The organism is Klebsiella sp. JB_Kp031 (assembly GCF_040064295.1).
GTDB lineage: Bacteria > Pseudomonadota > Gammaproteobacteria > Enterobacterales > Enterobacteriaceae > Klebsiella > Klebsiella quasipneumoniae.
Genome location: NZ_JBEAJW010000001.1, coordinates 228884 through 285385 on the forward strand (window position 1 = coordinate 228884; position 56502 = coordinate 285385).

Annotated in this window: 57 protein-coding genes and 1 pseudogene (1 of these 58 running past the window's edge); 33 read left to right on the plus strand and 25 right to left on the minus strand. The window is 58.2% G+C overall.

Annotated elements, in window-relative coordinates; translation table 11 throughout:
- Positions 1-218: 218 nt before the first annotated feature.
- The 8 genes from ABLV64_RS01040 to ABLV64_RS01075 all read left to right on the plus strand — a co-directional run bounded on the left by ABLV64_RS01040 (position 219) and on the right by ABLV64_RS01075 (position 8161).
- Positions 219-797 carry a lipoprotein gene (locus ABLV64_RS01040; protein WP_004204800.1) on the plus strand — a complete coding sequence of 193 codons (579 nt, stop codon included), beginning with the start codon at positions 219-221 and terminating at the stop codon, positions 795-797.
- Positions 798-840: 43 nt separating this feature from the next.
- Entirely contained in the window at positions 841-2316 is a 1476-nt protein-coding gene (ampG, locus tag ABLV64_RS01045) for a muropeptide MFS transporter AmpG (RefSeq protein WP_048294253.1), read from the plus strand.
- A gap of 479 nt (positions 2317-2795) precedes the next feature.
- A complete protein-coding gene (gene cyoA, locus ABLV64_RS01050) occupies positions 2796-3740 on the plus strand; it encodes a cytochrome o ubiquinol oxidase subunit II (protein WP_004204802.1) in 945 nt (314 codons plus the stop codon).
- A 19-nt stretch (positions 3741-3759) separates the two neighbouring features.
- Positions 3760-5751 (plus strand): cytochrome o ubiquinol oxidase subunit I, encoded by a 1992-nt coding sequence (gene cyoB / locus ABLV64_RS01055; protein ID WP_004204804.1) that lies wholly within the window; start codon positions 3760-3762, stop codon positions 5749-5751.
- Positions 5741-6352 carry a cytochrome o ubiquinol oxidase subunit III gene (locus ABLV64_RS01060; protein WP_002891635.1) on the plus strand — a complete coding sequence of 204 codons (612 nt, stop codon included), beginning with the start codon at positions 5741-5743 and terminating at the stop codon, positions 6350-6352. Before cyoB ends, ABLV64_RS01060 begins: the two co-directional genes overlap by 11 nt.
- A complete protein-coding gene (locus tag ABLV64_RS01065; RefSeq protein WP_002891634.1) occupies positions 6352-6681 on the plus strand; it encodes a cytochrome o ubiquinol oxidase subunit IV in 330 nt (109 codons plus the stop codon). Before ABLV64_RS01060 ends, ABLV64_RS01065 begins: the two co-directional genes overlap by 1 nt.
- A gap of 11 nt (positions 6682-6692) precedes the next feature.
- On the plus strand, positions 6693-7580 hold the full coding sequence (gene cyoE, locus ABLV64_RS01070; protein ID WP_002891629.1) for a heme o synthase: 888 nt from the start codon (positions 6693-6695) through the stop codon (positions 7578-7580).
- A gap of 248 nt (positions 7581-7828) precedes the next feature.
- Positions 7829-8161 (plus strand): hypothetical protein, encoded by a 333-nt coding sequence (locus ABLV64_RS01075; protein WP_065803022.1) that lies wholly within the window; start codon positions 7829-7831, stop codon positions 8159-8161.
- A gap of 38 nt (positions 8162-8199) precedes the next feature.
- Here ABLV64_RS01075 and ABLV64_RS01080 read toward each other — a convergent pair whose 3' ends face one another.
- Positions 8200-8958 carry an IclR family transcriptional regulator C-terminal domain-containing protein gene (locus ABLV64_RS01080; protein WP_004204808.1) on the minus strand — a complete coding sequence of 253 codons (759 nt, stop codon included), beginning with the start codon at positions 8956-8958 and terminating at the stop codon, positions 8200-8202.
- 152 nt (positions 8959-9110) lie between these two features.
- On the opposite strand from ABLV64_RS01080, the gene ABLV64_RS01085 reads away from it, so the two are divergent.
- From ABLV64_RS01085 to ABLV64_RS01120, 8 genes are all read left to right on the plus strand, one after another.
- Positions 9111-9932 carry a shikimate dehydrogenase gene (locus tag ABLV64_RS01085; RefSeq protein WP_004204809.1) on the plus strand — a complete coding sequence of 274 codons (822 nt, stop codon included), beginning with the start codon at positions 9111-9113 and terminating at the stop codon, positions 9930-9932.
- The gene (locus ABLV64_RS01090; RefSeq protein ID WP_348843130.1) at positions 9929-11605 is read left to right on the plus strand and encodes an FAD-dependent oxidoreductase; all 1677 of its coding nucleotides are present in this window, start codon (positions 9929-9931) and stop codon (positions 11603-11605) included. The genes ABLV64_RS01085 and ABLV64_RS01090 overlap by 4 nt, the downstream gene beginning before the upstream one ends.
- 13 nt (positions 11606-11618) lie before the next feature.
- Positions 11619-11939 (plus strand): NIPSNAP family protein, encoded by a 321-nt coding sequence (locus ABLV64_RS01095; protein ID WP_004204812.1) that lies wholly within the window; start codon positions 11619-11621, stop codon positions 11937-11939.
- A 10-nt stretch (positions 11940-11949) separates the two neighbouring features.
- Positions 11950-13641: an FAD-dependent oxidoreductase gene (locus ABLV64_RS01100; protein WP_032455633.1), complete on the plus strand. Its 1692-nt coding sequence runs from the start codon at positions 11950-11952 to the stop codon at positions 13639-13641.
- Positions 13642-13699: 58 nt separating this feature from the next.
- On the plus strand, positions 13700-14518 hold the full coding sequence (locus ABLV64_RS01105) for a TIM barrel protein (RefSeq protein ID WP_004204814.1): 819 nt from the start codon (positions 13700-13702) through the stop codon (positions 14516-14518).
- A 10-nt stretch (positions 14519-14528) separates the two neighbouring features.
- Positions 14529-15890, plus strand: a complete 1362-nt coding sequence (locus ABLV64_RS01110) for an aromatic acid/H+ symport family MFS transporter (protein ID WP_205608703.1) — start codon at positions 14529-14531, stop codon at positions 15888-15890.
- A 331-nt stretch (positions 15891-16221) separates the two neighbouring features.
- Positions 16222-17400 (plus strand): Gfo/Idh/MocA family oxidoreductase, encoded by a 1179-nt coding sequence (locus tag ABLV64_RS01115; RefSeq protein WP_004204816.1) that lies wholly within the window; start codon positions 16222-16224, stop codon positions 17398-17400.
- Positions 17401-17559: 159 nt separating this feature from the next.
- Complete coding sequence (locus tag ABLV64_RS01120) at positions 17560-18924, plus strand: MFS transporter (protein WP_004204817.1); 1365 nt, start codon at positions 17560-17562, stop codon at positions 18922-18924.
- Positions 18925-18966: 42 nt separating this feature from the next.
- Here the strand turns inward: ABLV64_RS01120 and ABLV64_RS01125 are convergent, their stop codons facing one another.
- Complete coding sequence (locus ABLV64_RS01125) at positions 18967-19458, minus strand: YajQ family cyclic di-GMP-binding protein (protein WP_002891465.1); 492 nt, start codon at positions 19456-19458, stop codon at positions 18967-18969.
- A gap of 218 nt (positions 19459-19676) precedes the next feature.
- On the opposite strand from ABLV64_RS01125, the gene panE reads away from it, so the two are divergent.
- The 3 genes from panE to ABLV64_RS01140 are packed head-to-tail and all read left to right on the plus strand — an operon-like array spanning position 19677 to position 21672.
- Positions 19677-20588: a 2-dehydropantoate 2-reductase gene (gene panE, locus ABLV64_RS01130; RefSeq protein WP_017898925.1), complete on the plus strand. Its 912-nt coding sequence runs from the start codon at positions 19677-19679 to the stop codon at positions 20586-20588.
- Entirely contained in the window at positions 20551-21144 is a 594-nt protein-coding gene (gene yajL / locus ABLV64_RS01135; protein ID WP_004204820.1) for a protein deglycase YajL, read from the plus strand. Before panE ends, yajL begins: the two co-directional genes overlap by 38 nt.
- A 51-nt stretch (positions 21145-21195) precedes the next feature.
- Positions 21196-21672, plus strand: coding sequence for an SRPBCC family protein (locus tag ABLV64_RS01140; RefSeq protein WP_348843131.1), 477 nt, complete (start codon positions 21196-21198; stop codon positions 21670-21672).
- Positions 21673-21738: 66 nt separating this feature from the next.
- On the opposite strand, the gene thiI is transcribed toward ABLV64_RS01140, so the two are convergent.
- Positions 21739-23187, minus strand: a complete 1449-nt coding sequence (thiI, locus tag ABLV64_RS01145) for a tRNA uracil 4-sulfurtransferase ThiI (RefSeq protein ID WP_004204823.1) — start codon at positions 23185-23187, stop codon at positions 21739-21741.
- A 181-nt stretch (positions 23188-23368) separates the two neighbouring features.
- On the opposite strand from thiI, the gene xseB reads away from it, so the two are divergent.
- From xseB to ABLV64_RS01165, 4 genes are read left to right on the plus strand one after another with little or no spacing between them, the layout of a single operon-like run.
- The gene (xseB, locus tag ABLV64_RS01150) at positions 23369-23611 is read left to right on the plus strand and encodes an exodeoxyribonuclease VII small subunit (RefSeq protein ID WP_004204824.1); all 243 of its coding nucleotides are present in this window, start codon (positions 23369-23371) and stop codon (positions 23609-23611) included.
- A complete protein-coding gene (ispA, locus tag ABLV64_RS01155; RefSeq protein WP_048323157.1) occupies positions 23612-24511 on the plus strand; it encodes a (2E,6E)-farnesyl diphosphate synthase in 900 nt (299 codons plus the stop codon).
- Positions 24512-24529: 18 nt separating this feature from the next.
- On the plus strand, positions 24530-26392 hold the full coding sequence (gene dxs / locus ABLV64_RS01160; protein ID WP_217325083.1) for a 1-deoxy-D-xylulose-5-phosphate synthase: 1863 nt from the start codon (positions 24530-24532) through the stop codon (positions 26390-26392).
- Positions 26393-26452: 60 nt separating this feature from the next.
- A complete protein-coding gene (locus ABLV64_RS01165; protein ID WP_017898927.1) occupies positions 26453-27427 on the plus strand; it encodes an aldo/keto reductase in 975 nt (324 codons plus the stop codon).
- A gap of 45 nt (positions 27428-27472) precedes the next feature.
- Here the strand turns inward: ABLV64_RS01165 and pgpA are convergent, their stop codons facing one another.
- The 6 genes from pgpA to nrdR form a co-directional block, all read right to left on the minus strand.
- Positions 27473-27976, minus strand: coding sequence for a phosphatidylglycerophosphatase A (gene pgpA, locus ABLV64_RS01170; protein WP_004177266.1), 504 nt, complete (start codon positions 27974-27976; stop codon positions 27473-27475).
- The gene (gene thiL, locus ABLV64_RS01175) at positions 27969-28940 is read right to left on the minus strand and encodes a thiamine-phosphate kinase (protein ID WP_023319837.1); all 972 of its coding nucleotides are present in this window, start codon (positions 28938-28940) and stop codon (positions 27969-27971) included. The genes pgpA and thiL overlap by 8 nt, the downstream gene beginning before the upstream one ends.
- Before the next feature lie 71 nt (positions 28941-29011).
- Positions 29012-29431 (minus strand): transcription antitermination factor NusB, encoded by a 420-nt coding sequence (nusB, locus tag ABLV64_RS01180; protein WP_004204833.1) that lies wholly within the window; start codon positions 29429-29431, stop codon positions 29012-29014.
- 19 nt (positions 29432-29450) lie between these two features.
- Positions 29451-29921, minus strand: coding sequence for a 6,7-dimethyl-8-ribityllumazine synthase (gene ribE, locus ABLV64_RS01185; protein WP_001021161.1), 471 nt, complete (start codon positions 29919-29921; stop codon positions 29451-29453).
- A gap of 87 nt (positions 29922-30008) precedes the next feature.
- Positions 30009-31112: a bifunctional diaminohydroxyphosphoribosylaminopyrimidine deaminase/5-amino-6-(5-phosphoribosylamino)uracil reductase RibD gene (gene ribD, locus ABLV64_RS01190; protein WP_004204834.1), complete on the minus strand. Its 1104-nt coding sequence runs from the start codon at positions 31110-31112 to the stop codon at positions 30009-30011.
- A gap of 3 nt (positions 31113-31115) precedes the next feature.
- Positions 31116-31565, minus strand: coding sequence for a transcriptional regulator NrdR (nrdR, locus tag ABLV64_RS01195; RefSeq protein ID WP_002890417.1), 450 nt, complete (start codon positions 31563-31565; stop codon positions 31116-31118).
- Between the two features lie 147 nt (positions 31566-31712).
- Here nrdR and ABLV64_RS01200 point away from each other — a divergent pair, with 147 nt between their 5' ends.
- Together ABLV64_RS01200 and ABLV64_RS01205 are read left to right on the plus strand one after the other, a co-directional pair.
- A complete protein-coding gene (locus ABLV64_RS01200; protein WP_348843132.1) occupies positions 31713-32252 on the plus strand; it encodes a DUF3251 domain-containing protein in 540 nt (179 codons plus the stop codon).
- A gap of 300 nt (positions 32253-32552) precedes the next feature.
- A complete protein-coding gene (locus tag ABLV64_RS01205; RefSeq protein ID WP_004204836.1) occupies positions 32553-33437 on the plus strand; it encodes a nucleoside-specific channel-forming protein Tsx in 885 nt (294 codons plus the stop codon).
- Between the two features lie 42 nt (positions 33438-33479).
- On the opposite strand, the gene ABLV64_RS01210 is transcribed toward ABLV64_RS01205, so the two are convergent.
- The 8 genes and pseudogenes from ABLV64_RS01210 to ABLV64_RS01245 all read right to left on the minus strand — a co-directional run bounded on the left by ABLV64_RS01210 (position 33480) and on the right by ABLV64_RS01245 (position 40396).
- Positions 33480-34175: a YafY family protein gene (locus tag ABLV64_RS01210; RefSeq protein ID WP_004204837.1), complete on the minus strand. Its 696-nt coding sequence runs from the start codon at positions 34173-34175 to the stop codon at positions 33480-33482.
- Positions 34176-34199: 24 nt separating this feature from the next.
- A complete protein-coding gene (locus ABLV64_RS01215; protein WP_004204838.1) occupies positions 34200-34565 on the minus strand; it encodes a VOC family protein in 366 nt (121 codons plus the stop codon).
- Between the two features lie 137 nt (positions 34566-34702).
- Entirely contained in the window at positions 34703-35674 is a 972-nt protein-coding gene (gene secF / locus ABLV64_RS01220) for a protein translocase subunit SecF (RefSeq protein WP_004204839.1), read from the minus strand.
- Between the two features lie 10 nt (positions 35675-35684).
- The gene (gene secD / locus ABLV64_RS01225) at positions 35685-37532 is read right to left on the minus strand and encodes a protein translocase subunit SecD (protein ID WP_004204840.1); all 1848 of its coding nucleotides are present in this window, start codon (positions 37530-37532) and stop codon (positions 35685-35687) included.
- A 26-nt stretch (positions 37533-37558) separates the two neighbouring features.
- Entirely contained in the window at positions 37559-37891 is a 333-nt protein-coding gene (gene yajC, locus ABLV64_RS01230) for a preprotein translocase subunit YajC (protein WP_002890398.1), read from the minus strand.
- A gap of 22 nt (positions 37892-37913) precedes the next feature.
- Positions 37914-39041, minus strand: coding sequence for a tRNA guanosine(34) transglycosylase Tgt (gene tgt, locus ABLV64_RS01235; protein ID WP_002890395.1), 1128 nt, complete (start codon positions 39039-39041; stop codon positions 37914-37916).
- A 110-nt stretch (positions 39042-39151) separates the two neighbouring features.
- Positions 39152-40216 (minus strand): tRNA preQ1(34) S-adenosylmethionine ribosyltransferase-isomerase QueA, encoded by a 1065-nt coding sequence (queA, locus tag ABLV64_RS01240; protein WP_004204841.1) that lies wholly within the window; start codon positions 40214-40216, stop codon positions 39152-39154.
- Between the two features lie 64 nt (positions 40217-40280).
- A pseudogene (locus tag ABLV64_RS01245) lies at positions 40281-40396 on the minus strand (hypothetical protein).
- A gap of 88 nt (positions 40397-40484) precedes the next feature.
- Between ABLV64_RS01245 and acpH the strand changes: the two are divergent.
- Both acpH and ABLV64_RS01255 read left to right on the plus strand, forming a co-directional pair.
- Positions 40485-41066 (plus strand): ACP phosphodiesterase, encoded by a 582-nt coding sequence (gene acpH / locus ABLV64_RS01250; protein ID WP_004204843.1) that lies wholly within the window; start codon positions 40485-40487, stop codon positions 41064-41066.
- A gap of 127 nt (positions 41067-41193) precedes the next feature.
- Positions 41194-41796, plus strand: coding sequence for a peroxiredoxin (locus tag ABLV64_RS01255; protein ID WP_004178733.1), 603 nt, complete (start codon positions 41194-41196; stop codon positions 41794-41796).
- A gap of 144 nt (positions 41797-41940) precedes the next feature.
- Here the strand turns inward: ABLV64_RS01255 and ABLV64_RS01260 are convergent, their stop codons facing one another.
- Positions 41941-42087 carry a hypothetical protein gene (locus tag ABLV64_RS01260; protein WP_032446996.1) on the minus strand — a complete coding sequence of 49 codons (147 nt, stop codon included), beginning with the start codon at positions 42085-42087 and terminating at the stop codon, positions 41941-41943.
- 55 nt (positions 42088-42142) lie between these two features.
- Between ABLV64_RS01260 and ABLV64_RS01265 the strand changes: the two genes are divergently transcribed.
- From ABLV64_RS01265 to fba, 5 genes are all read left to right on the plus strand, one after another.
- Complete coding sequence (locus ABLV64_RS01265) at positions 42143-42586, plus strand: PTS sugar transporter subunit IIA (RefSeq protein ID WP_004204845.1); 444 nt, start codon at positions 42143-42145, stop codon at positions 42584-42586.
- A gap of 5 nt (positions 42587-42591) precedes the next feature.
- Entirely contained in the window at positions 42592-42879 is a 288-nt protein-coding gene (locus tag ABLV64_RS01270; protein WP_017898931.1) for a PTS sugar transporter subunit IIB, read from the plus strand.
- A gap of 20 nt (positions 42880-42899) precedes the next feature.
- A complete protein-coding gene (locus ABLV64_RS01275) occupies positions 42900-44291 on the plus strand; it encodes a PTS ascorbate transporter subunit IIC (RefSeq protein WP_004204848.1) in 1392 nt (463 codons plus the stop codon).
- 65 nt (positions 44292-44356) lie between these two features.
- Positions 44357-45319 (plus strand): PfkB family carbohydrate kinase, encoded by a 963-nt coding sequence (locus ABLV64_RS01280; RefSeq protein WP_217325085.1) that lies wholly within the window; start codon positions 44357-44359, stop codon positions 45317-45319.
- 35 nt (positions 45320-45354) lie between these two features.
- The gene (gene fba / locus ABLV64_RS01285; protein WP_074186558.1) at positions 45355-46209 is read left to right on the plus strand and encodes a class II fructose-1,6-bisphosphate aldolase; all 855 of its coding nucleotides are present in this window, start codon (positions 45355-45357) and stop codon (positions 46207-46209) included.
- Between the two features lie 58 nt (positions 46210-46267).
- On the opposite strand, the gene ABLV64_RS01290 is transcribed toward fba, so the two are convergent.
- The 3 genes from ABLV64_RS01290 to ABLV64_RS01300 all read right to left on the minus strand — a co-directional run bounded on the left by ABLV64_RS01290 (position 46268) and on the right by ABLV64_RS01300 (position 49531).
- Positions 46268-48136: an amidohydrolase gene (locus ABLV64_RS01290; protein WP_053810711.1), complete on the minus strand. Its 1869-nt coding sequence runs from the start codon at positions 48134-48136 to the stop codon at positions 46268-46270.
- Positions 48137-48160: 24 nt separating this feature from the next.
- Complete coding sequence (locus ABLV64_RS01295; RefSeq protein ID WP_004204853.1) at positions 48161-48706, minus strand: antibiotic biosynthesis monooxygenase; 546 nt, start codon at positions 48704-48706, stop codon at positions 48161-48163.
- Positions 48707-48889: 183 nt separating this feature from the next.
- Positions 48890-49531 (minus strand): hydrolase, encoded by a 642-nt coding sequence (locus tag ABLV64_RS01300; protein ID WP_002890357.1) that lies wholly within the window; start codon positions 49529-49531, stop codon positions 48890-48892.
- Between the two features lie 265 nt (positions 49532-49796).
- Here ABLV64_RS01300 and ABLV64_RS01305 point away from each other — a divergent pair, with 265 nt between their 5' ends.
- Positions 49797-50699, plus strand: a complete 903-nt coding sequence (locus tag ABLV64_RS01305) for a LysR substrate-binding domain-containing protein (RefSeq protein WP_004204855.1) — start codon at positions 49797-49799, stop codon at positions 50697-50699.
- Here ABLV64_RS01305 and malZ read toward each other — a convergent pair.
- The 4 genes from malZ to phoR all read right to left on the minus strand — a co-directional run.
- The gene (gene malZ / locus ABLV64_RS01310; RefSeq protein ID WP_060656940.1) at positions 50696-52513 is read right to left on the minus strand and encodes a maltodextrin glucosidase; all 1818 of its coding nucleotides are present in this window, start codon (positions 52511-52513) and stop codon (positions 50696-50698) included. The genes ABLV64_RS01305 and malZ overlap by 4 nt on opposite strands.
- A gap of 151 nt (positions 52514-52664) precedes the next feature.
- Positions 52665-54038 carry a proline-specific permease ProY gene (gene proY / locus ABLV64_RS01315; RefSeq protein ID WP_023288583.1) on the minus strand — a complete coding sequence of 458 codons (1374 nt, stop codon included), beginning with the start codon at positions 54036-54038 and terminating at the stop codon, positions 52665-52667.
- Between the two features lie 86 nt (positions 54039-54124).
- Positions 54125-55444, minus strand: a complete 1320-nt coding sequence (brnQ, locus tag ABLV64_RS01320; protein ID WP_004204859.1) for a branched-chain amino acid transporter carrier protein BrnQ — start codon at positions 55442-55444, stop codon at positions 54125-54127.
- A 414-nt stretch (positions 55445-55858) separates the two neighbouring features.
- A protein-coding gene (gene phoR, locus ABLV64_RS01325; RefSeq protein ID WP_017898936.1) for a phosphate regulon sensor histidine kinase PhoR crosses the window boundary here: on the minus strand, positions 55859-56502 show its 3' portion. 652 nt of this gene lie beyond the right edge of the window; only the last 644 of its 1296 coding nucleotides appear in the window; the start codon falls outside the window, past its right edge; the stop codon is at positions 55859-55861.

A 56502-nucleotide genomic window follows, 5' to 3' on the forward strand; every position in this document is an offset into this window, starting at 1 on the left:
CAAAAAATTAGCATTGTTCTGATATTTTCATTCAAAAGTATCACGTTTACTGGCTCTGGTCGCCAGATCCGCCGGGGAAAGAGCGATTAACCGTGGCGGGACGCTCAGAAAACCGCCAGGGCGATGGATTTACACGCGTTGCCACTTCCCCTTGCCGTTGGCAATGCTATGATGGCGGTAATTTTCCTTATAACAACACCATGCGTTGAGACCTGAACATGCTTAAGAAGATCCTTTTCCCGTTGGTCGCCATGTTTATGCTGGCAGGATGCGCCACGCCGCCGACCACCATTGAAGTATCGCCGAAAATCACGCTGCCGCAGCAGGATCCTAGCCTTATGGGCGTGACCGTCAGCATCAACGGCGCCGACCAGCGTCCGGACCAGGCGCTGGCGAAAGTGACGCGCGACAACCAACAGGTCACCCTTACCGCCTCCCGCGATCTGCGCTTCCTGCTGCAGGAAGTGCTGGAGAAACAAATGACCGCGCGCGGCTACATGATTGGCCCGAACGGCGCAGTCGATCTGCAGATCATCGTCAACAAACTCTACGCTGACGTCTCCCAGGGCAACGTGCGCTACAACATCGCCACCAAAGCCGATATCGCCATCATCGCCACCGCGGCAAACGGCACGAAGATGACCAAAAACTACCGCGCCAGCTACTCGGTTGAAGGTGCCTTCCAGGCCTCGAACAAAAACATCGCTGATGCCGTCAACAGCGTCCTGACTGATACCATCGCCGATATGGCGCAGGACACCAGCATCCACGATTTCATCAAGCAAAACGCGCGTTAATGCCCCCACGAACCCGGCCTCCGCCGGGTTCGTGCTTTATGCTATGTCCAGTCACTACTTACGCATTTTTCAGCAGCCTAAATCAGCGATTTTGCTGATCCTCGGCTTCGCCTCCGGTCTGCCGCTGGCCCTCACCTCCGGTACCCTGCAGGCCTGGATGACGGTGGAAAACATCGATCTGAAAACGATCGGTTTTTTCTCGCTGGTCGGCCAGGCCTATGTCTTTAAATTCCTCTGGTCCCCGCTGATGGACCGCTACACGCCGCCGTTTCTCGGGCGCCGTCGCGGCTGGTTGGTGACCACCCAGGTCCTGCTTCTGCTGGCCATCGCGGCGATGGGCTTTCTCGAACCTGCCTCCCAGCTGCGCTGGATGGCGGCGCTGGCGGTAGTGATCGCCTTCTGTTCGGCGTCGCAGGATATTGTTTTTGACGCCTGGAAAACCGACGTTCTGCCAGCGGAAGAGCGCGGCGCTGGCGCCGCGATCAGCGTGCTGGGCTATCGCCTCGGGATGCTGGTCTCCGGTGGTCTGGCCCTGTGGATCGCCGACCGCTATCTCGGCTGGCAGGGCATGTACTGGCTGATGGCGGCGCTGCTGGTGCCCTGCATCATCGCCACGCTGCTGGCGCCCGAGCCAAGCGACGTTATCCCGGTTCCCCGGTCGCTGGAGCAGGCGGTAGCTGAACCGCTGCGAGATTTTTTCGGCCGTAACAACGCCTGGCTGATTCTGCTGCTCATCGTTCTTTATAAGCTTGGCGATGCGTTTGCCATGAGTCTGACCACCACCTTTCTCATCCGCGGCGTCGGTTTTGACGCCGGCGAGGTGGGAATGGTGAACAAAACCTTAGGCCTGTTCGCCACCATTCTTGGCGCCCTGTACGGCGGCGTCCTGATGCAGCGATTGACGCTGTTCCGGGCGCTGCTGATCTTCGGTCTGCTGCAGGGGGTTTCCAACGCCGGCTACTGGCTGCTGTCGATTACCGATAAGCACCTCTATTCCATGGCGACCGCGGTATTCTTTGAAAATCTGTGCGGGGGAATGGGGACGGCGGCGTTTGTGGCGCTGCTGATGACGCTGTGCAACAAGTCGTTCTCCGCCACCCAGTTCGCGCTGCTCTCGGCGCTGTCCGCGGTTGGCCGCGTGTACGTCGGGCCGATTGCCGGCTGGTTTGTCGAGGCCCACGGCTGGTCCACTTTCTATCTCTTCTCCGTGGTCGCGGCGGTGCCGGGGATCGCGCTGCTGCTGCTGTGCCGACAAACGCTCGAGCATACCCAACGCACGGCAAGCTTTATGCCGCGTAGCGAATATCCGCAGGCCTATGCGCTGGCGCTGGGGATCCTGACGCTGGGCTGCCTGCTGCTGGCGGTATGGCTGGGTCTGCTGATCCTCAACGCGCTGGATTATACGTCGTTCAGCTTCCTGTCCGGCCTGCTGGAGGTTGCCGCGCTGACCGCCGTTGGCGGTATTTTGTTCGGCGGCCTGCTCGACTACCTGGCGCTGCGTAAAACCCACCTGATTTAAGGACGCTGCATCATTATTAGCCGTTGTAATTACGAAACGTAATTATAACGGCTTATTAACGCTTTTATATTGCCCGCCGCGCTATTTGTTGTTTTGTGCGTTTTTGTTTTCTGGAAATTATTGACAGTTTTCATTCGATTCTTTAAATAATTTAACCGATTCAGCTACGCCGTTTTTATTTCACGTTTCCACAATGTCTTTTATTTGATAATTAAATGTTAAACAATTGTTCTAATTTTTGGGTGGTTATGCCCATTCGCCGCTAAGTACACCTTTTCTTATCCCTTTCGTTATCGATCCCACGAAAATCAGGCTTTGCAAGCGATTACGTAACACTACGTAACATATGTGACAAACCAAGCAGAAGCCGCTAACACAGAACTGACAGAGATCCAATCATGTTTACAGTAATGCAACCTTACCGTAAAATGCCCATACACTTTAAACGCCACCAGATCCCGTGGAATTGAGGTCGTTCAATGAGACTCAGGAAATACAATAAAAGTTTGGGATGGATGTCATTAATCGCAGGTACTGTATTACTCAGTGGTTGTGATTCTGCACTCCTTGACCCAAAAGGACAGATTGGACTGGAGCAACGCTCTTTGATTCTGACGGCCTTCGGCCTGATGATGATTGTCGTTATTCCCGCCGTCTTGATGGCAGTAGGATTTGCCTGGAAGTATCGCGCGAGCAATAAAGATGCGAAGTATAGCCCGAACTGGTCACACTCCAATAAAGTGGAAGCTGTGGTCTGGACGGTACCTATTCTGATCATCCTGTTCCTGGCCGTTCTGACCTGGAAAACCACTCACGCACTGGAGCCAAGCAAACCGCTTGTCCATGACGAGAAACCAATCACCATCGAAGTCGTATCGATGGACTGGAAATGGTTCTTTATCTATCCGGAACAGGGTATTGCTACCGTTAACGAAATCGCCTTCCCGGCGAACGTACCGGTACACTTCAAAGTGACCTCTAACTCGGTGATGAACTCGTTCTTTATTCCGCGCTTAGGCAGCCAGATCTACGCAATGGCCGGGATGCAGACTCAGCTGCACCTCATTGCTGACGAAGCTGGTACTTATGACGGTATCTCCGCTAGCTACAGTGGCCCGGGCTTCTCTGGTATGAAGTTCAAAGCGATTGCTACCCCGGATCGTGCAACTTTCGATCAGTGGGTTGAAAAAGCGAAACAGTCTCCGAACGCCATGGACTCTATGGCCGCGTTCGAGAAAGTGGCTGTGCCTAGCGAATACAACAAAGTGGAATACTTCTCTAACGTGAAACCGGATCTGTTCAAAGATGTTGTGAACAAATTCATGTCTCACGAGAGCATGAACATGTCCAAACCTGAAGGCGAGCATGCCGCTCACGACGGGATGGAAGGCATGGACATGAGCCACGCGGAAACCGCTCACTAAGGGGCCGAGGAAGAAAACGATGTTCGGAAAACTTACACTGGATGCAGTGCCCTACCACGAACCTATTATCGTGGTAACGGTGGCTGCGATTATCATTGGGGGACTGGCGCTTCTGGCAGCCATCACTTACTTCGGTAAGTGGTCCTACCTATGGAACGAGTGGCTGACTTCTGTCGACCACAAACGTCTCGGTATCATGTACGTTATCGTGGCAATCGTCATGCTGCTGCGTGGCTTTGCTGACGCCATCATGATGCGTAGCCAGCAGGTGCTGGCCTCGGCCGGGGAAGCAGGCTTCCTGCCGCCTCATCACTACGATCAGATCTTTACCGCCCACGGCGTTATCATGATCTTCTTCGTGGCGATGCCGTTCGTTATCGGTCTGATGAACCTGGTGGTTCCGCTTCAGCTCGGCGCACGCGACGTAGCCTTCCCGTTCCTCAACAACCTGAGCTTCTGGTTCACCGTTGTGGGCGTGATTCTGGTTAACCTGTCTCTGGGCGTCGGTGAGTTCGCGCAGACCGGTTGGCTGGCTTATCCGCCGCTGTCGGGAATTGAATACAGTCCTGGCGTAGGGGTCGACTACTGGATTTGGGCGCTGCAGCTCTCCGGTATCGGTACTACCCTGACCGGTATTAACTTCTTCGTGACCATTATCAAGATGCGCGCCCCGGGCATGACCATGTTCAAGATGCCGGTATTCTCCTGGGCATCTCTGTGCGCTAACATCCTGATTATCGCCTCTTTCCCAATTCTGACCGTCACCATCGCGCTGCTGACCCTGGATCGTTACCTGGGCACCCATTTCTTTACCAACGATATGGGTGGCAACATGATGATGTACATCAACCTGATTTGGGCCTGGGGTCACCCGGAAGTGTACATCCTGGTTCTGCCGGTGTTCGGGGTCTTCTCCGAAATCGCCGCGACCTTCTCGCGTAAGCGTCTGTTCGGTTACACCTCTCTGGTGTGGGCAACCGTCTGTATTACCGTTCTGTCGTTCATCGTTTGGCTGCACCACTTCTTCACCATGGGTGCTGGCGCGAACGTAAACGCCTTCTTCGGTATTACCACCATGATTATCGCGATCCCGACCGGGGTTAAGATCTTCAACTGGCTGTTCACCATGTATCAGGGCCGCATCGTCTTCAACTCGGCGATGATGTGGACTATCGGCTTTATCGTCACCTTCTCCGTCGGTGGGATGACCGGTGTGCTGCTGGCGGTACCGGGCGCGGACTTCGTTCTGCACAACAGCCTGTTCCTGATCGCGCACTTCCATAACGTTATCATCGGCGGTGTGGTGTTCGGTTGCTTCGCCGGTCTGACCTACTGGTGGCCGAAAGCCTTTGGCTTCACCCTGAACGAAACCTGGGGCAAACGCGCTTTCTGGTTCTGGATCATCGGCTTCTTCGTGGCGTTTATGCCGCTGTACGTGCTGGGCTTCATGGGGATGACCCGTCGTCTGAGCCAGCAGATCGATCCGCAGTTCCACCCGATGCTGGTTGTTGCAGCTTGCGGTGCGGCGCTGATCGCCTGCGGTATCCTGTGCCAGCTGATTCAGTTCTACGTTTCTATTCGCGACCGCGATCAGAACCGTGACCTGACCGGTGACCCATGGGGTGGCCGTACGCTGGAGTGGGCAACCTCTTCTCCACCGCCGTTCTACAACTTCGCTATCGTTCCTCAGGTTCACGAGCGTGACGCCTTCTGGGAAATGAAAGAGAAAGGTGAAGCGTATAAACAGCCTGCTCACTATGAAGAAATTCATATGCCGAAGAACAGCGGCGCCGGCATCGTCATTGCCGCCTTCGCTACGGTATTTGGTTTCGCCATGATCTGGCATATCTGGTGGATGGCGATCGCCAGCTTCATCGGCATCGTAGCGACCTGGATTATTAAGAGCTTTGACGAGGACGTGGATTACTACGTACCGGTTGCAGAAGTCGAAAAACTGGAAAAACAGCATTTCGATGAGATTAACAAAGCAGGGCTGAAAAATGGCAACTGATACTCTTGCGCATACTGCCCACGCGCATGAACACGGGCACCATGATACAGGACCGATGAAGGTATTCGGTTTCTGGATCTACCTGATGAGCGACTGCATTATCTTCGCTACGCTGTTTGCTACCTATGCCGTTCTGGTGAACGGCACAGCCGGCGGACCAACTGGCAAAGATATTTTCGAACTGCCGTTCGTTCTGGTTGAAACCGCACTGCTGCTGTTCAGCTCCATCACCTACGGCATGGCGGCTATCGCCATGTACAAAAACAACAAGAGCCAGGTGGTTTCCTGGCTGGCGTTGACCTGGTTGTTTGGCGCCGGATTTATCGGGATGGAAATCTATGAATTCCATCACCTGATCATGGAAGGCTTTGGTCCGGATCGTAGTGGCTTCCTGTCCGCGTTCTTCGCGCTGGTCGGCACCCACGGTCTGCACGTGACCTCCGGTCTTATCTGGATGGCGGTGCTGATGTTCCAGGTTTCACGTCGTGGCCTGACCAGCACTAACCGCACCCGTATCCTGTGCCTGAGCCTGTTCTGGCACTTCCTGGACGTGGTGTGGATCTGCGTGTTCTCGGTTGTCTATCTGATGGGGGCGATGTAATGAGTCATTCTACCGATCATAGCGGCGCTTCTCACGGCAGCGTGAAGAGCTACATGACAGGATTTATCCTGTCCATCATCCTGACGGTCATTCCGTTCGCCATGGTGATGAGTGGCTCCGCCTCGCATGCGGTTATCCTTGGCACCATTCTGGTGACCGCTGTAGTGCAGATCGTGGTACACCTCGTGTACTTCCTGCATATGAACAGCAAGTCCGATGAAGGCTGGAACCTGACCGCATTTATCTTCACCGTAATCATCATTGCGATCGTGGTTGTCGGCTCCATCTGGATTATGTGGAACCTGAACTACAACATGATGATGCACTAAGAGCGGCGAGTATGTTTAAGCAATACCTGCAAGTTACGAAACCAGGCATTATTTTTGGCAACCTGATCTCCGTGATCGGCGGTTTCCTGCTGGCCTCCAAAGGCCACATCGACTATCCGCTGTTCGTCTGGACGCTCCTTGGAGTATCCCTGGTGGTCGCCTCGGGTTGTGTATTCAACAACTACATCGACCGGGACATCGATCGTAAGATGGAACGGACGAAAAACCGGGTGCTGGTCAAAGGGCTGATCTCGCCAGAAGCTTCGCTGGTGTACGCCACCTTGCTGGGTATTGCTGGCTTTATGCTGCTGTGGTTCGGCGCAAATCCGCTGGCCTGCTGGCTGGGGGTGATGGGGTTCGTGGTTTATGTCGGCGTCTACAGCCTGTACATGAAACGCCACTCCGTCTATGGCACGCTGATTGGCTCACTCTCCGGCGCAGCGCCGCCGGTGATTGGCTACTGCGCAGTGACCGGTGATTTCGACAGCGGTGCGGCTATCCTGCTGGCTATTTTTAGCCTGTGGCAGATGCCTCACTCCTACGCCATCGCGATTTTCCGCTTCAAGGATTATCAGGCGGCGAATATTCCGGTGCTGCCGGTAGTGAAAGGTATATCGGTCGCCAAAAACCATATTACGCTGTACATCGTCGCCTTTGCCGTTGCGACCCTGATGCTCTCGCTGGGCGGCTATGCCGGGTACAAATACCTGGTCGTAGCGGCAGCGGTCAGCGTCTGGTGGCTGGGCATGGCGCTGCGCGGCTACAAAGTGGCAGATGATAAAGTCTGGGCGCGTAAGCTCTTCGTCTTTTCCATCGTCGCCATCACTGCGCTGTCCGTGATGATGTCCGTTGACTTTATGGTGCCGGATTCACATAGTCTGCTGGCTTATGTGAGATAATCACCCGCTCCAGTATGATATAAAGCCCCGTTTTTACGGGGCTTTTTCTTTTCTCTTTCATGTCTTTTTCCTTTCTCAATTCATACTTCCCTCCCCTCCCCCACACCGTTTTCGTAGCTACCCGCTAATAAATGAGGAAAAAATGAGCTTATACCAGCCCGACGTCGCTCGCCCCGTTCAGCTCTACGGTGCTACCTTTCGCCTCGGGCTTACGCCCGTTTTGGAAATATTCAATACAAGGAATTGCAATGAAAGAGTTAACACTGAACGAAATGGTCTACATCTCCGGCGGCTTTAACCTGTTCGGCGCGGCCAGCGGCTTCGCCAGCTTCGTCGCCAACTCGGGCATCGGTTTCACCTCCTTTGTCCTCACCTCTGGCAACGCATTCGCCTCGTTCGTCTGCGACAGCACAATGGCGTTTGGTTCCTTCCTGACCGGTCAGTCAAATTGGGAAACCTTTGTGACCGCCGGTAAGGATAACTGGGGAAGCTTCGTCAATACCGCCGGCAACAGCTGGAACACCTTTGTCGATAACGCCGCCAGCGACTGGAGCAGTTTCCTGAACAAAGCATCAGCCTAAGCGACATCTTGCCGAGGGCAGCGCATCGGCTGCCCTGTTTACCCCACCAGCATCGCTTGCGCGCTGTAGAGCAGATCGAGATGATCACGGCATAACGCTTCCAGCGAGGTCCGCGATTGATGGCTGGTCAGACTTAGCGCTCCCCACCAGGTTCCTTCCCTGTCGGTTAACGGTACCGCCAGCACCAGCATGCCAATCTCAAACTCCTGTTCAATAGTGGCGTATCCCTGACGCCGCACCTGAGCGATTTTCTCCATCAGCGGCGCGACGTCGGTCACCGTATAGGGCGTGCGTTGTTCCCGGGTAATGCGCTGCAGAACCGCTTCACACTCTGCTTCCGGCAGCGAAGCCAGCCATAATCGCCCCCCGGCGGTACAGAAGATGGGCACCCGCTCCCCTAGCCGAACCGACGTGGAGTTAAACGGCGTATGCCGGCTGCGGGCGATATAGACCAGCTCATCTTCATCCACCACCCCCACCGAGGCGTGCTCTTCGGTCCGGCTGGCGATGTATTCGACAATCGGTCGCACCATGCGTGGAAACTGCGCCGAATCAACATAGGCCTGGCCAAGCCGCAGTGTCTTCGGGGTAAGCCAGTAATAGCGCCCATCGGTTTGCAAATAACGATCATGCAGCAGCGTCAACAAAAAACGTCGTGCCGCGCTTTGCGTCAGACCGCTCATTTTCGCCGCCTGGGCAACAGTGAGCTTTGGGCAGTTTTTGGAAAAAAGCTGGATCAACGCCAACCCTTTTTGTAAACCGACGATCAGATCGCGTGGATGAATGGTGTTTTGCATATTCGCTCACATTTTTGCAACATCATTATCGATTTCCTGCGATTATCGCAGCGATGGTGCGATTAACAACCAACATGTCCGAATTCTGCGTTGTCGCTCCCAGCTTCCGCTGAAATACTTTCACAACATTCATTTAACAAATGAGGTTTGAAATGGTCAGTGGAACTACCCAGGTTGTCGCCGTGATTGGTCATCCGATCGCCCAGGTGAAATCACCGGATAACTTCAACCGCTACTTTGCCGAACAGCACATGGACAGCGTCATGATCCCGGTGGATATCGTCCCGGACGCGGTGGCCGCCTACCTCAACGCCCTGCGCGGCTGGCAGAACATGAGCGGCGTGCTGGTGACGGTACCGCATAAACAACGCGCCGCCGCGCTGGTCGACGAGCTTACGCCGCGCGCTCGCCGACTCAACGCCATCAATGTGATCCGCAAGCTGGCGGATGGCCGGTTACAGGGCGATATGCTGGACGGCGTCGGATTTCAGCTTGCCGCCGAGGCACAGGGTTTTCAGCCGGCAGGTAAGCAGGCGCTGCTCTCCGGTTGCGGCGGCGTCGGCAGCGCCATCGCCTGGGGATTGTGCGAGGCGGGGATCCGCCAACTGGCGCTGCACGATCAAAACCCGGCCACCCGGCAACGCCTGCACGATCTTCTGACTGAGGCCTTTCCGGCGGTGCAACTGAGCACGCTGCCGGACAGCCTGCACGGTGTCGATCTGCTGATCAATGGCTCGCCGGCCGGCATGGCCGGGTTTGATGCACTGCCCCTACCCCAGGCGCTGCTGGAGACGCTCGACAGCGCCACCCACGTGGCCGACGTTGTCACCGCTCCGGTGATGACGCCGTTGCTCACCTTCGCCGCCGCCCGCGGCTGCCGGGTACAGACTGGGCCGGAAATGGCGCTGGCGCAGATGACGCTGATGGGCCAGTTTATCGGCGCCATCCCGTCGGCGCAGGGAGCGGCGGCATGAAAAGCTGGGATGTGATCGTCATCGGCAGTGGCGCCGCTGGCTTTGCCGCCGCGGTCACCGCCAGCTGCAAAGGGCTGTCGGTGCTGATGCTGGAGAAAGCCGGTCAGTTCGGCGGCACCTCGGCTATCTCCGGCGGCGCCGTGTGGCTGCACGATACCGACCAGGCGCGCGCCGAGGGCAAAAGCGGTAGCGCCGAAGCGATCAAAACCTATCTACGAACCATGATCGGCGAGGCCCACTACCGCGAAGATATCGCCGAGGCGTTTGTCCGCGCCGGGCGAGAGGCCCTCGCCTTTCTGGAGCGCGAGGGGGCGGTGAAATATAGCCTGCGCCCGCTCTCACCCGATTACTATCCGGATGAGCCCGGCGCCGTCGACGTCGGTCGGGCGCTGGAGGTGGTCGAGTATGACGGCCGTGAACTGGGGGACGCGTTTCGCGACCTGCGCTCGCCTCCGCCGGGGATGCTGCTGTTTGGCGGGATGATGGTCAACCGCGTCGACATTCAACATTTTCTCGATATGCGTCGCTCGCTGCGCTCCCTGGCCCATTGCACCCGGCTGCTGCTGCGCTACGCCCGCGACCGGGTGAAATATCCTCGCGGCACCCGCCTGGCGATGGGCAATGCGCTGATTGCCCGCATGGCGACCACGGCGCTGCGTAAAGGCATGAGCCTTCGGCTGAATGTCAATGTGCTGGCGCTGTGCGAATCGCAAGGCGCGGTCACCGGGGTAGAGATTGACTATCAGGGGCAAAAAGAGACGCTACACGCCCGCCGTGGGGTGGTGCTAGCCGCAGGCGGCTTTGCCGCTGGCGCGCTGGCGGCGCGCTATCGGCCTCACACCCGAGAGCACTTCACCATGTCGCCGCCAGCCAATGATGGCGCCGCGCTGCGTCTCGCGGCGGCACTCAACGCTCGCGAGGGAGCCGATCGCGCGTCCAACTTTTTCTGGGCGCCGGTATCGGTGCTGACCCGGGCCGACGGCAGCGAGGAGCGCTTCCCCCACCTGGTGACCGACCGGGCCAAGCCGGGGGTGATTGCCGTCAATCAGCGGGCGGTACGCTTCGTTAACGAGTCCAGCTCCTATCACCATTTTGCCAGCGCGATGCAGCGTGCAGCGGAGAATGCCCCCTGCTTTTTACTGTGCGACGCGCAGGCGATGAAGCGTTACGGCCTCGGGCTGGCGCGCCCGGCGCCGGTGAACAATGACGCCCTGATCGCCGCTGGCTATCTGCATAAAGCCGATACCCTGGCCGCGCTGGCGCAGCAGCTTGGGCTGGATGCCCACGCCCTGAGCGAGACGGTCGCCCGCTACAATCGTGACGCCGCGCAGGGTGTGGACCGTGAGTTTGCCAAAGGCGGCAACAGCTATAACCGGGCGATGGGCGATCCGGGCCGTCATCCTGACGCCTGCAACGCTCCCCTGCTCAGCGCGCCGTTCTATGCCATCAAACTCTATACCGGCGATCTGGGGACTTCTCGAGGTCTGGTCACCACCGCCGATGCCCAGGTCGTCAACGCTGAAGGCAACCCCATTGCGGGGCTGTACGCGGTGGGAAACGACATGGATTCGCTGATGGCCGGCACCTACCCGGGTCCCGGCATCACCCTTGGCCCGGGGCTGACGTTTGGCTACCTCGCCGCCTGCCATCTGGCGCAACCCGCCACCCACTAATCAGGAAAACATCATGATCTACGAAAAACGCACCTACACCATCAATCCGCTGAAAATGGCCGACTGGCTGGCGCTGTACCAAAGCGATGCCCTGGCGGTGCAAACTGACCATCTTGGCAAACTGATCGGCTTCTTTTTTACCGAGATCGGCGTGGTCAATCAGGTAGTGCACATCTGGGCTTACGAAAGCCTGGACGATCGTCTGGTACGCCGCGCACGGATGGCCCAGGACGAGCGCTGGCAGACCTTCTCGCGGAAAAACCGCGAACTGGCCGCCGTGGAGCGCCTCGAATCGGTGCTGATGCGCCCCACCGCTTTTTCACCATTGCAATAAGGAGTCCATCATGAGCGGGCCTGTGAAGGTGGATGTGCTGGTGGTCGGATCCGGCGCGGCGGGACTCTCTGCCGCGGTCACCGCGGCAGTGCACGGCGCCAGCGTCATGGTGGCGGAGAAAGCGTCAGTGCTCGGCGGGACCAGCGCCTGGTCCGGCGGCTGGCTGTGGATCCCCTGCAACCCGCTGGCGCGAGCGGAGGGCATCGACGAAGCGGCCGATGCCCCGCTGACCTATCTGCAGCATGAGATGGGGGGAGAAGCCGCCGACGTTCGCTTGCAGACCTTCCTGCATTACGGGCCGGAAATGGTGGATTTTTTTCATCAACGGACGGCGGTGAAGTTTCTGTCGGGCAGCACCATGCCGGACTTTCACGCGTCGCCGGGCGCGGCGAACGGTGGGCGGTCGGTCACCGCTCAGCCCTACGATGGCCGCCTGCTCGGCGACTGGCTCCACCGACTGCGCCCGCCGCTGGAGACCATCAGTCTTGCCGGGATGGGCATCGCCGGCGGCGCGGACATGGCGCATTTTTTCAACGCTACCCGCTCGCCGCGCTCTGCGCTGTATGCCGCCCGCCGCCTGCTGCGCCACGGCTGGCAGCGGCTGCGCGCCGGACGAGGGCTGCATCTGGTCAATGGCAATGCGCTGGTCGCCCGTCTGCTGCGATCCGCCCTCGACGCCGGGGTGCGTTTTCAGCTCAACGCCCCGGCGGTCAGACTGCTGCAGGGTCCGCAGGGAGTGTCCGGTGCAGTGCTGCGCAGCGACGGCGGGGAGATACTCGTCGAAGCGGGCGCCGTGGTGCTGGCCTGCGGCGGTTTTCCCCACGATCGGCAGCGCCTGGCGCAGGTGGTGCCTCATGCCGCGGAGGGTTACGGCCATTTCTCCGCCGCGCCGCCTGACAATCAGGGCGAGGGGATCCGCCTTGGCGAATCCGCCGGCGGCCAGTTCGATACCCGCCTGCGCCACCCGCTGGCCTGGGCGCCGGTGTCCCGCGTCACCCTCGCCAGCGGCCAGCAGCTGATGTTTCCCCATCTGGTGGAACGCGCCAAGCCCGGGGTGATCGCCGTCCTGCCTAACGGCAAACGCTTTGTTAACGAGGCCGACTCCTATCACGACTTTATCGCCGCCCTGCTGGCGGCGACGCCCGCGGGCGACACGCCGCAGGCCTGGCTGCTGGCCGATCGGCGCGCGCTGCGCCGCTATGGCCTGGGCCACGCCAGGCCCTTTCCGTTCTCCCCTACCGCCTGGCTGCGTACCGGCTATCTGCGGCGAGGAAACACCCTTGCCGAGCTGGCGAAGCGGTGCGCCATCGATACCGATGCGCTGGCGGAAACCGTTGCACGCTTTAACCATTTTGCCAGCACCGGTGAAGACATCGATTTTCACCGCGGCGCATCGGCCTATAACCGCGCGCAGGGTGACCATCAGGTGACGCTCGGAGCGCTGCGCGAAGGGCCGTTCTACGCGGTGCGCATTCTGCCCGGCTCGCTGGGCACCTTTAGCGGGTTACAAACCGACGAACACGCTCGGGTGTTGGATGGGCAGCAGCAGCCGATACCGGGCCTGTTCGCCATCGGCAACGACATGTCGAGCGTGATGCGCGGCTATTACCCCAGCGGAGGGATCACCCTCGGGCCGGCTATGACCTTCGGCTACCTGGTGGGCAAAAATCTGGCGGCAAACACAATAAAAACAAAGCAATAAAAACCAGGGACGGCAATACCCCTGGCTAACTTCACCTGCAACTGTACCGGAGCCATTTATGAACATGCGTACCCTATCGCTCGCCGCGCTGAGCCTGCTCGATGTCCCTCCCCCCGAACAGGTGCGGATAGCGGCCAGAACCGGTTTTACCCACGTGGGACTGCGGCTGCTGCCCGCCACACCTGCCGACCCGGACTACGACATGCTGGGCGATACCCCCGCCGTCCGCGCGACCCTGGCCGCGCTGATGGAAACCGGCATCCGCGTCTCGGACGTGGAGATCGTCCGCCTCAGCCCGGGGTTTACCCTCGACGATCGGCTGCAGCGCTTTATGGAGACCGCCGCGCGGCTTGGCGCCGGACAGGTGTTAGTCGCCGGGAATGACGACAACCTGCAGCGCAGCGCCGACAACCTGGCCACTCTCGCCGCGGCCGGTCGCTCATTTGGCCTGACCATGAACCTTGAGCCGATGCCCTGGACCCAGCTGCGCACGATCGCCGATGCGCAGGCGCTGATCGCCGCCAGCGGGCGAGAAGATATCGGCATCCTGGTGGACGCCCTTCATTTCTGGCGCGCGGGGGAATCGCTCGCCGCCCTCTCCAGCCTGCCCGCGCATCATCTGAACTATATGCAACTCTGCGATGGCGCGGCGCAGCGGCCGGAAAGCGAGCAGGAGCTCATCCGCCAGGCCCGCTCAGCGCGCAACGTGCCGGGGGAAGGCGGTCTGGATCTGCACGGTCTGATGGCGGCACTGCCGGCAACGCTACCGGTCTCCCTCGAAGTGCCGCTGGACGGTGAGCAGGGCGCCCTGCCGCCCCTCCAGCGGGCGCAATTACTGTTCAATGCCGCGCAGCCCTACCTGCGCTCCTGCGCATAAGGAATACGCTATGACACAGACTCAACGCCTGGATGTCAGAGAGTTAATTAACCGTAATCCTCTGAGCCGCTTTCAAAAGCAGATTATTTTTCTCGGCTTTTGCGTTATCGCTCTTGATGGGTTTGATATCGCGATCATGGGCTTTATCGCCCCGACGCTGAAGCTGGAGTGGGGGGTAAGCAACCACCAGTTGGGCCTGGTGATTAGCGCCGCGCTGATCGGCCTCGCGCTGGGCGCTATTTTCTCTGGCCCGCTCGCCGACTGGCTGGGACGCAAGAAGATCATCATCAACAGCGTCTTCTTCTTCGGCTTCTGGACCATCGCCACCGCCTTCTCGCACAACATTGAGCAGATGATGTTCTTCCGCTTTATGACCGGCCTCGGACTGGGCGCCGCGATGCCGAACATCGGGACGCTGGTGTCGGAATACGCTCCGGAACGCCAGCGCTCATTTATTATTACCGTCATCTTCTGCGGCTTCACCTTCGGCGCGGCGGCCGGAGGATTTACCGCGTCATGGCTGATCCCGCAGTTTGGCTGGCACTCGCTGATGGCGCTCGGTGGCATTCTGCCGCTGCTGTTTGCCCCCCTGCTTATCTGGCGGCTGCCGGAATCGGTTCGTTTTCTGGTGATAAAACAAGCGCCTGCGGCACGCATTCGCGCCATCCTCAATCGTCTTTATCCCGGACAAATCAGCGACAACGCGACGTTTATCCTGCCGGCGCAGCCGGCGGCCGGGAATGCGATGCGCATTGTGCTCTCCCGCCAGTATGGCTTTGGCTCGCTGATGCTATGGCTGGTCTACTTTATGGGGCTGTTCCTCGTCTATATTCTCGGCAGCTGGCTGCCAACGCTGGTTAAGGAGGTCGGGCTTACCGTCAGCCAGGCGGCCGTCATGACGGCCATCTACCAGGCGGGAGGTACCCTCGGCTCGCTGTTTGCCGGCTGGCTGATGGACCGCATCAATCCCCATCGCGCGCTGGGGATGATCTACGCCGTCGGCGGCCTGTTTACCATGGCGATGGGCTACGCGGCGGGCAGCTTTGCCCTGCTCTGTTTGCTGGCGTTTATTAGCGGCGCCTGCCTGAACGGCGCCAATACCGGCATGAACGCCCTCTCCGCCCGTTACTACCCCACGCAGGCGCGGGCGACGGGATCCAGCTGGATGCACGGCGTCGGGCGGATCGGCGCGATCCTCAGCGCCTTTGCTGGCGCTGAGATGATGGCGCTCAACCTGCCCTTCGAAAGCGTCTTTTTGATCCTCGGCATCCCGGCAGCCCTCACCGTCGCAGGCCTGGCGGCGAAGGGTATCTTTGCGGCCGGTAATCCTCCCGCCGCTTCGCCAGCCCCCGCATCTGTGCGCGGAGCGTAATGTCGTCGTCTTCCTCCGGTGCAATCTGCGGATTGCACCGCACGTTGAGGTTAAAAAGAAAATTTATTTCATCTTGCTCTGTAACGAAAAGCATTCCGCCACATTCCGGCCTGTACCCGTCGCCGTTGATTCCCCTCTCCTTTTCAACCCAGCGGAAAATAAACTTCTGCTTATTCGATCCCCTTCGCATATATGAAAAATAAATTCCACAATACAATTGAAACAGAACAAACATTTCCTTAAGTTTAGGTCAGTCTATCCGGATGCGCGTTGCCGCAGGCGTCGGCATTGAGCGCCTCAGAGTGCGAATGATTTCAAAAAGGAGAGCACCATGTTAAACGGTCTGAAACCCTTATCCCGTTCCCTGCGTTGGGGCATGGTCGGCGGCGGGGGAACCAGCCAGATCGGCTACAGCCACCGCTGTGCGGCGCTGCGTGACAATGTTTACACCCTACTGGCCGGCGCGCTTGACGTCGATGCCGAGCGCGGGCGCGCGTTCGGTGAGCAGCTTGGCATCGCGCCGGAGCGCTGCTACGCCGACTACCAGACCCTGTTTCGTGAAGAGGCGCAGCGTCCTGACGGGATTGAGGTCGTCTCGGTCACCACCCCGAATAATACCCATTTCGCCATCACCAAAGCGGCGCTGGAAGCGGGCCTCCATGTCATCTGTGAAAAGCCCCTCTGCTTTACCGCCGAAGAGGCGCGCGAACTGGTGGACCTGAGTAAAAAACAGAACAAAATCGTCGGCGTCACCTACGGCTATGCCGGCTATCAGATGATCCAGCAGGCGCGGCAGATGATTGCCGATGGGCTGCTCGGCGAGATCCGCATCGTCAATATGCAGTTCGCCCACGGCTTTCATAACCAGGCCGTCGAGCTGCAGGCAGAATCCACCCGCTGGCGCGTGACGCCGAAGTTCGCCGGGCCCAGCTATGTGCTGGGAGATTTGGCCACCCATCCGCTGTTTGTCGCCGAAACCATGGCGCCACAGCTCAATATCAAACGGCTGATGTGCTCCCGCCAGAGCTTTGTTCCCTCTCGCGCGCCGCTGGAAGATAACGCCTTTGTCCTGATGGAATATGACAACGGCGCGGTTGGCTCGATGTGGACCAGCGCGGTGAACAGCGGCGCCATGCACTCGCAAAAAGTACGCATCGTCGGCGAAAAAGCGAGTATCGAATGGTGGGATGAGCATCCTAACCAGCTCAGCTATGAGGTGCAGGGCGAGCCGGCGCGCATTCTGGAACGCGGGATGCCCTACCTGAGCGCAAACGCGCTGGCGGACGATCGCATCGGCGGCGGTCATCCGGAAGGGCTGTTTGAAGCCTGGGCCAACCTCTATCGCCGCTATGCGCAGGCGATTGACGCTACGGACCGTGACGATCGCGCCTTCCTGCAAGACTTCTGGTATCCGGACGTCGAAGCCGGTCTGCACGGCGTCTATTGGGTCGAGCAATGCGTCAAATCGGCTGATGCCGGCAGCCAGTGGGTTGACTTTACTTTACCTTAATTTTCCCCCTCGCCAGTGGAGTCCTCCTCCACTGGTTTATTGATTTTTACCAACTTGTCGCATCGCGCAACAGCCCCGTAATATCTGTTAAACAAACATTTATTTACGCTTCTTACCCCCCGCCGCTACACTAGGCGCAGTTTTTATATTGAGGTGGTAATGAACGATAACAAAATGACGCCAGGGGAACTGCGCGCGACCTGGGGTTTGGGGACGGTATTCTCCCTGCGCATGCTTGGCATGTTTATGGTCCTGCCGGTTCTGACCACGTATGGCATGGCATTGCAGGGCGCCAGTGAAGCGCTGATTGGCCTGGCGATCGGCATCTACGGTCTGGCGCAGGCGGTGTTCCAGATCCCCTTCGGACTGTTATCTGACCGTATTGGCCGTAAGCCGTTGATCGTCGGCGGCCTGCTTATTTTCGTGCTCGGCAGCGTCATCGCCGCGCTCACCGACTCCATCTGGGGCATCATTCTTGGCCGTGCCCTTCAGGGCTCCGGCGCCATCGCCGCCGCGGTCATGGCCCTGCTCTCCGATCTCACCCGCGAACAGAACCGCACTAAAGCGATGGCGTTTATTGGCGTCAGCTTCGGCGTCACTTTCGCTATCGCCATGGTGCTGGGGCCGATTATTACCCATCAGCTGGGTCTGCACGCCCTGTTCTGGATGATCGCCATCCTGGCGACCGTCGGCATTCTGCTCACCCTGTGGGTGGTTCCCAACAGCCAGAACCACGTGCTTAACCGCGAATCCGGGATGGTGAAGGGCTGCTTTAGCAAGGTGCTGGCGGAGCCGCGCCTGTTGAAGCTCAACTTTGGCATCATGTGCCTGCACATCATGCTGATGTCCACTTTTGTCGCGCTGCCCGGACAGCTGGAGGCCGCCGGCTTCCCGGCCGCCGAGCACTGGAAGATTTACCTGGTCACCATGGTTATCTCCTTCATCTCGGTGGTGCCGTTTATCATCTACGCCGAAGTGAAGCGTAAGATGAAGCGCGTCTTTTTGCTCTGCGTCGCCATCCTGCTGATTGCGGAGATTGTCCTCTGGGGCGCAGGAGGCTACTTCTGGGAACTGGTGGCGGGCGTTCAGCTCTTCTTCCTGGCGTTTAACCTGCTGGAAGCGCTGCTGCCGTCGTTGATTAGCAAAGAGTCGCCGGCGGGCTACAAAGGCACCGCGATGGGCGTCTACTCCACCAGCCAGTTCCTCGGGGTGGCGATTGGCGGCGCCCTTGGCGGTTGGGTCGATGGTTTCTTTGATTCGCAGACCGTGTTTCTGCTGGGCGCCCTGCTGGCGATGCTGTGGCTGCTGGTGGCCAGCACCATGAGCGAGCCGCCCTACGTCAGCAGCCTGCGGGTAGAGGTACCGGACGGCGTGGTGGTCGACAGCGCGCTGCAGGCGCGTCTGCTGAATGCCAGCGGGGTTCATCAGGCGCTGGTGGTGCCCGAGGAGCGTTCGGTGTATATCAAAATCGACAGCAAAGTCACCAACCGCTTCGAGATAGAGCAGCTCATCAAAGGGGTATAAAAAAGCGGGGAATTCCCCGCTTTTTGCTGTCTGTCGGCCGCCTTAGTCGCGGAAGTTTTTGAACTGGAACGGTTGTCCCAGATCGCCACCGCGCACCAGCGCCATCACCGACTGCAGGTCGTCGCGGGACTTACCGGTCACGCGGATCTCTTCGCCCTGAATCTGGGCCTGCACTTTCAGCTTGCTGTCTTTGATCAGTTTAACGATCTTCTTCTGCACCGCGCTTTCAATGCCCTGCTTCAGCTTCGCTTCAACAAACCAGGTTTTACCGCTGTGTACGATATCTTCCGGCACGTCGAGGGAGGTGCCTTCAATGCCGCGCTTGAGCAGCTTGGCGCGCAGGATATCCAGCAGCTGGTTCACCTGGAAGTCAGACTCGCTCAGCACTTTAATGGTCTTGTTGGCGTCGTTTAATTCAAACGTGGCTTCAACGCCACGAAAATCAAAACGCGACTCGACTTCGCGGCTCGCGTTGTCTACCGCGTTACGGGCTTCCTGAAGATCAACTTCAGAGACAATATCGAAAGATGGCATCTTTTCCTCTCCTTCCGTTTCTTTTGCGTTGCATAATACCTGCAACGCGGCATAACTCAACTTGTTATCCCGGAAGCTTAGCTGATTACGCAACGCTCGCGCTATTTTCCCCATGCTGCCCGACGACGCCGAAACCCCCTTTCCGTGCGACGATGCGAAAAGCGACGAGATAGACTTTAGTCATCAGCGCCTGGGGTAGCGGCAGATGAGGAGGAACAATGAAAGTAACCGTACTGGGATGCGGTGCACTGGGACAACTATGGCTGACCGCGTTGTGCAAACAGGGACATGAAGTCCAGGGCTGGCTGCGCGTGCCGCAGCCATTCTGTAGCGTCAACGTCATTGAAACCGACGGCTCGGTGTTCAACGAGTCGCTGACGGCCAACGATCCCGATTTTCTTGCCAGCAGCGAGCTGCTGATTGTCACTTTAAAAGCCTGGCAGGTTTCAAACGCGGTGAAGCACCTGGCCGCGATCCTGCCGGACACCACGCCGATTGTGCTGGTGCATAACGGCATGGGAACCGTCGAGGAGCTGCGCAGCGTGAAACAGCCGTTGCTGCTGGCCTCCACCACCCAGGCGGCTCGCCGGGACGGGAATGTCATCATCCACGTCGCCCAGGGCACCACGCATATCGGGCCGGCGAAAAGCTACGAACAGGACTACAGCTACCTCGCTGAAGTGCTGCAGAACGTGCTGCCGGATGTCGCCTGGCACAACAATATTTTCTCGGCCACCTGGCGCAAACTCGCGGTTAACTGCGTGATTAACCCCCTGACCGCGATAAAAGGGTGTAAAAATGGCGATCTGCGCGACTATCCGCAGGAAGTTGCGGCCATTTGTCGCGAGGTGGCGGCAGTGATGGAGCGCGAAGGTATTCATACCTCGGCGGAAAACCTGCTATTTTATGTCGAACAGGTGATTGAAAGTACGGCAGAAAATATCTCATCCATGCTGCAGGACGTTCGCGCCCAGCGGCACACGGAGATCGACTATATCACCGGTTTTCTGCTCAACCGCGCCCGCGCCCACGGCGTTGCCGTACCGGAAAACGCCCGCTTATTTGAACTGGTCAAGCGTAAGGAGAATGAATATGAGCGCGTCGGCACTGATTTGCCTCGCCCCTGGTAGCGAAGAGACCGAAGCGGTCACCACTATCGACCTGCTGGTCCGCGGCGGGGTGAAGGTGACCACCGCCAGCGTCGCCAGCGACGGCGGCCTGACCATCGTCTGCTCGCGCGGCGTCAAGCTGCTGGCGGATGCTCCTCTGGTCGAGGTGGCCGATGGCGATTTCGATATTATCGTCCTCCCGGGCGGCCTCAAGGGAGCGGAGTGCTTTCGCGACAGCCCGCTGTTGGTGGAAACCGTCCGCCAGTTTCATCTCTCTGGGCGCATTGTGGCCGCTATCTGCGCCGCTCCGGCGACCGTGCTGGTACCTCATCATCTGTTCCCGATCGGCAACATGACCGGTTTTCCAGCGCTGAAGGCGCAGATCCCCGCCGATCAGTGGCAGGATAAGCGGGTGGTCTGGGATCCGCGGGTGAATCTGTTAACCAGCCAGGGTCCAGGGACATCGATTGATTTCGCCCTGAAAATGATCGATCTGCTGGTGGGGCGCGAGAAAGCGTATGAGGTCGCCTCACAGTTGGTGATGGCCGCCGGCATCTATAATTACTACGAAGCCTGATAGCCGGTCCGCGCCGCGGACTGGCTCCCCCTTTTCCTGAGGAGTCGTAGCATGTCCCGTAGCGCAACCGATTCTCGCGATCTTGTTATCAGCCGCCTGCTCAGCGCGCCCGCCGCAGCCCTGTGGCGCGCGTGGGCCGACCCGGCATTACACCGAACCTGGTGGTGCCCGAAGCCCTGGCAAACCGAGGTTCTGACCTTTGATTTTCGCGCCGGCGGGGCCTTTCACACCGTGATGCACGGCCCTGACGGTGAACGCAGCGATAACCCCGGCTGTTTTCTTGAGGTTATCCCGCAACAAAAAATCGTCATGACCTCGATGCTGACGGCGGATTATCGCCCCGCCGTTTCCCCCTTCGCGATGACGGCCATCATCACCTTTGCCGATGAACAGGGCGGGTGTCGCTATACGGCCACAGTGCTGCATGCCGATGATGAAACCCGCGAGCAGCATGAGCAGATGGGATTTTTCGAGGGCTGGAATATTGTCATCGATCAACTCAATGACCTGGCGCTGACCCTGCGCTAATACACTCCCCTGCCAATAGTAAAAAGGCCTTCCATCAGGGAAGGCCTTTTGCATCATAACAACCTGTTACGGGCGATAAACTTTCACGTTGCTGAAGCCCTGCTCGCGCAAATAAAGCGCCTGCAGACGGCTCATCACTCCGCGTTCGCACCACAGCAGCCAGGTTTTACTCTGATCGAGATCGCCAAACTTGGTGCTCAGCTTGTAGAACGGCAGAGAAACAACTTCAACCCCCTCGACCTTAAGCGGCTTGTCTTCCTGCTCGTCGATGGAGCGAATGTCGAGGATCGCGTCGTTGGCGCCAAAGCCGTTCACGGTTTCCACTTCCACCACCGTCTCTTCCGTCTGCTGGGCGATTTCGCGGATATCGATATTGCTCGCCTCTTCCACCACTTTATCGAGGATGCTGAAATCGAAGTGTTCTTCTTCCGCTTCAATCTTCGCCTTCACCGCCTTCACGGTCGGGCTCTTGGAGATCACGCCGCAGTACTCCGGCATCGTGCGGGCGAAATCTTCCGTACCGATCTCGCGGGCCAGGTCGATGATGTGCTCTTTATCGTGTGAAATCAGCGGACGCAGGATCAGGGTATCGGAGACGTTGTCGATCAGGCGCAGGTTGGTGAGAGTCTGACTGGAGACCTGACCCAGCGCTTCGCCGGTGACCAGCGCCTGCACGCCGTAGCGTTCCGCGACTTTTGACGCGGCGCGGACCATCATGCGCTTGAGCACCACGCCCATCTGGCCGTCATCCACTTTTTCAAGGATTTCGCCGACCACCGGCTCAAAGTTAATCGCCACAAAGCGAACGCGGTGAGAGCTGCCGAAGCGGTTCCAAAGGTAATGCGCGACCTGGCGGACGCCAATCTCATGGGCGGCGCCGCCAAGGTTAAAGAAGCAGTAGTGCACGCGGCAGCCGCGGCGCATCAGCATGTAGCTGGAGACGCCGGAGTCAAAGCCGCCGGAAATCAGCGACAGCACATCTTCCTGCGTGCCGATCGGGAAACCGCCGATACCTTCATAGCGGCCTTTCACCAGCAGCAGGCGATCGTTTTCAATCTCAAGATTGACGGTAACGTCCGGGTCGGTCAGCTTCACGCGCGCCGTTTCAATATGCTGATTCAGGCCGCCGCCGACGTAGCGCTCCACCTCAATTGAGGTGAATTCATGTTTGCCGCGACGCTTCACCCGCACGCAGAAGGTTTTGCCTTCCAGCGCCTCGCGCCACAGCGGCAGCGTCTGCTCAAAAATATCGTGCAGCGAGGTGAACGGTACGTCTTCGACTTCCAGAATATGGTGGATGCCGGGAATACGGGTCAGCGCATCGCGAATAGCCGGGCGCTGATTTTCATCTTTCGCGCGAACTTCGATATGATCCCAATGGCGAACGACGGCCAGCGTCTCGTCATAGTTTTTGAGAACGTTACGAATGTTCCCGGTTAAGATTTTAATGAAGCGCAACCGCACAGATTGGCTTTTGATGGTGATTTCCGGGAACAATTTAATGATAAACTTCATGGCGACAATAGTTCGTTGGCAAGCCCGACGGGGCTTTAAGCAAAAGTTGTAAAGCAGCGCACACCGGTGCCTGCATCCTGGGCGCGGAGTATATCACCATTGCGCGTTATTTGCTTACACGCGTGACTTCGTTACCATACCCGGTATTGCCGTCGCGAAATAACAAGAGTCTATATTCACTATGCCAAAGAAAAATGAGGCCCCGGCCAGCTTTGAAACTGCACTGGGCGAACTGGAGCAGATCGTAAACCGTCTGGAAAGCGGCGATTTGCCGTTAGAAGAAGCGCTCAGCGAATTTGAGCGCGGGGTCCAGCTGGCCCGCCAGGGGCAAAGCCAGCTGCAGCAGGCCGAACAGCGCGTGCAGATCCTGCTGGCGGATAGTGAAGATTCCCCGACCACGCCTTTTACGCCGGACGCTGAATAAATGGATTTCCCGCAACAATTGCAGGCCTGTGTGGAACAGGCTAACGAGGCGCTGCGCCGTTTTATCACGCCGCAGCCCTTTCAGAACACTCCGCTGGTGGAAGCGATGCATTATGGCGCACTCTTAGGCGGTAAACGCCTGCGTCCCTTCCTTGTCTACGCTACCGGCGAGATGTTCGGCGTGAGCCGCACCACGCTGGATGCCCCTGCCGCCGCGGTCGAATGCATTCATGCTTATTCTCTGATGCATGATGATTTGCCGGCGATGGATGATGACGATCTGCGTCGCGGACTGCCGACCTGCCATATTAAATTTGGCGAAGCCAACGCAATTCTTGCGGGAGATGCCCTGCAAACGCTGGCGTTCTCTATACTCAGTGATGCGCCGATGACGGACGTCCCTGACCGGGATCGTCTGGCGATGGTTTCCGAACTGGCGCAGGCCAGCGGCGTGGCGGGCATGTGCGGCGGCCAGGCGCTGGATCTACAGGCGGAAGGACAGCAGGTGAATCTGCAGGCGCTGGAACGTATCCACCGCCACAAAACGGGCGCGCTAATCCGCGCCGCCGTCCGCATGGGGGCGCTGAGCGCCGGCGAGCGCGGGCGTGCCGCCCTGCCCGCGCTGGATCGCTATGCGGAAAATATCGGCCTGGCCTTCCAGGTCCAGGATGACATTCTCGACGTGGTAGGGGATACTGCGACCCTTGGCAAACGTCAGGGTGCCGACCAGCAATTGGGTAAAAGCACCTATCCCGCCCTCCTGGGTCTTGAGCAAGCCCGGAAGAAAGCGCACGACCTGATCGCTGATGCCCGCCGTTCGTTAGATGAACTGGCCGCACAATCTCTGGATACTTCGGCACTGGAAGCGCTCGCGAATTACATTATTCAGCGCGATAAATAAACAATAAATGAGTCTCTGATGAGTTTTGATATTGCCAAATACCCGACCCTGGCGCTGGTAGATTCCACCCAGGAGTTGCGCCTGTTGCCAAAAGAGAGCCTGCCGAAGCTGTGTGATGAGCTGCGGCGCTACCTGTTGGACAGCGTCAGCCGCTCCAGCGGTCACTTTGCCTCTGGCCTCGGCACGGTGGAACTGACCGTGGCGCTGCACTACGTCTATAACACGCCCTTCGATCGCCTGATCTGGGACGTCGGTCACCAGGCCTACCCGCATAAAATTCTGACCGGCCGCCGCGACAAAATCGGCACCATTCGCCAGAAAGGCGGCCTGCACCCCTTCCCGTGGCGCGGTGAAAGCGAGTACGACGTGCTGAGCGTCGGTCACTCCTCCACCTCCATTTCCGCTGGCATCGGGGTGGCTATCGCCGCCGCGAAAGAGGATAAACAGCGGCGCGCGGTGTGCGTGATTGGCGACGGGGCGATTACCGCCGGCATGGCGTTTGAGGCGATGAACCACGCCGGGGATATCAAACCCGACCTGCTGGTGGTGCTGAATGACAATGAAATGTCGATCTCCGAGAACGTCGGGGCGCTGAATAATCATCTGGCGCAGCTGCTCTCCGGTAAGCTCTACTCCACCCTGCGCGAAGGCGGCAAAAAGGTCTTTTCCGGCGTACCGCCGATTAAAGAGCTGCTTAAGCGGACCGAAGAGCATATCAAAGGCATGGTGGTGCCTGGGACGCTGTTTGAAGAGCTGGGCTTTAACTACATCGGCCCGGTGGATGGCCACGATGTGCTCGGTCTGGTCAGCACCCTGAAGAACATGCGCGACCTGAAGGGCCCGCAGTTCCTGCATATTATGACCAAAAAAGGCCGCGGCTATGAGCCCGCCGAGAAAGACCCGATCACTTTCCACGCGGTGCCAAAGTTCGACCATACCAGCGGCGTACTGCCCAAAAGCAGCGGCGGTCTCCCTTCCTATTCGAAAATCTTCGGCGACTGGCTTTGCGAAACGGCGGCCAAAGACAGCAAGCTGATGGCCATCACCCCGGCGATGCGCGAAGGTTCAGGGATGGTGGAATTTTCGAAGAAATTCCCCGATCAGTACTTTGATGTCGCCATCGCCGAGCAGCATGCAGTCACCTTCGCCGCCGGACTGGCGATTGGCGACTACAAACCAGTGGTGGCCATCTACTCCACCTTCCTGCAGCGAGCCTACGATCAGGTGATCCACGATGTGGCTATTCAGAACCTGCCGGTGCTGTTTGCCATCGACCGCGCCGGGATTGTCGGCGCAGACGGCCAGACGCATCAGGGGGCGTTCGATCTCTCCTTCCTGCGCTGTATTCCGGATATGGTGGTGATGACGCCGAGCGATGAAAATGAATGCCGCCAGATGCTGTACACCGGCTACCACTACAGCGACGGCCCCTGCGCGGTGCGCTATCCGCGCGGCAGCGGCACCGGCGCGACGCTGGAGCCGCTGGCATCGCTGCCGATCGGCAAAGGGGTAGTGAAACGCCAGGGCGAGAAGGTAGCGATCCTCAACTTCGGCACCCTGCTGCCGGAGGCCGCAGCGGTGGCGGACAAACTCAACGCCACCCTGGTGGACATGCGCTTTGTGAAGCCGCTGGATACCGCGCTGATCCTGCAGCTGGCAGGCGAGCACGACGTTCTGGTGACGCTGGAAGAGAACGCCATTATGGGCGGCGCCGGCAGCGGCGTGAATGAAGTGCTGATGGCCCATCGCCGGGCGGTACCGGTGCTCAATATTGGCCTGCCGGACGTCTTTATTCCGCAGGGCACTCAGGAAGAGATCCGCGCCGACCTCGGCCTCGATGCCGCCGGTATTGAAGCCAAAATCCTCGACTGGCTGGCATAATCGCCCCTCCCGCTCCTGCTATGCTTAAGGGATACCCTTGATGAATAGCAGGAGCGCACCATGCACTATATCCCCCTCGGCGATACTGCCTTACGTGTTTCCCGACTGTGCCTCGGCTGCATGACTTTCGGCGAGCCGGACCGCGGCAGACACGCCTGGACGCTTCCGGAAGAGAGCAGTCGCCCGCTCATCCAGCACGCCATTGAAGGCGGCATCAACTTCTTCGATACCGCAAACAGCTACTCCGACGGCAGTAGCGAAGAGATCGTCGGCCGTGCTCTGCGCGACTTTGCCCGCCGCGACGAGGTGGTTGTCGCCACCAAGGTCTATCACCAGGTCGGCGATCTGGCGGAAGGGCTTTCCCGGGCGCAGATCCTGCGCTCTATCGACGACAGCCTCCGCCGTCTCGGTATGGACTATGTCGACCTGTTGCAGATCCACCGCTGGGACTACAGCACCCCGATTGAAGAGACGCTCGAAGCGCTGGACGAGGTGGTGAAAGCCGGCAAAGCGCGCTATATCGGCGCCTCGTCCATGCATGCCCGGCAGTTTGCCCAGGCGCTGGCGCTTCAGCAGCAGAACGGCTGGGCGCGCTTCGTCACCATGCAGGATCACTACAACCTGATTTACCGGGAAGAAGAGAATGAGATGCTGCCCCTGTGCCAGCGTAACGGCGTGGCGGTGATCCCGTGGAGCCCGCTGGCGCGCGGCAGGCTGACCCGCCCATGGGGTGAGACCACCGCCCGGCTGGTCTCGGATGAGTTCGGCAAATCGCTTTACAGCACCAGCGAAGAGAACGACGCGCAGATCGCCGGGAATCTCGCGGACGTGGCGGAAGAGCTCGACGCCAGTCGCGCGCAGGTCGCCCTCGCCTGGCTGTTAAGCAAGCCCGGCGTCGCCGCGCCAATTATCGGTCCGTCGCGTCAGGAACAGCTCGATGACCTGTTGCAGGCGGTGGATTTGACGCTATCTCCGGAACAGATCGACAAACTGGAGGCGCCCTATCAGCCGCATCCGGTGGTGGGATTTAAGTGACGGGCGTGGTTTCCCCGACAGCATGGCGCTGCCGGGGAGAAGCGGTCAAAGCAGACCGATGGGCCAGTGATGGCCAATAACATACAGCACGCCGGCGGAGATCACGCCGGCGACGATATCATCCACCATGATCCCCATTCCGCCGTGAATATTGCGGTCAAACCAGCGAATCGGCCACGGTTTCCACATATCGAAGATACGGAAAATGACGAAGCCGGCGGCCACCCACTGCCAGTCCAGGGTCGGCAGCGCCATCAGAGTGATCCACATCCCGACGAACTCGTCCCAGACGATGCTGCCGTGGTCATGGGTGCCCATATCTTTGGCCGTGCGATGGCACAGATAGACCCCGATACAGATGCTCATCATCACCACCAGCGAGTAGAGCTGCCAGGGGAGAAAAGTCATCAGATACCAGAACGGGATCGCCGCCAGCGACCCCATCGTGCCCGGCACCACCGGGCTTAAGCCGCTGCCAAAGCCGGTCGCCAGCAGATGCCATGGATTACGCATACTCAGGCGGCTAAGCGCCTCGTCTCGACTACGCAAAGTGATCGTATCCCTTTAAATCAAGCGTGACCGGCTTACCGTCGCGGATAAACTGCAGACCTTCGCTCTCCGGCGCAATCTGTCCGATACAGGTAAAACGCGCGCCAAGATGGCCAAGGGCCACGTCCAGCGCCCCACGGTTCAGTTCCGGTACGGTAAAGCATAGCTCGTAGTCTTCGCCACCGGCGAGCGCCCAGCGTAGCGCCTGCTCAGAATCAACCTGGCTTAGCATCGCGTCAGAGTACGGCATGGCATCAAGATCGATGCGCGCGCCACAGCCGCTGGCTTTGAGAATATGACCCAGATCGGAGATCAGGCCGTCGGAGAGATCAATCGCCGACGTCGCCAGGTCGCGCAGCGCCTGGCCCTGCAGCACGCGGGGCATCGGACGCAGGTGACGGGCCAGCAAATAGTCGGCGTCAGTCGGCGTATCCACCGTCAGCCGGTTCTGCAACAGCGCCAGGCCGGCGGCGCTGTCCCCCGGGGTACCGGTGACATAGATCCAGTCTCCCGGCTTCGCACCTGAACGTTTCATGGCGCGCCCAGGCGGCACAAAGCCGTGGATACCCAGGGTCATGGCGAGCGGGCCACGGGTGGTGTCGCCGCCAATCAGCTGCATATCGTAGTAGTCAAGCTGGACAAACAGGCTGTCGCTGAAGGCTTCCAGCCAGGCTTCATCCACCTCCGGCAAGGTCAGCGCCAGGGTGAGCCACGCCGGCTCCGCGCCCATCGCTGCGAGGTCGCTCAGGTTCACCGCCAGGGCTTTATAGGCGAGGTCGGCCGGGTCGATATCGGGTAAGAAGTGATTGCCCGCCACCAGAGTGTCGGTGCTGATTGCCAGCGTTTTTTTCTCGGGAATATTCAGGAGAGCGCAGTCGTCGCCGATACCGGTCTCGACATCAAGACGAGCGCTTTTAACGCGATCAAAATAACGGGCAATCAGGGAGAATTCGCCACATGCCATACGTTATGCCTCAGCAAAATAATAAATAAGGCCGGGTTGCGAGACGACCCTCGCAAAACCCGGCCTGCAGTTTACTTCTTGTGGGGACGAATTACCGGAGCCGCTTTGTCCAGCACACCGTTGACGAACTTGTGGCTATCTTCAGCGCCGAAGGTTTTCGCCAGTTCGATAGCTTCATTGATGGCCACTTTATACGGTACGTCATCGCGTTTGGACAGCTCAAACAGCGCGATACGCAGCACCGCTTTTTCCACCTGACCCAGCTCTTCCAGCTGACGGGACAGGTAGGGCTTCATCAGGCCGTCGAGGTACGCGCTGTTAGTCGCCACTCCGGACAGCAGTTCGCGGAAATACAGAACATCAACATCTTTTACGTCCTGTTCCGCCAGGAACTGGTATTCGACATCAGCGATGTCGTTCTGGGACAACTGCCAGGAGTAGAGCGCCTGAACGGCACACTCACGGGCGCGGCGACGAGCAGCAGGTTTCACGGAATTCCCCTTACAAAAATCAGGCCTTGATGGCTTTCAATACGTTAATCATTTCCAGCGCGGTCAGCGCAGCTTCTGCGCCTTTGTTACCGGCTTTGGTGCCAGCGCGCTCAATGGCTTGTTCAATACTTTCAGTGGTCAGAACACCAAAGGCTACCGGGATTTCGCTGTCCTGAGCGACGTGCGCCAGGCCATTGCTGGCACCGCCTGCCACATATTCAAAGTGGGCGGTACCGCCGCGAATCACCGTACCCAGCGCGATCACCGCGTCATATTTACCGGTTTTCGCCAGTGCGCCAGCCGCCAGCGGCAGCTCATACGCGCCTGGAACCCAAACAACGGTGATGTTTTCATCTTTTACCTGACCAATGCGTTTCAGGGCGTCAATCGCACCTTCCAGCAGGCTGTCATTGATAAAGTTGTTGAAACGCGCAATGGTGATGGCGACGCGAGCGTCCGGGGTAGCAACGTTAGCTTCAATAATGTTCATACTCTTCCTTCGGGTTCATGTGCCCCGCAAGGGGGGCGGATTTTATCATATTATTCTGAGCGCTGCTTCCTAATAATCAGGAAAGCCTCACGCAGTGGTTAAATGCAGGCAGACATCCGGGCCAACCTGACGTATCTCATTGAATTTAAAATGGGGCGCCTGGCTCAGTTCTTCAAGCCCCGGCAGCGCGCATAATCCACGCGCCGCATTGCCTAACAGTTTAGGCGCAATATAGACGATAAGCTCGTCGACCAGCCCCGCCTGCAGCAGCGCCCCGGCAAGCGTGGCCCCCGCCTCCACCCAGACGCTGTTGATCTGCTGTTTGCCAAGCAGCATCATCAGCAGCACCAGATCGAGATGGCCGTTATGTTCCGGAACCAGCAGCGTGCGCACGCTGTCCGGCCACTGGCGCTCATCGGCGCCCAAGCGGGCAAACAGCGTTTCCCCCGCCTGCTGCACAATACGATGCTCAGGCGTGACGCGGTTCTGACTGTCGATCACGACGCGCAGCGGCTGGCGCAAATTCTCTTGGGGATACAGCGCCTGGGTATCGGCGCTCAGCTCCTGCCAGCGCACGGTCAGCGCCGGATCGTCCGCCAGTACGGTGGCGCTGCTGGTCAGAATGGCATGGCTCTGTGCGCGCAGACGCTGCACGTCGCGTCGCGCCTGCGGGGAGGTGATCCACTGGCTTTCGCCGCTGGCCATCGCCGTGCGGCCGTCCAGCGAAGCACCCAGCTTGAGCTGCACCCAGGGAAAACCGGTGCGCATCCGCTTCAGGAAGCCCTTGTTCAGCGCTTCCGCCTCGTTCATCATCAGCCCGTGGCTGACTTCAATACCGGCCTGCTGCAGACGGTACAAGCCGCGCCCCGCCACCTGCGGGTTCGGATCCTGCATCGCGGCGACCACGCGGCTGATGCCGGCGGCAATCAGCGCATCGCAGCACGGCGGCGTACGGCCGTGGTGGCTGCAGGGCTCAAGGGTGACATAGGCGGTGGCGCCTCGCGCCTGTTCCCCCGCCATCCGCAGGGCGTGCACTTCGGCGTGCGGCTCGCCGGCGCGATAGTGGAACCCTTCGCCGACGATCTCGCCGTCTTTTACAATGACACAGCCAACGTTAGGGTTAGGATGGGTGGTAAAGCGACCGCGGGCGGCGAGCTTAAGCGCACGCGCCATGTACATTTCGTCCTGCATGGCTTAGTCCTGTAAGCGGGCGATCTCTTCGCCGAATTCTTTGATATCTTCGAAGCTGCGATAGACCGACGCGAAGCGAATATAGGCGACTTTATCCAGTTTTTTCAGCTGTTCCATCACCAGATTGCCGATCATTTTGCTGGCCACTTCGCGCTCGCCGGTGCCGCGCAGATGGGTTTTGATATGGTTGACCGCCATTTCGACGTCATCGGCGCTGACCGGACGTTTCTCCAGCGCTTTCAGCATCCCACTGCGCAGCTTGTCTTCGTTGAAGGGTTCACGCACATCGTTACTCTTCACCACCCGGGGCATCACCAGCTCCGCCACTTCGAAGGTGGTAAAGCGCTCATTACAGACCAGACACTGCCGACGGCGACGCACGGAAGAGCCTTCCCCCACCAGACGAGAGTCAATCACTTTGGTATCCACGGCGAAACAGAAAGGGCAATGCATAGCGCGTCCTGACAGGTAGTTAAACTGAAGGGTAGTTTACCGCGAAGTGACCTGACTACAAAGAAAGAGCTTTTGAGACAAAGGATCTATGGGAGAGACAGGCGGTTTGGCTACCATTAAGCATCCTCTGCAAACGGAATCCTGACCATGACAAGACGTTACCTGAAACTCGCCATCGCGGGCAGCCTGTTTACCCTGACCGCTTGCGCCCAGCAAAGCGAAATCCGCCAGATGCACCAGAGCGTGAGCACCCTGAGCCAGGAGATGACCCAGCTCAATCAGCAAACGATCAAAATTACCCAGCAAAACGCGCTGAACGCGAAATCTACCCGCGGCGTCTATTTGCTGCCGGAGGCGAAAACCCCGGCGCGGCTGGAGAGCCAGATCGGCACCCTGCGCATGTCGGTGGCGAGCATTACGCCGGATGGCGACGGATCACGCCTGACGTTACGTATTCAGGGCGAATCCAACGATCCGCTGCCGACCTTTACCGCCACCGTCGCCTCCGGACAGATCACCGGCACTACCCACAGCTATCAGGAAGTGAATGTTCAGGATCAGTTGATCAGCGCCCCGGCCAGCATCCTCGCACCCAGCGATGTCAACATCCCGCTGCGCCTGAACGTAACGCCGGACAAAGTCGGTTTTATTCGCGTCCACGATATCCAGCCCGCCGCCGCACAGTAAGCCTTTGCGCCGGGCTTTCCCCTGCCCGGCGACACCCTGCCCCGTCATTCTTCTCCACTTACAACTTTTCGCAAGAGTTCATTAGAAATCGTTCTGCATCGCGATTTTCAGTAGCATTTTGTCAAGAAATGCATAGAATCGTGAACGCAATCGATTACGCATGTTCTGATTATGTGAAACAACACGTATTTTTGTGAGCAATGATTCCTATAATAGACCCCCACAGAAAGACGAAATATTTAGAAACGCTTCGGCACTTCTTTTAACGCCTTCAGGCTCAATTTAAACAGTGGCATTACTATGAAAAAAACATTACTGGCAGCGGGTGCGGTTGTGGCGCTCTCCACTTCTTTTACCGCGGGCGCGGCAGAAAACGACAAACCGCAGTATCTGTCTGACTGGTGGCACCAGAGTGTTAACGTGGTAGGGAGCTACCACACCCGTTTCGGACCGCAGATCCGTAACGATACCTATCTGGAATACGAAGCGTTCGCCAAAAAAGACTGGTTTGATTTTTACGGCTATATCGATGCTCCGGTGTTCTTCGGCGGCAATAGCACGGCAAAAGGTATCTGGAACAACGGTTCTCCGCTGTTTATGGAGATCGAACCGCGCTTCTCTATCGACAAGCTGACCAACACCGATCTGAGCTTCGGGCCGTTCAAAGAGTGGTATTTCGCGAACAACTATATCTACGATATGGGCCGCAATGATTCCCAGGAGCAGAGCACCTGGTATATGGGTCTGGGTACCGATATCGACACCGGCCTGCCGATGAGCCTGTCGTTGAACGTCTACGCCAAATACCAGTGGCAGAACTACGGCGCGTCCAATGAGAACGAGTGGGACGGCTACCGCTTCAAAGTGAAATACTTTGTGCCGCTGACCGACCTGTGGGGCGGTTCGCTGAGCTACATCGGCTTCACCAACTTCGACTGGGGTTCTGACCTCGGCGATGACAACTTCTACGATCTGAACGGGAAGCACGCGCGCACCAGCAACTCCATCGCCTCCAGCCACATCCTGGCGCTGAACTACGCGCACTGGCACTACTCGGTAGTGGCCCGTTACTTCCATAACGGCGGCCAGTGGGCTGACGATGCCAAGCTGAACTTCGGCGATGGCGATTTCAGCGTCCGCTCAACCGGCTGGGGTGGTTACTTCGTGGTTGGTTACAACTTCTAATTGCTGAAACGGCAAGACAGCGCCCGGGCCATCCGGGCGTTTTTATTTCTCCCACACGTCGCACCGAACCTTGCGCAGAAAATCATTTAACGAGCGGTCGGCGCACTCGCTGAATCGACGCTCGGTCGCCCTGACCGCCAGACAGCGGTCGAGGCGAAAGTTGCGATAATCATTGCGCAGCTCACACCAGGCTACCAGCAGCCAGCGCTCCCCCCAGAAAAACAGCCCCAGCGGCAGCACGTCGCGCTCGGTCACCCGACCGGACTCATCCTGATAGCGCAACGCCAGCACCTGCTGGCCGGAGACCGCCTGATGAATGATGTCAAAGAAGGTTTTGGCATAGCGATGGGCGCCGAGATCGGGGGCAAACAGGCGGGTCTGCTCCGCCTGGCGTCGGCGCGCCTCCGGCAGGATCGCCAGCATCTTCTCCTGTGCGGATTCCAGCGATTGCGACAGCGCCTCGCCGCCCCAGGTTTTCAGCAGCCGGATCGCGGCGATCAGCGCTTCGGATTCTTTGGTGGTCAGCATTAGCGGCGGCAGATCGTAGCCCGCCAGCAGCCGGTAGCCGCTACCCGCCTCCCCCTCCACCGGCACGCCGGAGAGGGAGAGATCGCGAATATCGCGATACACGGTGCGCTCCGACACGCCCAGCCGCTCCGCCAGCAGCGAGGCGGTGGTGAGCCGCCTGCCGCGCAGGATCTGCACAATCTGAAATAAACGGTCGGCGCGTCGGGTCATGTTTCACTTCACAAAAAGTTCAGGTTAAGCCGGTTGATGCAGGCCGACGCGGTTGCCCTCGCTGTCAGTAAACAGCGCGATGGTGCCAATATTATTCGGCAGCGTCAGCGGCCCGAAAACACACGCCCCACCCGCCGAGGCGACGCGGTCGAGTGTGGCGGCAAGATGGTCTGTATGCAGGTAAATAATAGCGCCCTGCGCTGAAGGCGCGATACCCTCAAATTTGGCCAGCGCGCCGCCGGGGGCCGGGTCCTGATGCGGGAACACCGCCAGCTCGGCGCAGTCCATGGTTTCGCGACGCAGCGTCACCTGCATCACCGGCTCATAAAACGCGACGGCGCGATCCATATCGGCGACCGGAATTTCAAACCAGTTAATCACGTTATTCATACTTCCTCCTGCTCGTTATTGAGTTCAAAAGGAGTGTATGGGAGGGCTCCTGACAGCATACTGTCAGCAGGTTTTGTCGCGGGCAAAAAAAATCCCGGCCGCCTGGGCCGGGATTGCTTTATTTCAACTGAACCGTATTACGGCAGAATTGACGGCTGGTCCGCCCCTTCTTTTTCCACCTTCTGCTGCAGCAGATGCTCGCGCTTCATGCCCAGCTTCAACGCCAGCGCGGAGGCGACGTAGATAGAAGAAGCCGTACCGATGGAAACACCGATCAGCATGGTCAGCGAGAAGCCTTCCAGAATCGGGCCGCCGAACAGGAACAGCATCAGGATCACCATCAGGGTGGTCCCGGAGGTGATCAAGGTACGGTGCAGCGTCTGGGTCAACGACACGTTGAAGATCTCGTACGGCGTACCGCGGCGGATCTTACGGAAGTTTTCACGGATACGGTCCGATACCACGATACTGTCGTTCAGCGAGTAGCCGATAACCGACATCAACGAGGCCACAATGGTCAGGTCGATTTCGATATGGAACAGCGACAGCACGCCCATGGTGATCACCACGTCGTGCGCCAGGGCGATAACCACCCCCGCCGCCAGACGCCATTCGAAGCGGAAGCCGACGTAGATCAGGATACAGACCAGTGCGGCAATCAGCGCCAGGGCGCCGGTTTGCGCAAGGTCCGCACCGACGCTCGGGCCGACAAACTCAATGCGCTTCACCGCCGCGTTCTGGCTGGTCGATTCGTTAATCACCGTCACGACCTTACTGCCCAGCTCCTGGCTGCCGTTGGCGTCATGCACCGGCGGCATACGTACCATGATGTCGCGGCTGCTGCCAAAGTTCTGCACCTGCGGCTCTTCAAAGCCCGCTTTTTGCAGGGAATCGCGCATCTGGTCGAGATCGACCGGCTTCTCAAGGGTAATTTCGATCACCGTACCGCCGGTGAAATCGAGACCCCAGTTAAAGCCGCGGACGCCGATGATGGCGATCGACACAATCAGCAGAAAACCTGAAATGCCGAAGGCCCAGTAGTCCCAGCGCATAAAGTCCCAGACTTTACGGCCGTGGTTCAATTGTTCAACAGTATATTCCTGTGCCACAACGCACTCCTCAGATAGACAGCTTTTTAACGCGCTTGCCGCCGTACAGCAGGTTCACGATGGCACGGGTGCCGACGATAGCGGTAAACATTGAGGTCGCGATACCGATACCGGTAGTAATCGCAAACCCTTTAATGGCACCGGTACCGACCGCGTACAGGATGATCACTTTGATAAGCGTCGTCACGTTGGCGTCGAAGATCGAGCTGAACGCGCCGCGATAACCTTCGTCAATCGCCTGCTGAACGGTACGCCCGTTGCTCAGCTCTTCTTTGATACGCTCGTTGATCAGAACGTTAGCATCGACCGCCACCGCAAGGGTTAACACGATACCCGCGATGCCCGGCATGGTCAGCGTCGCCCCCGGGATGAGGGACATAATGCCGACAATCAGCACCAGGTTGGCAATCAGCGCCGAGGTCGCAATCAGACCGAACTTCTTATAGAAGAGGATCATGAACAGGATGGAGACCACCAGGCCGGCCAGACAGGCTTCCAGACCCTGCTTGATGTTCTGCATACCAAGGGTTGGGCCGATAGTCCGCTCTTCGACGATCTGAATCGGCGCAATCAACGCGCCGGCACGCAGCAGCAGCGACAGCTGGCGCGCTTCGTTCGGGTTGCTGATACCGGTAATACGGAAGCTGTTACCCAGACGCGACTGGATGTTGGCGATGTTAATCACCTCTTCCTCTTTCGCCAGGATAGCCCGACCGTTGGCGTCTTTCTTACCGCTGTCTTTATACTCCACGAACAGGGTCGCCATCGGCTTGCCGATATTGTCCTTGGTGAAGTTGGACATGATGTTACCGCCCGCGCTGTCCAGCGAGATGTTGACCTGCGGCTGGTTGTACTCATCCATGCTGGAGGTCGAGTCGGTGATATGGTCACCGGTCAGGATCACCCGCTTGTACAGCACCACCGGCTGGCCTTCACGCGTCTGCTTCACTTCCGAGTCGCCCGGTACGCGGCCAGAGGCGGCGGCGGACTGGTCAACGTTGGTATTGACCAGACGGAACTCGAGGGTCGCGGTCGCGCCAAGGATCTCCTTCGCCCGCGCGGTATCCTGGATACCCGGCAGCTCAACGACGATGCGGTCAGCGCCCTGACGCTGAACCAGCGGTTCGGCGACGCCTAGCTGGTTCACACGGTTACGCAGAATGTTAATGTTCTGCTGAACCGCGTACTCACGGGCTTCTTTCAGGCGCTCATCGGTCATCACCGCTTTCAGGCTGTTGTCACCCTGAGAGGAGATCACCAGATCGCGATGGCGAGGGCTGAGATAAGAGATAGCCTGGTCGCGCGCCGCGCTGTCGCGGAAGACGATGCTCAGACCGTAGTTGTCTTCCTTGCGCACGGTCGCGTAAGGAATGCCTTTGTCGCGCAGCTCGCTGCGCAGGCTATCGATGTTCTGTTCCTGCAGTTTGCCTAACGCGGTGTCCATGTCGACTTCCATCAGGAAGTGCACGCCGCCGCGCAGATCAAGACCCAGCTTCATCGGTTCGGCATAGAGTGCCGCCAGCCAGCGTGGGGTTGCCGGAGCAAGGTTTAGCGCCACGACGTATTTGTCACCCAGCACGGTAAGCAGCGCTTCACGCGCGCGCAGCTGGGTATCAGTGGTGTCGAAGCGCGCAAGAATAGCGCCCTCTTCCAGTGCCACAGACTTCGCGGTAATTTTTTCTTCTTGTAAAGTTTTCTGGACCTGGATCAGCGTTTGCTCACTGGCGGCGACGCCGCGCGCGCCAGTGATTTGAACAGCCGGATCCTCACCATACAGGTTGGGAAGCGCATAGATCAGGCCGACGACAATGACGACGACCAGCATGACATACTTCCACAAAGGATAACGGTTTAACACGGCAGTTCCCTTTGGGAAAAGTTAGATTACAGCGCCTTCATGGTGCCTTTCGGCAGAACGGCAGCAACGAAGTCACGTTTGATAACCACTTCAGTGGTATCGTTCAGCGCGATAGCAATGTAGCCAGTTTCCGCTACTTTGGTCACGCGACCGACCAGACCGCCGTTGGTCAGCACTTCATCACCTTTGGCGATGGAGTTCATCAGGTTCTTATGTTCCTTGGTGCGCTTCTGCTGTGGACGCAGGATCATGAAGTAAAAAATCAGACCGAACACCACCAGCATCAGAATCAGAGACATCGGGCTGCCCTGCGCCGGTGCACCCGTTGCCGCTACCGCATCAGAAATAAAAAAGCTCATTGAAATTCCCTCATTATTAAAATTAATCAACGTTCAAAGGAGGCACGGTACGCCCCTGACGTTGGTAAAAATCGGTCACGAAGCTCTCTAATTTACCCTCTTCGATAGCCTTGCGTAAACCAGCCATTAAACGCTGATAGTAGCGCAGGTTATGAATGGTATTGAGACGCGCGCCCAATATTTCGTTGCAACGGTCAAGGTGATGCAAGTAAGCGCGTGAATAATTGCGACATGTATAGCAATCACACTCGGCGTCCAGCGGCGCGGTATCGCTTTTGTGCTTCGCGTTGCGGATTTTCACCACGCCGTCGGTGACGAACAGGTGGCCGTTACGCGCGTTGCGCGTCGGCATGACGCAGTCGAACATATCGATACCGCGACGTACCCCTTCCACCAGATCTTCCGGCTTCCCGACGCCCATCAGGTATCGTGGTTTATCGGCCGGGATCTGCGGGCAGACGTGCTCCAGAATACGGTGCATGTCTTCCTTCGGCTCGCCGACCGCCAAACCGCCGACAGCGTAGCCATCAAAGCCAATCTCTACCAGACCTTTCACCGAGATATCACGTAAATCTTCGTAAACGCTGCCCTGAATGATGCCGAACAGCGCATTTTTATTGCCAAGGCTATCGAAACGGTCACGGCTGCGCTTCGCCCAGCGCAGAGACATCTCCATTGAGCGCTTGGCGTAATCCCAGTCCGCCGGATACGGCGTACATTCGTCGAAGATCATCACGATATCAGAGCCGAGATCGTACTGAATCTCCATGGATTTTTCCGGATCGAGGAAAATCGGATCGCCGTTGATCGGGTTGCGGAAATGCACGCCCTGCTCGGTGATCTTACGGATATCGCCAAGGCTGAACACCTGGAAGCCGCCGGAGTCGGTCAGGATCGGTCCTTTCCACTGCATAAAATCGTGCAGATCGCCGTGCAGCTTCATGATCTCCTGACCCGGGCGCAGCCACAGGTGGAAGGTGTTGCCGAGAATAATCTGCGCGCCGGTGGCTTCCACCTCTTCCGGCGTCATCCCTTTGACGGTGCCGTAGGTGCCAACGGGCATAAAGGCAGGTGTTTCCACCACGCCGCGCTCAAACACCAGGCGACCGCGGCGGGCGCGACCGTCGGTGGTATCCAGTTCAAATTTCATGCTTGCTCCTGCGTCAGAAAAACAGTCCGACGTTTTCATACTCGCCACGGAATGATTCCGTGGCTAAAAAAATGCGTCATGGCGTCCAAAAAGCCGGCGGGCCGGCCTCTTCAGGGACGCTCAGAAATAGCCTGCGGATTGTACGTGATAAACATCGCATCCCCGTAGCTAAAAAAGCGATATTTCTGCTCCACCGCTACCTTATAGGCGTTCATGGTGTGCTGATAACCCGCAAACGCCGACACCAACATAATCAGTGTGGATTCAGGGAGATGGAAGTTGGTTACCAGCGCATCGATCACCTGGTACTGATAACCCGGGTAGATGAAAATCTGCGTATCGTCGAAGAACGGCGCAATCAGGGCGTCTTTCGCCGCCTGCGCCGCGCTCTCCAGCGAGCGTACCGAGGTGGTGCCCACCGCGATCACGCGATTGCCGCGCGCCTTCGCCGCCAGCACCGCATCGACTACCTCCTGCGGCACTTCCGCATATTCAGAGTGCATGGTGTGCTCTTCAATGCTGTCGACGCGCACCGGCTGGAAGGTACCCGCGCCCACGTGCAGGGTGACAAACGCCATCTCAACGCCTTTGGCGCGCAGTTTATCCAGCAGCGGTTCGTCGAAGTGCAGACCAGCGGTCGGGGCGGCTACCGCGCCCGGCCTGGTGCCGTAGACGGTTTGATAGAGCTCGCGGTCAGCGTCTTCATCCGGGCGGTCAATGTAGGGCGGCAGCGGCATATGGCCAATCCCGTTAAGGATCTCCAGCACCGGGCGCTCGTCGTTAAATTCCACTTCAAACAGCGCGCCGTGACGCGCCAGCATGGTGGCCTGAATGCTCTCGTCGTCGCCCAGCAGCAGCTCGGCGCCCGGCTTCGGCGCTTTCGAGGCGCGAATATGGGCGAGGATGCGCTTATCATCCAGCATCCGCTCCACCAGCACTTCGATCTTGCCGCCGCTGGCCTTACGACCGAACAAACGCGCCGGGATCACCCGGGTGTTGTTAAACACCAGCAGATCGCCAGGATTGAGCTTATCGAGGATGTCGGTGAAGGTGCCATGCGTCAGCGCGCCCGTCGGCCCGTCCAGGGAAAGTAAGCGGCAGCTGCTGCGCTCAGGCATCGGATAGTGGGCGATCAGAGATTCGGGTAGTTCAAAAGCAAAATCGGTAACGCGCATGACGGTAACTCAGACTGAATAAAGAGGCGGGTAGTCTAGTGCCGGGGCGTTCTGCCTGCAACCTTTACCCCTCCGGACGAATGACATAATCTATATTCCAAATCATTCCGAATGCCGCCATGCGGCAGCCGAATGCATCACCGGTGGCAGAGGGCCGCGCGCGGCCAGACAGCACGCCATTCGGGCACCGGGGCTGCCGTTCAGGGCGACGCGCAGCGCTACACCGCTCACTCTGCTCGCCATAAAGTATTTAAAGGATGTCGTCGCTATGAATTTTCTCGCCCACCTGCACCTGGCCCATCTCGCCGACAGTTCGCTGCCCGGCAATCTGATGGCCGACTTTGTGCGCGGCAACCCGCAGGGCGACTATCCGGCGGCGATCGTCGATGGCATCTATATGCATCGGCGAATTGACGTGCTGACTGACAACCTGGCGGAAGTCAAAGAGGCGCGGGAGTGGTTTCGCCCGCAGACCCGCCGCGTCGCCCCCATCACCCTCGACGTCATGTGGGATCATTTCCTGTCGCAGCACTGGGCGCAACTCTCCCCTGACCTGCCGCTGGACGAGTTCGTGCGCTACGCCGAGCGGCAGATCGTGCCGATCCTGCCCGACTCGCCGCCCCGCTTCGTCAATCTCAATCAATACCTGTGGTCGGAGCGCTGGCTGGAGCGCTATCAGGAGATGGATTTTATTCAGCGCGTGCTCAATGGCATGGCCAGCCGCCGCCCGCGTCTCGAGGCGCTGCGCGACTCCTGGCAGGATCTGGATACTCACTACGACCGGCTGGAGGGGCAGTTCTGGCGCTTTTATCCGCAGATGATGCGTCAGGCGAAAAACAAACAGCTGTAATCGCTGCGACATTGATAGGTAAAAGCTGGCTGAACGATTGTCAGCGCCTCTTTGTGTTATTGGCGGACAGGCTCTATACTTGCCCGCGTTGCGTTCCAAATAACCTTAGTAATTACAGGAGAATCAAATGGTTCTGGTCACTCGTCAAGCGCCGGATTTTACTGCAGCCGCTGTGCTGGGTAATGGTGAGATCGTTGAGAAATTCAATTTCAAACAGCACACCAACGGTAAACCTACCGTTCTGTTCTTCTGGCCGATGGACTTCACCTTCGTTTGCCCGTCTGAGCTGATCGCGTTCGACAAACGTTACGAAGAATTCCAGAAACGCGGCGTGGAAGTGGTTGGCGTTTCCTTCGACTCCGAGTTCGTGCACAACGCATGGCGTAATACCCCGGTAGACCAGGGCGGTATCGGCCCGGTTAAATACGCGATGGTTGCCGACATCAAACGTGAAATCCAGAAAGCTTACGGTATCGAGCATCCGGACGAAGGCGTAGCGCTGCGCGGCTCCTTCCTGATCGACGCCAACGGCGTGGTTCGCCACCAGGTGGTTAACGACCTGCCGCTGGGCCGTAACATCGACGAAATGCTGCGCATGGTTGACGCGCTGCAGTTCCACGAAGAGCACGGCGAAGTCTGCCCGGCGCAGTGGGAAAAAGGAAAAGAAGGTATGGCTGCCTCTCCGGAAGGCGTGGCAAAATACCTGACCGAAAACGTCTCCAGCCTGTAATCGGCACACGTTTTTATAAAAGGCCCGCTCAAGCGGGCCTTTTTTGTTAGCGGCGTCAAAATTTAAGAAAATGACCCGCTGATATTTGTGACCAGCAATACACTTCTGCTGAAAAATTTCGCTCTGCCTCTCATTTTTTCTCTGTCAAATTTCAGCGTTAAATCTCAACCACTTCATAACAGTCTGAAAAACAAATAAATTAATTATATGATTTTCAGCCAGCACTTTGCCGTCGATGTGATCGCCATCAATATTTAAAACCGCGGATGTGATCTCATCCATCATTTTTATCAATGTATTTGGTCATGATTTTACTCAGGAACAGGAATACGTTCAGGAGAAGAGAATGGATATTATTTTTGACCCGACGTTAATCGCCCTGAAGCAGAATATTTCCCATGCGGAGGAGGCCATCGAACTGGCGGGTTCATTACTCGCCAGGCGCCAGATTTGCAGCGCCGAATATGTCAACGAGATGCTGACAGTATACGAGGATTTTGGCGCCGCCATCGTGATAGATGACGGGATTGCCATGCCGCACGCCCGCCCGGAAAAAGGGGCATTGCAGACCGGATTTTCGCTTGTCACCACCGCCACGCCAGTGACCTTCGGCCACGATGAGTTCGATCCGGTTACCGTCGTCATCGCGATCGCCGGCGCCGATGCTGACAGTCATATCAAAATGATCCAATTGATTGCCTCGCTGATCGAGTCAGATATCGTGACTTTTCTTCAGCAGGAAAATGACGTGAATTCAGTCTTACATTTCATCCAAAAACAAATGGAGTAGTCATTATGTTAGTTATCAGAACGGTTTGTGGTAACGGTATTGGCAGTTCATTGATGGCTGCGAATAATGTGAAGAAGATCTGTGAAGAATTAGGTATCAAAGCGGACGTCGCTTCGGTCGATTTTGCTAACGCCGTCGGGGAAAAAGCCGACCTTTACGTCACGATCAAAGAACTGGCAAATCAATTTCCGGCCCACTGTCATGTCGCCATTATTCGCAGCTACGTCCATAAAGCAAAAATCGCCGAGGATATTACCGACGCACTGATGAAAATTGCTGCGACTCACTCTTAATCAGCATAGAGGGAACGACCATGCAGGCTATTCTTAGTTTCTTAACGGAAATATTCAGTCAACCCGCTTTTTTAATGGGGCTTATCGCCTTCGTTGGCTTAGTGGCGCTGCGCTCCCCCGGCAACAAACTCCTTACCGGCACATTAAAGCCGATTTTAGGCTATTTGATGCTGAGCGCTGGCGCAGGCGTTATCGTTGCCAATCTCAACCCGCTGGGAGGTATTATCGAAGCTGGATTTAATATCCGCGGCGTTATTCCTAACAATGAAGCCATTGTCTCCGTCGCCCAGAAAATGCTGGGCGTGGAAACCATGAGTATTTTGCTGTTGGGCTTTATTTTCAACCTGATCATAGCCCGCTGCACCAAATATAAATATATCTTTCTCACCGGCCATCATTCGTTCTTTCTCGCCTGCCTGTTCTCCGCCGTCCTGCAGGCGGCGGAGTTCCAGGGCTGGATGTTGATCCTGATCGGCGGATTCCTGTTGGGCTCATGGTCGGCCATTTCCCCGGCCATTGGCCAGCGTTACACCAGGCAGGTAACCGAAGACGGCGGGATCGCCATGGGCCATTTCGGCTCCCTGGGCTACTACCTCTCGGCGTGGATCGCCAGCCGGACCGGCAATCCGGCAAACTCCTTCGCCGATACCGAAATCTCAGAGAAATGGGGATTTCTGCGCGATACCACCGTCACCACCGGTATCGTGATGTTTGTTATCTACTTCATCTGCAGCGCTGTCGCCGGGTCGGCGTACCTGAGCACCATCACCGACCAGAATATGCTGATCTTCTCCGTGCTGACCGGTCTGCAGTTCGCCGTTGGCGTAGCCATTGTCTACAACGGCGTGCGGTTGATCCTCGGCGATCTGGTGCCGGCATTCCAGGGCATCAGCCAGAAACTGATCCCGGACTCCATCCCGGCCGTTGACTGCGCGGTGTTCTTCACCTTTAGCCCCACCGCGGTGGTGGTGGGATTCATCAGCTCCTTTGTGGGCGGTCTGGTCGGGATGCTCATGCTCGGCGGACTGGGCATGGCGCTGATTATTCCCGGCATGGTGCCGCACTTCTTCTGCGGCGGCACCTCCGGGGTCTTTGCCGACAAGCTAGGCGGTAAGCGCGGGTGTATCATCGCCGCCTTTATCGGCGGGATCTTCCTCGCCTTCCTGCCGGCGATGCTGCTGCCGGCGCTCGGCAACCTCGGGTTTGAAAACAGCACCTTCGCCGATTTCGACTTCGCAGTGTGGGGCATCATTATCGGTAACGCGTTCACCCAGTTTGGCCAGGTCACTATCTACCTGATTTGTCTGGCGCTGCTCGTCGCGCTGCTGGTGCCTTTCTGCTTCCGTCAGGTACGGGTAGTGGGCAACACGCTCAGCTATGAGGAGCTTACTGCCAAGCAGAAAAATGAATAAGCGAGGTCATTTTTCCCTGCGGGAAGGTCACGCTTCCCGCCGCTGACAAATAATCAGGAGTGGTTATGGCTATTTTGTCCATTGGATTTGCCTGTTTCGATCAGTTTTTCTTTCTCAATGAATGGCCCCAGGAGAATACCAAAAACTTTTGTCATGATTTTATAGAAAGCGGCGGCGGCCCGGCGGCCAATGCAGCCTGGCTGCTGGGATTATGGGGTGAGGAGGTCTATTACATCGGCCATCTGCATCAGGACCTTTACGGTCAGCGCATTATCGATGAGTTTGCCGAAGCGGGGGTGGATACCAGCCAGGTGGTTTTCTCCGATGACATGATCACCCCGCTGGCCTCGGTGCTGGTCAATCGCTTAACGGGTTCGCGGACGATTATTACCCGCAAGATGCAGACACCGCCTTCCCTGACCTACGATCAAAAGCTCAAACTGGACGACCTCGCCGAACGACTGATTGCCGCCGAGGATCCGGTCACCATTTTAATTGACGGCCATGAGCCGGAAATCAGTGAATATTTAATTAAGAAACTGCCCAACGCCAGAGTGGTGATGGACGGCGGGTCACTGCGCGCCAGCAATATAAAACTCGCAGCCTGGACCGACTATTTTGTAGTGAGCGAACATTTTGCCCGCGATTATATGAGCTATCGCTCTTTGAGCACCGAAGCAGAAATTAAAGCGGCGCTGATTGAGCTGAATAAAATTTGCCGCGGTGAAGCATTTATTACCCTTGGCGAAAAAGGCTGCGCTTTTTTAAAAAGCGGTATGCTGCAGATCGTTCCTTCCTGGCTGTGCAATGCCATTGATACCACCGGAGCCGGGGATGTATTTCACGGCGCCTTCACCTATGGCGTCCACTACTCATGGCACATAGATAATATTATTTTATTTGCCAGCCTGACCGCCGCCATTTCTATTGAGAAAAAAGGGGTACGGGAATCTATGCCGGACCTGGCGGTCGTCCACCACTCGTTAAATAACTACGAGAGAAACTTAAAGCAATATTTTGAAGAATAACTGCATTTAATAAATATCAAGAGGTGAATATGTTAGTGTCGATGAAGGACATGCTTCAGCATGCCCTGCGGGACGGCTACGCCGTCGGTCAGTTCAACATTAATAATCTGGAATGGGTCGGCGCCGTATTAAGCACCGCCCAGCAGTGCCGCTCACCGGTTATTTTGGGCGTGTCCGGCGGCACGGTTAAGCATATGCTCGGGTTAAAATGTATTCATGACATCGTAGTTAACGCCATGGAGTATTTGCATATTGATGTTCCGGTGGCGCTGCATCTGGATCATGGCACCTCCCGGGAGGCCTGCGAAGCGGCGATCGCCGCCGGCTTCAGTTCCATTATGTTTGATGGCTCGCATCTGCCGTTCAGGGAAAACCTGGCTATTACTCGCCATCTGGTGACGCTGGCGCACAGCAAAGGTATCTCCGTGGAGGCCGAACTGGGGACTATCGCCGGCAGTGAAGACGGCATTGTCAATTCCGAAGTCATCTACGCCGATCCCGAGGAGTGCTACACCCTGGTGACAGAAACCCAGGTGGATTGCCTCGCCGCCGCGCTGGGCTCCACCCATGGCCTGTATAAAGGCAAAGCCCGACTGGGATTTACCGAGATGAAAGCCATTGCCGAGCGGGTGAAGGTTCCGCTGGTGCTGCATGGCGGCACCGGTATTGCCGATGAGGATATGCGCCGGGCGATTGCCTGCGGCACCGCCAAGATTAACGTTAATACCGAAAATATGTACGCCTGGTGCCAGCAGGTGAAGGCGATCTTTGCTGCCGATACCGGGCACGATGTGAACGATCCGCGGAAAGTGATCGCCCAGGGACTGCAGCCAGTACGCGAAATGATTGCCCGCCGCATGGCGCTTTTTGGCTCACAGCAGCGCTATTGATGCGTGAAAGGTGGCTGAGACCTCCGCCCCTTAGCAACCGGGGCGGAGGCGTCAGGCATCAGAAGGCAAAGCAGGAGCAACCCAGCACGCCCCAGAAGGCCTGCTCGTCGGAGACCGGGATCGACGATTTCCGCGCGATATCATGCTGATGGCCGTGGACACCGCAGCTACCGCAGCACTGGTGCATCTGGACTATGGCGCCAATTTTGGCCGCCGCCGGCGGAGCGGAACGGTAATGGCCCGGGACCTTCACCACCGGCGACCACTCCGGCAGCACCGGGATCGGCGGCGGCGCCAGCGGCGAGAAGTGACCGGCGGCGTACACCACTTTGCCATCAACCACCGTCAGCACCGACTCAATGCCTTTGATCTCCTCTTCCGCGACGCTGAAATAGTCCTTCGACAGCACCACCAGATCGGCAAGCTGACCGGCGGCCAGACGGCCCTTTTTACCCTGCTCGCTGGAGAACCAGGCGCTGCCCGCCGTCCACAGCTCCAGCGCGACATCGCGCGGCAGGCGGTTGTTGTCGTCATACATCGCCATCCCGCCAACGGTGCGCCCGGAGACCAGCCAGTACAGCGCGGTCCACGGATTATAGCTGGCGACGCGGGTGGCATCGGTCCCTAACCCTACCGGTACGTCCAGCTCCAGCATTTTCGCTACCGGCGGCGTATGTTTCACCGCCTCTTTGCCGTAGCGATCGACAAAATATTCGCCCTGGAAGGCCATCCGGTGCTGCACCGCAATGCCGCCCCCCAGCGCCTTCACCCGCTCAATGTTGCGCTCGGTAATGGTCTCGGCATGATCGAAGAACCAGTGCAGGCCATTAAACGGAATGTCACGGTTCACCTTCTCAAACACGTCCAGCATCCGGCTGATGGACTCGTCGTAGGTGGCATGCAGGCGGAACGGCCAGCGATGTTCCACCAGATGGCGCACCACCCGCTCCAGCTCATCTTCCATGCCTTGCGGCAAATCCGGCCGCGGCTGCAGGAAATCTTCAAAATCCGCCGCCGAAAATACCAACATCTCGCCGGCGCCGTTGGCGCGATAGAAATCGGTTCCCTGCCCCGGCTTCAGCATATCGGTCCAGCGCTCGAAGTCCTCCAGCTCCTGCTTCGGTCGCTGGGTAAACAGGTTGTAGGCGATGCGCACGGTCATCTGATCTTTTGCGTGCAGCTGCTCGATAATTTCGTAATCTTCCGGGTAGTTCTGGAAACCGCCCCCGGCGTCGATGGCGCTGGTCAGCCCCAGTCGGTTCAGCTCGCGCATAAACTGACGGGTGGAGTTCACCTGCAGATCCAGCGGCAGCTTCGGCCCTTTGGCCAGGGTGGCGTAGAGGATCATGGCGTTTGGTTTGGCAATCAGCATCCCGGTCGGGTTGCCGTGGCTATCGCGGACGATCTCTCCGCCCACCGGATCCGGCGTCTCTTTGGTATACCCCACGGCTTTCAGCGCCGCGCGGTTCAGCAGTGCGCGATCGTAGAGATGTAGCACAAACACTGGCGTATCGGGCGCCGCGTCGTTTAGCTCTTCCAGGGTCGGCATCCGTCGTTCGGCGAACTGGAATTCGCTCCAGCCGCCGACCACCCGCACCCACTGCGGCGACGGTGTGCGATCCGCCTGATCCTTAAGCATTCGCAGGGCATCGGCCAGCGAGGGCACGCCCTCCCAGCGGAGCTCAAGGTTGTAGTTCAACCCTCCGCGGATCAGATGCAGGTGAGAATCGTTGAGGCCCGGGATCACCGTATGCCCTTTGAGATCGACGATCTGCGTTCCCTCGGCGGCAAAGCTCATGATCCGATCGTGGCTTCCGGTGGCAACAATTTTTCCGTCGGCGATGGCCACGGCTTCCGCCAGCGGATTCGCACGATCGAGGGTATGAATCTGGCCGTGGGTCAGAATCAGTGTGGCAGTTTGCGACATAACACACTCCTTGGGGAGGCTGACTCAGTTTTTCTTCAACCAGCCAGCAAACAGGCGGGTCACGATGGGCATCCAGAACCAGACCACCAGCGCAACCACGCAGGCATCATTGATCAGGTGCAGCAGCAGGCTCCCCTTAAGCGACGGCAACAGCATGCCGGTCACCGTCGGCACCAGGTTGGTGCTGGGGAAAATCACCAGCAGGGTGATCAGAAACTGTTTCCAGCGCCGCGGCTGGCGCACATTCGCCACCGGCGGGGTAAACCAGAAGGCCGGTTCGGTCCGCACCTCCGTCCGATCGCCCTCCGTCAGCAGCGGGGCAATTTCCGCCACCAGCTGACGACGGGTTTCCGACTGCGTCCAGGCATAGAGATGCTCCAGGGTGTCGAAGCGGATAATCACGCTCCACAGATTCTGCCCTGCGGCGGGCCGGATCACATTCGCCCCGAGATGGCCGGGAAACTCAGCCGCGATGGGCATGATTTTGCCGAGCCACTCTTCGTAGCGCTGGCCGTGTTGCGGATCGAGCAGATGGCTGATGACCAGGGTCACCGATTTTTGCTGCGCCATAAAGATTCCTTGCTTCAGGGGAATGGCAGGATGATTCTCGCCATTAGCCATAGATGACCATACACAACGTCATTCATGCTGCGTCGAGGCGGCAAGCCGGCACGTCCCGAGAGCTGACATCAGTCAGTGACCGGGGCGGGCAAACCCAGCTAACAAAGAGGCAGCCTGAAGGGTGAAGTGTATTTAAGCTTTACGCTCTGGCGCGCCATGCACCATGGTATAAGCGTAATCCACGCCCATCCCGTAGGCGCCGCTGTGTTCGCGCACCAGGTCCATCACCGCATCGTAAGTCGCTTTGCGCGACCAGTCGCGCTGGTACTCCAGCAGCACCTGCTGCCAGGTCACCGGCACCGCGCCCGCCTGCACCATCCGGTCAATGGAGCGCTCATGGGCGTCGACAGAGGTACCGCCGGAGGTATCGGTGACCACATACACTTCGTAGCCCGCCTCCAGGGCCATCAGCGCCGGAAACGTCAGGCAAACTTCGGTCCACAGAGCGGAGATCACCAGCTTTTTACGGCCGGTCGCTTTCACCGCCGCAACGAAGGCATCGTCTTCCCAGGAGTTCATTGAAGTACGCTCAATCGGCTTGACGTCAGGATGCACGGCCAATAATTCCGGCCAAATATAACCGCTGAAGCTTTTGGTCTCTACGGAAGTGTAAATCACCGGTACATTAAAAATTTTGCCGGCTTTAGCCAGCGCCACGGTGTTATTTTTGAGGGTCTGGCGATCGATATTCGCCACGCCGAATGACATCTGTGGCTGATGATCAATAAAGATAAGGGCGGAATTAGTGGGATCGAGCAGTTCACGAATAGACATTAAATACCTTCTTAATCAATTATTTAAAAAGATGACATGATGGTTAATGCGTCGTGTAGATCCTGACTGATAAAGCATGGTGAGTATAGCCAGTTATTTCTAACAAGTTATTAAAGTTTTTTTGTGGTTTATATTTTGTCAGCGGTTAGTATTTACTCATGCCAGCGTTCATCAAAATTTTACGGCAAACTGTTCTGATTTATTCACTGGCATTGATTATTGCGCTTAGGTACAACAAGGGGAAATTAATGAATGGAAACTCCTGATGCGCGTAAACTTTGATGTTCTGATGATCCTTGATGCGCTGGACCGACACGGATCCTTCGCCACCGCCGCAGAGTCGCTGTATAAAACCCCCGCCGCTCTGAGCTATATGATCCAGAAGCTGGAGAGCGATCTGGAGATCGTCTTGTTGGATCGTTCCGGCCATCGGGCAAAATTTACTGATACCGGGAGGCTGATGCTGGAGAAGGGGCGACAGCTTTTAAGCGCCGCCAGAGATCTGGAAAAGCAGGCCCAGCAGCTGAGCGCGGGCTGGGAGCGAGAGCTGGCGATCGCCCTCGACGCCTCGTTTCCCTTTTCGGCCCTGCTGCCGCTGATCGCCGAGTTCTACGCGCAAAACCCGCAGACCCGGCTGAACTTCAGTCATCACACCCTCGCCGGTTCATGGGAAGAGCTGACCCACCATGGCGCGGATATTATCCTCGGCGCCATCAATGAGCCGCCCACCTCTGCCGAGTGGTCATGGCAAACCCTCGGCGCGCTGGATAACATTTTCGTGGTCGCCCCGGCCCACCCGCTGGCCGGAGCGGAAACGCCGCTCAGCAATAAGCAGCTCAGCCAGCACCGGGCGGTGGTGATCCGCGACAGCGCCCGCTATTGCCATCCGCTGAACAGCAATCTGCTTGATGAACAGCCGCAAATCGGCGTCGATGATTTCGCCAGCAAAGTCGAACTGCTGTGCGCCGGGCTGGGCTGCGGCTTTCTGCCGCGTCATATCGCCCGCCCGTGGCTGGAAAAAGGCTGTCTGGTGGAGAAAAGCGTCGCCGGCTGGCGGGAAAAAGATATCACCTACATGGCCTGGCGCAGCGGGAATGACGGGCTGGCTCAGCGCTGGTGGCGGGAGGCGCTCCTCCGCGACGACCTGCTGAGCCAGCTCTATCGTTAACGACCGGACCAGACGCAGGCGGAGATAGCCGGGAGCGTCAGTACCCCGTCATGGAAGGCGCCGGCGCCCTCCTGCAGCGTCCAGGCTCCCACGTCCAACAGCGGCGAATCCTCGATAACCACTTCGCAGGCTTCGCCGCGGTTAATCGCCACCAGTACCCGCTGCTGTTTGTAGACGCGGACAAACACCACCACGTTATCCTCGGCGTAAATCACCTGGCAGCCGCCGTAGCGCAGCGCCTGGTGGGCTTTACGCAGTTTCGCCATTCGCTGATACAGCGCCAGCAGCTGGGTATCCTGCAGCGCCGGATCCCACGGGAACGGTTTGCGGCAGAACGGATCGTTATTACCATCTACGCCCACCTCATCGCCGTAGTAGATACACGGTACCCCGGGCCAGCTGAACAGCCACACCACCGCCAGCGGCAGACGCGCTACGTCTTTGCCAAGGAGAGATTTAAAACGCGCCGTATCATGGCTGTCGAGCTGGTTGAACATCCGCAGCTGCTGCTGATGCGACAGCCCGGCGCGATAATTATCCATCCACGCCATACAGGTCTGGGCGTCTATCTTCTGCGGATCGTAAGAGATATCGGTATTGGCGAGGAATCCCCAGATCGGGAAGGTGAAGCCGCGGTAGTTCATTGCCGCATCTTCGGCATCCGCCTGCAGCCACTGGCGCGCGTCGCCAAAATGTTCTCCAAAGACAAAGGCTTCCGGCTGCGTTTGTTTCGCCGCCAGGGTGATGCCGGCGATATGCCGCAGGTTATTCCGCGCCCCGCCGCCTTCGCCCAGCATGTGCACCACGTCCAGACGCCAGCCGTCCATACTCCACGGCGCCTTCAGCCAGTGGCGTACGATGCTGTCCTCGCCGGCATAGATCTCGTTGACCAGGCTGGTCGACCGATAGTCGAGCTTCGGCAGACTGGCATAGCCCAGCCAGTTGTGCGCCTGCCCCTCCCCGGAGAAGGTAAACCAGTCGCGCCACGGGGAGTCCGGATGGTGGCCGGCGCCGCCGCTGCCCTGCTGGTGGCGATCGAACCAGGGATGGGAATCGCCGGTATGGTTGAACACGCCGTCGAGGATCATGCGCATCCCCGCCCGCTGGGTGTTGTGGCGCAAGCGGAGCAGCGCCGCGTCGCCGCCAAACTGCGGATCGACGCGCCGATAATCCTCGGTGTCGTATTTATGCACGCTGGGGGCGGCGAAGACCGGGTTCAGATACAGGGCGGTGACGCCGAGCTGCTTCAGGTAAGGCAGTTTTTCGCTGATGCCGTCGAGATCCCCGCCGTAGAACGTCGACCCGCCCGCCTCGCCGGTAAGCGGTTCGTCCCACGCCTTGCGCACAATCTCCCGTCCCGCCGCGTGATGGTAATAGACCGCATCCTGTTCGGCGTCACGCGCAGCGCTGCGGGCAAAGCGATCGGGGAAAATCTGGTAGAAAACCTGATCGGCCACCCACTGCGGGCCGGCGTCCGGCAGGTCGACGGCGAACTGCTCCAGCCTGGCCGGCGGGAAACGGCTGAAGCCCTGCGGCGTAAACCAGCGCTGATGGTCGGCCCACAGTAGCTTAAAGCTGTAGCGGCGGCGCGGCTGACCGCTGGCGAGAGAGATTTCACCGCGCCATGCCACTACACCCGGCCTCGGCGCCTGGCGGAGGCGCTGCATCGGCAGCGACAGCTCTTCGTTATCTTCTTCCGCGCGCAGCGTGATCCGCTGCGGCAGCGACTCACCACTCAACCACAGGGTAATAAACAGTCGGTCCTGTTGCACCTTGATAAAGGGTGCAACCGGAAGGTGCCATGCCTTCAACATCGTGAATCCTCATTGTGCAGAATGGGCACACCTTGCCATAGCCGTCAGGCGCAGAACTCATCGTCACAGGATTTTTTGGGGGAGGATAACGGGGGAGGACGCGGGTCGGCAAGCCGCCCCGGTCGCGCGATGCTGACCGGGGCGATGTTGATTACTGTGCCTGCGCCAGGCGGCGCTCACGACGGGTCTTAAAGACCCAGCCCAGCAGCAGCAGCGCAATCCACGCCATACCGACGTACAGCGAGATGCGGGTGTCCGGATGATAGCCGATCAGGGCGATAATAAACGCCAGGAACACCAAGCCGACAACCGTGGTCGCCACCCCGCCGGGGACTTTGAATTTCAGGGCTTTGACCTCCTCCGGCGACAGACGGCGGCGGAAGGCAATCTGCGACAGCAGGATCATAATCCACACCCACACGGTGGCGAAGGTGGCCAGCGAGGCGATCACCAGGAAGACGTTTTCCGGCATGATGTAATTGAGGTATACCGCAAACAGCAGCGCAATGGTCATCACCATCACCGTCACCCACGGAATACCGCGACGCGAGGTTTTAGCGAACACCTTCGGCGCGCTCCCCTGCTCGGCCATGCCGTGCAGCATACGGCCCACGCCGAACACGTCGGAGTTAATCGCCGACAGCGAGGCCGTCAGGACCACGAAGTTAAGAATGCTGGCCGCGAAGGTAATGCCCAGATGCTGGAAGGTCAGGACAAAGGGGCTGCCGTCGGTACCCACCTGGTTCCACGGATAGATAGACATAATGACAAACAGCGTGCCGACATAGAACACCAGAATGCGCATCGGCACCGAGTTGATAGCGCGTGGAATGGATTTCTCCGGATCTTTCGCCTCACCGGCGGTAATGCCGATGATTTCGATACCACCGTAGGCGAACATCACCATCTGCAGCGACATCACCATTCCCAGCCAACCGTTGCTGAAGAAGCCGCCGTTGCTCCAGAGGTTATGGATGCCCGTCGGCTGGCCGCCGTTGCCGATCCCCCAGATAATGATGCCGAACCCGGCGAGGATCATAATGATGATGGTGGCCACTTTGAAGAACGAGAACCAGAACTCCAGCTCGCCAAACACCTTGACGCTCATCAGGTTGACGGCGCAGATGATGAGCACCACGCTGAGCACCCAGATCCAGTGCGGCACCGTCGGGAACCAGACGCCCATGTAGATACCGAAGGCGGTGACGTCGGCGATGGCGACGATCAGGATTTCAAAGCAGTAGGTCCAGCCGGTGATATAGCCCGCCAGTCCGCCGAGGTTTTCCTGAGCATAGCGAGAGAATGAGCTGGCGGAAGGGTTATGCACCGACATCTCACCGAGCGCGCGCATAATGATATATGCCGCGACGCCGCCGATAATGTAGGCCAACAGTACGCTGGGTCCGGCCATTTTAATCGCGTCGGCTGAACCGTAAAAAAGCCCGGTGCCGATGGCGGAACCCAGGGCCATAAAGCGGATGTGCCGGGTGCTTAGCCCGCGCTTAAGCTTGTTACTACTTTCCATCGTGGTTTTTCAATGCCGTTTAACACAAAAAATAAAAAACCACGGAACCCGAAGTCCCGTGGTTAAACGCTTGTCCTCAACGCCGGTTAGTGCGCGCTGGAGGTCACCTGACGTCCGGCGGCACGGTCCCAGATCACCGCGAGGATTGCCATCACGGCGGTCGGCATCAGCCAGGCCAGACCTTGCTCCGCCAGCGGCAGACGCGCGGTCCAGGCCGGCAGGATAGCGGCAAACGCCGATGACTTAATCCCGTCAATGATACCAAACATCAGACTGATAAACATGGCCGGCGCGATAACACGTGACGAATTATGCCACCAACTGCGGGTAAAGCTTAATACAACCAGTGCGATACACGGCGGATAGATAGCGGTCAACACCGGAATCGACACCTGAATCAGGTGGCTCAGACCAAGGTTGGAGACCGCCATCGAGAACAGGCCGAGGATGAAGACCAGCGTGCGATAGGAGAACGGCAGATACTGGGCAAAGAACTCAGCGCAGGCGCAGGTCAGACCCACCGCCGTCACCAGGCAGGCGATGAAGATCAGCGCTGCCAGCAGGAAGCTGCCCGCCCCGCCGAAGGTATGCTGCACGTAAGCGTGGAGGATTGCCGCGCCGTTAGCGGACTGGTCCACGAGGGTGGCGCTATCAGAGCCCAGACGGAACAGCGCCAGATACAGCAGGGTCAGACCGACGCCTGCCATCAGGCCCGCCCAGACGGTGTAGCGGGTCAACAAACGCGCTTCGCTGACGCCGCGGGAGCGTGCGGCATTGACAATCACGATCCCGAACACCATCGCGCCGAGGGTGTCCATGGTCAGGTAGCCGTTGACGAAGCCATTGGAGAATGGCGCGGTACGATACGCTTCCATCGCGTCGCTGATCGGGCCCGCCGGCCAGACAACCGCGGCGACCGCCAGCACAATCAGGGCGATAATTTTCAACGGCGCAAGGAAATTTCCCACCGTATCCAGCAGTTTGCCCGGATAGAGTGAGACCAGGATCACCAGCGCGAAGTAGATAACGCTGTAGATCAGCAGCGGCAGCGGGCCGTCGCCGGTCAGCGGCGCAATCCCGACCTCAAAAGAGACGGTCGCGGTGCGCGGGGTCGCGAACAGCGGTCCTACCGCGAGATAACACACCACCGCCAGCAGGATACCCGCCACTTTACCAATCGGGGTGCTCAGGCTTTCAACGCCGCCGCCGACTTTCGCCAGCGCCACCACCGTCAGCACCGGCAGACCCACCGCAGTGATCAGGAAGCCGATCGCCGCCGTCCAGACGTGCTCGCCCGCCTGTAAGCCAACCATCGGAGGGAAAATAATATTGCCTGCGCCAACGAACAACGCGAAGGTCATAAAGCCCAACGCTATGATGTCGCGAGATTTTAACTGATGGGTCATAAATTCATTACTGCCTGTGGATGTGGTGTTGTAAAAAAATGGAAAAATACCGCGCTACCCTCTCAGGGACGATACAGCGGCGATTGCCGGTAAACTCAGCGAGATATGCTCCCGAAGCGGCGTGGGAAAGAATTGTTTTTGGTATTACCACGCAAAAGCAGTCTGTCATCGACTGCGCAGGCGCAATTTAAACGCTTATAACGTTTTAAAGCAAGGCACGATCGCAAAAGCAGATGATTATGCTGGTTATCCTTTTCACACCAGAATCATTTACCATATTGATGGAAAACCCGTGGCTTATCATGCGAACAAAAAAGCAGCGCACGTTCATTAAATAGGCGAGGGGAAAATGACTGCCAATGAAAATGACCAGCCGATGCTGGTCATTGGCAAGATAAGCTGACAGTGCGCCGCTCAGGTGTCGTTTCTGGCAATTAATCGTTCCGGGAGCAGGAAGCTAAAACGGGTTCCCTTGCCCACCGTACTCTCTATTTCCAGTCGGCTGTCATGATGGTTAACCGCGTGTTTGACAATCGCCAGCCCCAGGCCGCTGCCCCCCGTTTGCCGGGAGCGGGCTTTATCCACCCGATAGAAACGCTCGGTCAGACGAGGAATATGCTCCGGGGCAATGCCTGGCCCATTATCTTCGACGCTGAACAGCGCCCCCTGCGGCGTTCGCTGCCAGCTGACGCGAATTTCAGTGCCCGGCGGGGTGTGGTTCACCGCGTTATAAACCAGGTTAGAAATGGCGCTGCGCAGCTGCTCCTCGTTGCCCAGCACCTTGAGCTGCTCATCGACGGTAAAAAACAGCGTCTGCTTATCCTGGCTGAGGGTCTGCGCCTCGCGCTCCACCACCCGCAGCATCATCGGCACGTCGATGCGGTCATTCATCGCCAGCGCCGGCGCGGCTTCAATACGCGACAGCGTGAGCAGCTGCTTCACCAGCCCCTCCATACGCTGGGTTTGCTCACGCATGGTGTGCAGGGCCTTTTCACGGGTCGCCCCTTCCAGCACCTGCTCCTGCATCATCTCCAGATAGCCCTGCAGCACCGTCAGCG

What these genes read in the sequence shown, in the direction of transcription:
- acpH (WP_004204843.1), top strand. Translation starts at nt 40,485, where the DNA reads ATGAATTTTCTCGCCCACCTGCACCTGGCCCATCTCGCCGACAGTTCG.
- ABLV64_RS01165 (WP_017898927.1), top strand. Translation starts at nt 26,453, where the DNA reads ATGCACTATATCCCCCTCGGCGATACTGCCTTACGTGTTTCCCGACTG.
- malZ (WP_060656940.1), bottom strand. Translation starts at nt 52,513, where the DNA reads ATGTTGAAGGCATGGCACCTTCCGGTTGCACCCTTTATCAAGGTGCAA.
- ABLV64_RS01105 (WP_004204814.1), top strand. Translation starts at nt 13,700, where the DNA reads ATGAACATGCGTACCCTATCGCTCGCCGCGCTGAGCCTGCTCGATGTC.
- ABLV64_RS01270 (WP_017898931.1), top strand. Translation starts at nt 42,592, where the DNA reads ATGTTAGTTATCAGAACGGTTTGTGGTAACGGTATTGGCAGTTCATTG.
- ribE (WP_001021161.1), bottom strand. Translation starts at nt 29,921, where the DNA reads ATGAACATTATTGAAGCTAACGTTGCTACCCCGGACGCTCGCGTCGCC.
- queA (WP_004204841.1), bottom strand. Translation starts at nt 40,216, where the DNA reads ATGCGCGTTACCGATTTTGCTTTTGAACTACCCGAATCTCTGATCGCC.
- ABLV64_RS01305 (WP_004204855.1), top strand. Translation starts at nt 49,797, where the DNA reads ATGCGCGTAAACTTTGATGTTCTGATGATCCTTGATGCGCTGGACCGA.
- brnQ (WP_004204859.1), bottom strand. Translation starts at nt 55,444, where the DNA reads ATGACCCATCAGTTAAAATCTCGCGACATCATAGCGTTGGGCTTTATG.
- ABLV64_RS01115 (WP_004204816.1), top strand. Translation starts at nt 16,222, where the DNA reads ATGTTAAACGGTCTGAAACCCTTATCCCGTTCCCTGCGTTGGGGCATG.
- cyoA (WP_004204802.1), top strand. Translation starts at nt 2,796, where the DNA reads ATGAGACTCAGGAAATACAATAAAAGTTTGGGATGGATGTCATTAATC.
- ABLV64_RS01215 (WP_004204838.1), bottom strand. Translation starts at nt 34,565, where the DNA reads ATGAATAACGTGATTAACTGGTTTGAAATTCCGGTCGCCGATATGGAT.
- ABLV64_RS01210 (WP_004204837.1), bottom strand. Translation starts at nt 34,175, where the DNA reads ATGACCCGACGCGCCGACCGTTTATTTCAGATTGTGCAGATCCTGCGC.
- thiI (WP_004204823.1), bottom strand. Translation starts at nt 23,187, where the DNA reads ATGAAGTTTATCATTAAATTGTTCCCGGAAATCACCATCAAAAGCCAA.
- ABLV64_RS01275 (WP_004204848.1), top strand. Translation starts at nt 42,900, where the DNA reads ATGCAGGCTATTCTTAGTTTCTTAACGGAAATATTCAGTCAACCCGCT.
- ispA (WP_048323157.1), top strand. Translation starts at nt 23,612, where the DNA reads ATGGATTTCCCGCAACAATTGCAGGCCTGTGTGGAACAGGCTAACGAG.
- ABLV64_RS01265 (WP_004204845.1), top strand. Translation starts at nt 42,143, where the DNA reads ATGGATATTATTTTTGACCCGACGTTAATCGCCCTGAAGCAGAATATT.
- thiL (WP_023319837.1), bottom strand. Translation starts at nt 28,940, where the DNA reads ATGGCATGTGGCGAATTCTCCCTGATTGCCCGTTATTTTGATCGCGTT.
- ABLV64_RS01125 (WP_002891465.1), bottom strand. Translation starts at nt 19,458, where the DNA reads ATGCCATCTTTCGATATTGTCTCTGAAGTTGATCTTCAGGAAGCCCGT.
- ABLV64_RS01200 (WP_348843132.1), top strand. Translation starts at nt 31,713, where the DNA reads ATGACAAGACGTTACCTGAAACTCGCCATCGCGGGCAGCCTGTTTACC.
- ABLV64_RS01075 (WP_065803022.1), top strand. Translation starts at nt 7,829, where the DNA reads ATGAAAGAGTTAACACTGAACGAAATGGTCTACATCTCCGGCGGCTTT.
- ABLV64_RS01065 (WP_002891634.1), top strand. Translation starts at nt 6,352, where the DNA reads ATGAGTCATTCTACCGATCATAGCGGCGCTTCTCACGGCAGCGTGAAG.
- yajL (WP_004204820.1), top strand. Translation starts at nt 20,551, where the DNA reads ATGAGCGCGTCGGCACTGATTTGCCTCGCCCCTGGTAGCGAAGAGACC.
- proY (WP_023288583.1), bottom strand. Translation starts at nt 54,038, where the DNA reads ATGGAAAGTAGTAACAAGCTTAAGCGCGGGCTAAGCACCCGGCACATC.
- xseB (WP_004204824.1), top strand. Translation starts at nt 23,369, where the DNA reads ATGCCAAAGAAAAATGAGGCCCCGGCCAGCTTTGAAACTGCACTGGGC.
- ribD (WP_004204834.1), bottom strand. Translation starts at nt 31,112, where the DNA reads ATGCAGGACGAAATGTACATGGCGCGTGCGCTTAAGCTCGCCGCCCGC.
- ABLV64_RS01255 (WP_004178733.1), top strand. Translation starts at nt 41,194, where the DNA reads ATGGTTCTGGTCACTCGTCAAGCGCCGGATTTTACTGCAGCCGCTGTG.
- ABLV64_RS01095 (WP_004204812.1), top strand. Translation starts at nt 11,619, where the DNA reads ATGATCTACGAAAAACGCACCTACACCATCAATCCGCTGAAAATGGCC.
- ABLV64_RS01280 (WP_217325085.1), top strand. Translation starts at nt 44,357, where the DNA reads ATGGCTATTTTGTCCATTGGATTTGCCTGTTTCGATCAGTTTTTCTTT.
- dxs (WP_217325083.1), top strand. Translation starts at nt 24,530, where the DNA reads ATGAGTTTTGATATTGCCAAATACCCGACCCTGGCGCTGGTAGATTCC.
- nrdR (WP_002890417.1), bottom strand. Translation starts at nt 31,565, where the DNA reads ATGCATTGCCCTTTCTGTTTCGCCGTGGATACCAAAGTGATTGACTCT.
- tgt (WP_002890395.1), bottom strand. Translation starts at nt 39,041, where the DNA reads ATGAAATTTGAACTGGATACCACCGACGGTCGCGCCCGCCGCGGTCGC.
- yajC (WP_002890398.1), bottom strand. Translation starts at nt 37,891, where the DNA reads ATGAGCTTTTTTATTTCTGATGCGGTAGCGGCAACGGGTGCACCGGCG.
- ABLV64_RS01060 (WP_002891635.1), top strand. Translation starts at nt 5,741, where the DNA reads ATGGCAACTGATACTCTTGCGCATACTGCCCACGCGCATGAACACGGG.
- ABLV64_RS01085 (WP_004204809.1), top strand. Translation starts at nt 9,111, where the DNA reads ATGGTCAGTGGAACTACCCAGGTTGTCGCCGTGATTGGTCATCCGATC.
- ABLV64_RS01140 (WP_348843131.1), top strand. Translation starts at nt 21,196, where the DNA reads ATGTCCCGTAGCGCAACCGATTCTCGCGATCTTGTTATCAGCCGCCTG.
- ABLV64_RS01080 (WP_004204808.1), bottom strand. Translation starts at nt 8,958, where the DNA reads ATGCAAAACACCATTCATCCACGCGATCTGATCGTCGGTTTACAAAAA.
- ABLV64_RS01090 (WP_348843130.1), top strand. Translation starts at nt 9,929, where the DNA reads ATGAAAAGCTGGGATGTGATCGTCATCGGCAGTGGCGCCGCTGGCTTT.
- ampG (WP_048294253.1), top strand. Translation starts at nt 841, where the DNA reads ATGTCCAGTCACTACTTACGCATTTTTCAGCAGCCTAAATCAGCGATT.
- ABLV64_RS01040 (WP_004204800.1), top strand. Translation starts at nt 219, where the DNA reads ATGCTTAAGAAGATCCTTTTCCCGTTGGTCGCCATGTTTATGCTGGCA.
- ABLV64_RS01290 (WP_053810711.1), bottom strand. Translation starts at nt 48,136, where the DNA reads ATGTCGCAAACTGCCACACTGATTCTGACCCACGGCCAGATTCATACC.
- ABLV64_RS01205 (WP_004204836.1), top strand. Translation starts at nt 32,553, where the DNA reads ATGAAAAAAACATTACTGGCAGCGGGTGCGGTTGTGGCGCTCTCCACT.
- ABLV64_RS01295 (WP_004204853.1), bottom strand. Translation starts at nt 48,706, where the DNA reads ATGGCGCAGCAAAAATCGGTGACCCTGGTCATCAGCCATCTGCTCGAT.
- cyoE (WP_002891629.1), top strand. Translation starts at nt 6,693, where the DNA reads ATGTTTAAGCAATACCTGCAAGTTACGAAACCAGGCATTATTTTTGGC.
- ABLV64_RS01100 (WP_032455633.1), top strand. Translation starts at nt 11,950, where the DNA reads ATGAGCGGGCCTGTGAAGGTGGATGTGCTGGTGGTCGGATCCGGCGCG.
- panE (WP_017898925.1), top strand. Translation starts at nt 19,677, where the DNA reads ATGAAAGTAACCGTACTGGGATGCGGTGCACTGGGACAACTATGGCTG.
- ABLV64_RS01300 (WP_002890357.1), bottom strand. Translation starts at nt 49,531, where the DNA reads ATGTCTATTCGTGAACTGCTCGATCCCACTAATTCCGCCCTTATCTTT.
- ABLV64_RS01110 (WP_205608703.1), top strand. Translation starts at nt 14,529, where the DNA reads ATGACACAGACTCAACGCCTGGATGTCAGAGAGTTAATTAACCGTAAT.
- cyoB (WP_004204804.1), top strand. Translation starts at nt 3,760, where the DNA reads ATGTTCGGAAAACTTACACTGGATGCAGTGCCCTACCACGAACCTATT.
- ABLV64_RS01120 (WP_004204817.1), top strand. Translation starts at nt 17,560, where the DNA reads ATGAACGATAACAAAATGACGCCAGGGGAACTGCGCGCGACCTGGGGT.